This is a genomic window from Marinovum sp. PR37 (genome assembly GCF_028807375.1).
GTDB lineage: Bacteria > Pseudomonadota > Alphaproteobacteria > Rhodobacterales > Rhodobacteraceae > Marinovum > Marinovum algicola.
Genome location: NZ_JARAML010000004.1, coordinates 55703 through 110468, shown reverse-complemented (window position 1 = coordinate 110468; position 54766 = coordinate 55703). Strand labels below are relative to the sequence as shown.

The 54766-nt window shown below is 67.5% G+C and carries 54 protein-coding genes and 2 riboswitches (2 of these 56 cut by a window edge); of the genes, 29 read left to right on the top strand and 25 right to left on the bottom strand.

Annotated features, from left to right (window positions below; all coding sequences use genetic code 11):
• The 5 genes from PVW49_RS05085 to PVW49_RS05065 form a co-directional block, all read left to right on the top strand.
• On the top strand, window positions 1–472 hold the 3' portion of the coding sequence (locus PVW49_RS05085; RefSeq protein ID WP_274590048.1) for a biotin-dependent carboxyltransferase family protein. Its footprint begins 551 nt before the window's first position; only the last 472 of its 1023 coding nucleotides appear in the window; its start codon lies beyond the left edge, outside the window; its stop codon occupies window positions 470–472.
• 64 nt (window positions 473–536) lie between these two features.
• Window positions 537–1754 (top strand): NAD(P)/FAD-dependent oxidoreductase, encoded by a 1218-nt coding sequence (locus tag PVW49_RS05080; RefSeq protein ID WP_274590047.1) that lies wholly within the window; start codon window positions 537–539, stop codon window positions 1752–1754.
• 216 nt (window positions 1755–1970) lie between these two features.
• Window positions 1971–3002, top strand: coding sequence for an amino acid ABC transporter substrate-binding protein (locus tag PVW49_RS05075; RefSeq protein ID WP_048530769.1), 1032 nt, complete (start codon window positions 1971–1973; stop codon window positions 3000–3002).
• Between the two features lie 69 nt (window positions 3003–3071).
• Complete coding sequence (locus tag PVW49_RS05070; RefSeq protein ID WP_083415950.1) at window positions 3072–4208, top strand: ABC transporter permease subunit; 1137 nt, start codon at window positions 3072–3074, stop codon at window positions 4206–4208.
• A 1-nt stretch (window position 4209) separates the two neighbouring features.
• Window positions 4210–5289 carry an amino acid ABC transporter permease gene (locus PVW49_RS05065; RefSeq protein ID WP_274590046.1) on the top strand — a complete coding sequence of 360 codons (1080 nt, stop codon included), beginning with the start codon at window positions 4210–4212 and terminating at the stop codon, window positions 5287–5289.
• Between the two features lie 134 nt (window positions 5290–5423).
• On the opposite strand, the gene PVW49_RS05060 is transcribed toward PVW49_RS05065, so the two are convergent.
• Together PVW49_RS05060 and metC are read right to left on the bottom strand one after the other, a co-directional pair.
• Window positions 5424–6059, bottom strand: a complete 636-nt coding sequence (locus PVW49_RS05060) for a VOC family protein (RefSeq protein WP_274590045.1) — start codon at window positions 6057–6059, stop codon at window positions 5424–5426.
• A 2-nt stretch (window positions 6060–6061) separates the two neighbouring features.
• Entirely contained in the window at window positions 6062–7246 is a 1185-nt protein-coding gene (gene metC / locus PVW49_RS05055) for a cystathionine beta-lyase (RefSeq protein ID WP_074835224.1), read from the bottom strand.
• 102 nt (window positions 7247–7348) lie between these two features.
• On the opposite strand from metC, the gene PVW49_RS05050 reads away from it, so the two are divergent.
• Both PVW49_RS05050 and PVW49_RS05045 read left to right on the top strand, forming a co-directional pair.
• Window positions 7349–9655 carry a molybdopterin-dependent oxidoreductase gene (locus tag PVW49_RS05050; RefSeq protein WP_274590044.1) on the top strand — a complete coding sequence of 769 codons (2307 nt, stop codon included), beginning with the start codon at window positions 7349–7351 and terminating at the stop codon, window positions 9653–9655.
• 33 nt (window positions 9656–9688) lie between these two features.
• Window positions 9689–10459, top strand: coding sequence for an IclR family transcriptional regulator (locus tag PVW49_RS05045; RefSeq protein WP_048530781.1), 771 nt, complete (start codon window positions 9689–9691; stop codon window positions 10457–10459).
• A gap of 157 nt (window positions 10460–10616) precedes the next feature.
• On the opposite strand, the gene PVW49_RS05040 is transcribed toward PVW49_RS05045, so the two are convergent.
• On the bottom strand, window positions 10617–11021 hold the full coding sequence (locus tag PVW49_RS05040; protein WP_048530783.1) for a rhodanese-like domain-containing protein: 405 nt from the start codon (window positions 11019–11021) through the stop codon (window positions 10617–10619).
• Between the two features lie 125 nt (window positions 11022–11146).
• Between PVW49_RS05040 and PVW49_RS05035 the strand changes: the two genes are divergently transcribed.
• From PVW49_RS05035 to PVW49_RS05005, 7 genes are read left to right on the top strand one after another with little or no spacing between them, the layout of a single operon-like run.
• Complete coding sequence (locus PVW49_RS05035; protein WP_048530785.1) at window positions 11147–12421, top strand: NAD(P)/FAD-dependent oxidoreductase; 1275 nt, start codon at window positions 11147–11149, stop codon at window positions 12419–12421.
• 3 nt (window positions 12422–12424) lie between these two features.
• Window positions 12425–14512 (top strand): hydantoinase/oxoprolinase family protein, encoded by a 2088-nt coding sequence (locus PVW49_RS05030; protein WP_274590043.1) that lies wholly within the window; start codon window positions 12425–12427, stop codon window positions 14510–14512.
• Window positions 14509–16155 (top strand): hydantoinase B/oxoprolinase family protein, encoded by a 1647-nt coding sequence (locus PVW49_RS05025; protein ID WP_074835221.1) that lies wholly within the window; start codon window positions 14509–14511, stop codon window positions 16153–16155. Before PVW49_RS05030 ends, PVW49_RS05025 begins: the two co-directional genes overlap by 4 nt.
• Before the next feature lie 4 nt (window positions 16156–16159).
• The gene (locus PVW49_RS05020) at window positions 16160–16909 is read left to right on the top strand and encodes an SDR family NAD(P)-dependent oxidoreductase (RefSeq protein WP_048533716.1); all 750 of its coding nucleotides are present in this window, start codon (window positions 16160–16162) and stop codon (window positions 16907–16909) included.
• A gap of 12 nt (window positions 16910–16921) precedes the next feature.
• Window positions 16922–18835: a propionyl-CoA synthetase gene (locus PVW49_RS05015; RefSeq protein ID WP_074835218.1), complete on the top strand. Its 1914-nt coding sequence runs from the start codon at window positions 16922–16924 to the stop codon at window positions 18833–18835.
• Window positions 18832–19182, top strand: a complete 351-nt coding sequence (locus PVW49_RS05010) for a RidA family protein (protein ID WP_074835216.1) — start codon at window positions 18832–18834, stop codon at window positions 19180–19182. Before PVW49_RS05015 ends, PVW49_RS05010 begins: the two co-directional genes overlap by 4 nt.
• An 11-nt stretch (window positions 19183–19193) precedes the next feature.
• Window positions 19194–19931 (top strand): amino acid ABC transporter ATP-binding protein, encoded by a 738-nt coding sequence (locus tag PVW49_RS05005; RefSeq protein ID WP_083415949.1) that lies wholly within the window; start codon window positions 19194–19196, stop codon window positions 19929–19931.
• Window positions 19932–20029: 98 nt separating this feature from the next.
• Here PVW49_RS05005 and PVW49_RS05000 read toward each other — a convergent pair whose 3' ends face one another.
• The 4 genes from PVW49_RS05000 to PVW49_RS04985 all read right to left on the bottom strand — a co-directional run bounded on the left by PVW49_RS05000 (window position 20030) and on the right by PVW49_RS04985 (window position 24119).
• Window positions 20030–20710 carry a GntR family transcriptional regulator gene (locus tag PVW49_RS05000; protein WP_048530798.1) on the bottom strand — a complete coding sequence of 227 codons (681 nt, stop codon included), beginning with the start codon at window positions 20708–20710 and terminating at the stop codon, window positions 20030–20032.
• Between the two features lie 143 nt (window positions 20711–20853).
• Window positions 20854–21834, bottom strand: a complete 981-nt coding sequence (locus PVW49_RS04995) for a 2-dehydropantoate 2-reductase (RefSeq protein WP_274562848.1) — start codon at window positions 21832–21834, stop codon at window positions 20854–20856.
• On the bottom strand, window positions 21831–23372 hold the full coding sequence (locus tag PVW49_RS04990; protein ID WP_274590042.1) for an acyl--CoA ligase: 1542 nt from the start codon (window positions 23370–23372) through the stop codon (window positions 21831–21833). The genes PVW49_RS04995 and PVW49_RS04990 overlap by 4 nt, the downstream gene beginning before the upstream one ends.
• Before the next feature lie 60 nt (window positions 23373–23432).
• Complete coding sequence (locus PVW49_RS04985) at window positions 23433–24119, bottom strand: fumarylacetoacetate hydrolase family protein (protein WP_274562851.1); 687 nt, start codon at window positions 24117–24119, stop codon at window positions 23433–23435.
• A 184-nt stretch (window positions 24120–24303) separates the two neighbouring features.
• Here PVW49_RS04985 and PVW49_RS04980 point away from each other — a divergent pair, with 184 nt between their 5' ends.
• The 5 genes from PVW49_RS04980 (at window position 24304) to PVW49_RS04960 (ending at window position 28419) form a co-directional block, all read left to right on the top strand.
• Entirely contained in the window at window positions 24304–24978 is a 675-nt protein-coding gene (locus tag PVW49_RS04980) for a FadR/GntR family transcriptional regulator (protein ID WP_274590041.1), read from the top strand.
• Between the two features lie 81 nt (window positions 24979–25059).
• The gene (locus tag PVW49_RS04975) at window positions 25060–26040 is read left to right on the top strand and encodes an ABC transporter substrate-binding protein (RefSeq protein ID WP_211568852.1); all 981 of its coding nucleotides are present in this window, start codon (window positions 25060–25062) and stop codon (window positions 26038–26040) included.
• A 73-nt stretch (window positions 26041–26113) separates the two neighbouring features.
• On the top strand, window positions 26114–26875 hold the full coding sequence (locus tag PVW49_RS04970; protein ID WP_048530806.1) for an ABC transporter permease: 762 nt from the start codon (window positions 26114–26116) through the stop codon (window positions 26873–26875).
• Entirely contained in the window at window positions 26862–27662 is an 801-nt protein-coding gene (locus PVW49_RS04965) for an ABC transporter ATP-binding protein (RefSeq protein WP_048533719.1), read from the top strand. The genes PVW49_RS04970 and PVW49_RS04965 overlap by 14 nt, the downstream gene beginning before the upstream one ends.
• A gap of 4 nt (window positions 27663–27666) precedes the next feature.
• Complete coding sequence (locus PVW49_RS04960) at window positions 27667–28419, top strand: ABC transporter permease (protein WP_048530808.1); 753 nt, start codon at window positions 27667–27669, stop codon at window positions 28417–28419.
• A gap of 101 nt (window positions 28420–28520) precedes the next feature.
• Here the strand turns inward: PVW49_RS04960 and PVW49_RS04955 are convergent, their stop codons facing one another.
• Window positions 28521–28907, bottom strand: a complete 387-nt coding sequence (locus PVW49_RS04955) for a YciI family protein (protein ID WP_074835441.1) — start codon at window positions 28905–28907, stop codon at window positions 28521–28523.
• 163 nt (window positions 28908–29070) lie between these two features.
• Here PVW49_RS04955 and PVW49_RS04950 point away from each other — a divergent pair, with 163 nt between their 5' ends.
• The 7 genes from PVW49_RS04950 to PVW49_RS04920 are packed head-to-tail and all read left to right on the top strand — an operon-like array spanning window position 29071 to window position 34854.
• Window positions 29071–29892 (top strand): fumarylacetoacetate hydrolase family protein, encoded by an 822-nt coding sequence (locus PVW49_RS04950; protein ID WP_274590040.1) that lies wholly within the window; start codon window positions 29071–29073, stop codon window positions 29890–29892.
• Window positions 29889–30545: a malonic semialdehyde reductase gene (locus PVW49_RS04945; RefSeq protein WP_274590039.1), complete on the top strand. Its 657-nt coding sequence runs from the start codon at window positions 29889–29891 to the stop codon at window positions 30543–30545. The genes PVW49_RS04950 and PVW49_RS04945 overlap by 4 nt, the downstream gene beginning before the upstream one ends.
• 30 nt (window positions 30546–30575) lie before the next feature.
• A complete protein-coding gene (locus tag PVW49_RS04940) occupies window positions 30576–31007 on the top strand; it encodes an OsmC family protein (RefSeq protein ID WP_274590038.1) in 432 nt (143 codons plus the stop codon).
• A gap of 32 nt (window positions 31008–31039) precedes the next feature.
• Window positions 31040–32125 carry a C4-dicarboxylate TRAP transporter substrate-binding protein gene (locus PVW49_RS04935; protein WP_274590037.1) on the top strand — a complete coding sequence of 362 codons (1086 nt, stop codon included), beginning with the start codon at window positions 31040–31042 and terminating at the stop codon, window positions 32123–32125.
• 31 nt (window positions 32126–32156) lie between these two features.
• Entirely contained in the window at window positions 32157–32669 is a 513-nt protein-coding gene (locus PVW49_RS04930; RefSeq protein WP_244526424.1) for a TRAP transporter small permease subunit, read from the top strand.
• Entirely contained in the window at window positions 32666–33973 is a 1308-nt protein-coding gene (locus PVW49_RS04925; protein ID WP_048530817.1) for a TRAP transporter large permease, read from the top strand. Before PVW49_RS04930 ends, PVW49_RS04925 begins: the two co-directional genes overlap by 4 nt.
• Before the next feature lie 11 nt (window positions 33974–33984).
• The gene (locus PVW49_RS04920; RefSeq protein WP_274590036.1) at window positions 33985–34854 is read left to right on the top strand and encodes a dioxygenase family protein; all 870 of its coding nucleotides are present in this window, start codon (window positions 33985–33987) and stop codon (window positions 34852–34854) included.
• Between the two features lie 33 nt (window positions 34855–34887).
• Here the strand turns inward: PVW49_RS04920 and cobF are convergent, their stop codons facing one another.
• The 7 genes from cobF to cbiE all read right to left on the bottom strand — a co-directional run bounded on the left by cobF (window position 34888) and on the right by cbiE (window position 41085).
• Window positions 34888–35631, bottom strand: a complete 744-nt coding sequence (cobF, locus tag PVW49_RS04915) for a precorrin-6A synthase (deacetylating) (RefSeq protein WP_274590035.1) — start codon at window positions 35629–35631, stop codon at window positions 34888–34890.
• Between the two features lie 69 nt (window positions 35632–35700).
• Window positions 35701–36378, bottom strand: coding sequence for an energy-coupling factor ABC transporter permease (locus PVW49_RS04910; protein ID WP_274590034.1), 678 nt, complete (start codon window positions 36376–36378; stop codon window positions 35701–35703).
• A 57-nt stretch (window positions 36379–36435) separates the two neighbouring features.
• Window positions 36436–36617, bottom strand: a riboswitch (cobalamin riboswitch).
• Window positions 36618–36650: 33 nt separating this feature from the next.
• Window positions 36651–37385, bottom strand: a complete 735-nt coding sequence (gene cobA, locus PVW49_RS04905; RefSeq protein WP_274590033.1) for a uroporphyrinogen-III C-methyltransferase — start codon at window positions 37383–37385, stop codon at window positions 36651–36653.
• On the bottom strand, window positions 37382–38698 hold the full coding sequence (locus tag PVW49_RS04900; protein WP_274590032.1) for a cobyrinate a,c-diamide synthase: 1317 nt from the start codon (window positions 38696–38698) through the stop codon (window positions 37382–37384). The genes cobA and PVW49_RS04900 overlap by 4 nt, the downstream gene beginning before the upstream one ends.
• Complete coding sequence (gene cobM / locus PVW49_RS04895) at window positions 38691–39503, bottom strand: precorrin-4 C(11)-methyltransferase (RefSeq protein WP_074835195.1); 813 nt, start codon at window positions 39501–39503, stop codon at window positions 38691–38693. The genes PVW49_RS04900 and cobM overlap by 8 nt, the downstream gene beginning before the upstream one ends.
• Window positions 39500–39880, bottom strand: a complete 381-nt coding sequence (locus PVW49_RS04890; protein ID WP_274590096.1) for a cobalamin biosynthesis protein — start codon at window positions 39878–39880, stop codon at window positions 39500–39502. Before PVW49_RS04890 ends, cobM begins: the two co-directional genes overlap by 4 nt.
• Window positions 39877–41085: a precorrin-6y C5,15-methyltransferase (decarboxylating) subunit CbiE gene (cbiE, locus tag PVW49_RS04885; protein WP_274590031.1), complete on the bottom strand. Its 1209-nt coding sequence runs from the start codon at window positions 41083–41085 to the stop codon at window positions 39877–39879. The genes PVW49_RS04890 and cbiE overlap by 4 nt, the downstream gene beginning before the upstream one ends.
• On the opposite strand from cbiE, the gene PVW49_RS04880 reads away from it, so the two are divergent.
• Window positions 41084–41839: a cobalt-precorrin-6A reductase gene (locus PVW49_RS04880; RefSeq protein ID WP_274590030.1), complete on the top strand. Its 756-nt coding sequence runs from the start codon at window positions 41084–41086 to the stop codon at window positions 41837–41839. The two genes, cbiE and PVW49_RS04880, sit on opposite strands and share 2 nt — an antisense overlap.
• Here the strand turns inward: PVW49_RS04880 and cobJ are convergent.
• The 7 genes from cobJ to PVW49_RS04845 are packed head-to-tail and all read right to left on the bottom strand — an operon-like array spanning window position 41812 to window position 49876.
• A complete protein-coding gene (gene cobJ, locus PVW49_RS04875) occupies window positions 41812–42564 on the bottom strand; it encodes a precorrin-3B C(17)-methyltransferase (RefSeq protein WP_274590029.1) in 753 nt (250 codons plus the stop codon). The genes PVW49_RS04880 and cobJ overlap by 28 nt on opposite strands.
• Window positions 42561–43328 (bottom strand): precorrin-2 C(20)-methyltransferase, encoded by a 768-nt coding sequence (gene cobI / locus PVW49_RS04870; protein WP_074835188.1) that lies wholly within the window; start codon window positions 43326–43328, stop codon window positions 42561–42563. The genes cobJ and cobI overlap by 4 nt, the downstream gene beginning before the upstream one ends.
• The gene (locus PVW49_RS04865; protein WP_274590028.1) at window positions 43325–43954 is read right to left on the bottom strand and encodes a precorrin-8X methylmutase; all 630 of its coding nucleotides are present in this window, start codon (window positions 43952–43954) and stop codon (window positions 43325–43327) included. The genes cobI and PVW49_RS04865 overlap by 4 nt, the downstream gene beginning before the upstream one ends.
• Window positions 43955–45088, bottom strand: coding sequence for a cobalamin biosynthesis protein CobG (locus PVW49_RS04860; RefSeq protein WP_274590027.1), 1134 nt, complete (start codon window positions 45086–45088; stop codon window positions 43955–43957).
• Window positions 45085–48393, bottom strand: a complete 3309-nt coding sequence (gene cobN / locus PVW49_RS04855; RefSeq protein WP_274590026.1) for a cobaltochelatase subunit CobN — start codon at window positions 48391–48393, stop codon at window positions 45085–45087. Before cobN ends, PVW49_RS04860 begins: the two co-directional genes overlap by 4 nt.
• A gap of 7 nt (window positions 48394–48400) precedes the next feature.
• Window positions 48401–49459, bottom strand: a complete 1059-nt coding sequence (cobW, locus tag PVW49_RS04850; protein WP_274590025.1) for a cobalamin biosynthesis protein CobW — start codon at window positions 49457–49459, stop codon at window positions 48401–48403.
• A gap of 3 nt (window positions 49460–49462) precedes the next feature.
• Window positions 49463–49876, bottom strand: coding sequence for a DUF1636 family protein (locus PVW49_RS04845; protein WP_048530846.1), 414 nt, complete (start codon window positions 49874–49876; stop codon window positions 49463–49465).
• A 90-nt stretch (window positions 49877–49966) separates the two neighbouring features.
• A riboswitch (cobalamin riboswitch) is annotated at window positions 49967–50192 on the bottom strand.
• Between the two features lie 36 nt (window positions 50193–50228).
• Between PVW49_RS04845 and cobO the strand changes: the two genes are divergently transcribed.
• Together cobO and PVW49_RS04835 are read left to right on the top strand one after the other, a co-directional pair.
• Window positions 50229–50840 (top strand): cob(I)yrinic acid a,c-diamide adenosyltransferase, encoded by a 612-nt coding sequence (gene cobO, locus PVW49_RS04840; RefSeq protein WP_274590024.1) that lies wholly within the window; start codon window positions 50229–50231, stop codon window positions 50838–50840.
• Window positions 50841–50856: 16 nt separating this feature from the next.
• Window positions 50857–52302: a cobyric acid synthase gene (locus PVW49_RS04835; RefSeq protein WP_274590023.1), complete on the top strand. Its 1446-nt coding sequence runs from the start codon at window positions 50857–50859 to the stop codon at window positions 52300–52302.
• Here PVW49_RS04835 and cobD read toward each other — a convergent pair.
• The 3 genes in view from cobD to PVW49_RS04820 are tightly spaced (each overlapping or abutting the next) and all read right to left on the bottom strand, a layout consistent with a single transcriptional unit that may run on beyond the window.
• Window positions 52299–53294 carry a threonine-phosphate decarboxylase CobD gene (cobD, locus tag PVW49_RS04830; RefSeq protein ID WP_274562898.1) on the bottom strand — a complete coding sequence of 332 codons (996 nt, stop codon included), beginning with the start codon at window positions 53292–53294 and terminating at the stop codon, window positions 52299–52301. The two genes, PVW49_RS04835 and cobD, sit on opposite strands and share 4 nt — an antisense overlap.
• Window positions 53294–54241, bottom strand: coding sequence for an adenosylcobinamide-phosphate synthase CbiB (cbiB, locus tag PVW49_RS04825; RefSeq protein ID WP_274590022.1), 948 nt, complete (start codon window positions 54239–54241; stop codon window positions 53294–53296). The genes cobD and cbiB overlap by 1 nt, the downstream gene beginning before the upstream one ends.
• Window positions 54238–54766: the 3' portion of a propanediol utilization protein gene (locus tag PVW49_RS04820; protein WP_274590021.1), read on the bottom strand. Its footprint extends 257 nt past the window's final position; only the last 529 of its 786 coding nucleotides appear in the window; the start codon falls outside the window, past its right edge; its stop codon occupies window positions 54238–54240. The genes cbiB and PVW49_RS04820 overlap by 4 nt, the downstream gene beginning before the upstream one ends.

Sequence of the window (54766 nt, the reverse complement as noted above, 5' to 3'; positions counted from 1 at the left end):
GCCGCAGGACCGACATTTCACCGCCGCGGCGCTGGCGGCCTTCCGGTCCGAACCCTTCGCGCTGACCAACGCCTTCGACCGCATGGGCGTGCGGCTTTCGGGGCCGGAGCTGCCCAGTGCCGGCGCGCTCTCGATCCCGTCCGAGCCGATCACCCGCGGCGCGGTCCAGGTGGCCGGGGATGGGGTGCCGACGGTGCTTCTGGCGGATCACCAGACCACCGGCGGCTATCCCAAGATCGCCACGGTGATCGGCGATGACATCGGCCGGCTGAGCCAGCTGCGCGCCGGCGACAAGCTGCGCTTTGCCCCGGTCGAGGCCGCGCAGGCGGTGCGGATCGCCCGCGAGACGGCCGAGGCGCGCGCGGCCTATCTGGCGGCGATCGCCGTGCCCAAGGGCACCCTGGCGCAGCGGCTGATGCGGGCCAACCTGATCAGCGGCGCGATCTCTGGCGAAGAGGCGGTGCCGGACTGATTGCAAGGCGCGTCTTTTACAGCGAAGCTGGCCCCGTCGAGAGCGGCAGTCAGGGAGAGCTGTGATGGCGGGCAGGACGGAGGCCCCGAACCGGGCGAGCTATGACGTGGTCATCGTTGGCGGCGCGATCATGGGCGCCTCGACCGCCTGGTTTCTGAGCGATGACAAGGACTTCGACGGCCGCGTTTTGATAGTTGAACGCGACACCAGCTATCAGTTCTGCTCCACCGCCCATACCAACAGCTGCATGCGGCAGCAGTTCTCGACCGAGCTCAACGTGCGGATCAGCCAGTTTGCCGCCGGTTTCGTCAAGAACCTGCGCAGCTACATGGGCGGCGATGCCCGTGTCCCGGCGTTGTCGATCCGCGCCTTCGGCTACATGTATCTTGCCGACAACGAAGATTTCGCTGAGGTGCTGCGCCGCAATCAGAAGGTGCAGCTTGCGGCCGGGGCGGCGACCGAGCTGCTGACCCCCGAGGAGATCGCGGCGGCCTATCCGTTCTACCGGGTCGATGATCTTGTCCTCGGCTCGATCAACCGCGTCGACGAGGGCTATTGGGAGGGCGCGGCGGTGTTCGACTGGTTTCGCCGGCAATCCCGCGAACGCGGCGTCGAATACATCGAGAACGAGGTGGTGGCGATCACCCGCAATGCCGCCGGCACCCGGGTCGAAAGCGTGACGCTGAAATCGGGCGAGGTGATCGCCTGCGGCCAGCTGGTCAATGCCACCGGTCCGCGCGCGGCGCTGACGGCGCGGATGGCGGGGCTCGACCTGCCGGTGGAGCCGCGCAAACGCTATACTTGGGTGTTCAAGGCGGCGCAGCCGCTGGACCGCGACCTGCCGCTGACGATCGACCCCTCGGGCGTGCATGTGCGCGAGAACGGCGGCGGTTCCTATCAATGCGGGGCGCATGAGGTCGCCGACCCGGCGGTGGCACCGGACGATTTCGACATGGACTTCGCGCTCTGGGAAGATCGCGTCTGGCCGATCCTCGCCGCCCGCATCCCGCAGTTCGAGGCGATCAAGGTGACGGCGCAATGGGCCGGGCATTACGCGATGAACACCTTCGACCACAACGCGATTACCGGCCCGCATCCGGAGCTGGCGAATTTCATCTTCCTCAACGGCTTTTCCGGCCACGGGCTTCAACAATCTCCGGCGATGGGGCGCGGGACGGCGGAATGGCTGACCCACGGCACTTATCGCACGCTGGACCTGTCGCCCTTTCACTACGATCGCATCCTTGCCCGGCGTCCGATCACCGAAGACGCGGTGATCTGAGGCCCGGCCGATCCGGCTCTGCCCCTGCGTTGCGCAACCGCTTCACCACACGCCCAAATTTTGCCCGCCCCCCGGCGCGGCAGGGCGCCGCGGCCGGGCCGTGGCCCGCCGGTGGCGCCCGGCCGGAAAGGAAAACTGTTGACTCAAGGGAAATTCGGTAACATTCTGTATGACAGCACATGCGTGCCGAAATATGGAACAATGGGGAAGTCAATCATGAGCAAGTTTCTGGCGGCTGGGGCCATCGTGGCGGCAAGTCTCGCGGCACCGCAGATGGCGGCCGCGCAAAGCGAGACGGTGAAACAGATCGAAGAGCGCGGCACCTTGCTGTGCTCGGGTCACAACGGCAGCTATTTCGGCTTTGTCGAGGTCAACGACAACAACGAATGGAAGGGGCTCGACATCGACCTCTGCCGCGCGCTGACCACCGCCATCCTTGGCGATCCGACCAAGAACCAGATCGTGCCTCTGAGCTGGGCGCAGCGCTTTCCGGCGCTGCAATCCGGCGATGTCGACGTCATCATCAAGGCCACCGGCTGGACCATGGGCCGCGACACCGAGCAGGGGCTGCAATTCAGCCTGCCGTATTTCTTTGGCGGTGCCCAGCTCATGGCGCATGGCGACCTGGGGGTGACCGAGGCCTCTGGTCTGGCCGGCGGCACGATCTGCGTCGAGGCCGGCACCACCATCGAACGGCTGGTGGCCAACTATCTAAACACCGAGAACATCGAACACAACATGGTCAGCTATGAAAGCGCCGCAGAGCTGCGCTCGGCCTACCTGGCCAATCGTTGCGATGCCTTCGCCGCCTGGGGGCCGTTCCTCGCCGTGCTGCGCGCCACCGAGATCGACAACCCGGATGCGCATGTGATCCTCGACGATCAGCTCTCGGCCGAACCGATCGCGGCGGCGATGCGACAGGGCGACGAGAACTTCGTCGATGTGGTCAACTGGATGCTGGCCGCGCTGCTGATCGCCGAGGAAGAGGGCGTCACCTCCGAAAACGTCGAAGAGATGGCCGCAACCCCGCCCAACCCGCGGGTCGCCCGCCTTCTGGGCGCCGAACCGGGCATTGGCGAACGTCTGGGCATGCGAGACAGCTGGGCGCGGGAAATGATCGCCGCGGTCGGCAATTTCGGCGAGATCTACGACCGCAATCTCGGCAAGGACAGCCCCTACAAGCTGGAGCGGGGGCTGAACAACCTGTGGAGCCATGGCGGTGTTCTCTACGCCCCGATCCTCGACTAGACATCACGACACACCCAGGCGCCGCCCCGGTCGGGGCGGCGCCGCAGAGCGCATTTTCCGGGGGACGACATGACAGCGGCAGAGCAACTTCGGGCAAGGGCCAGATACCGCAGGCTGGGGATGCAGGCGGCGCTGGTCGTCGTCACGCTTCTGGCGGTCTGGGGCGCGGTTTCGAACGCGCAATACAACCTGACCCGGTTGAACATGACCAGCGGCTTCGGCTTTCTCGAGCGGGGCACCGGCTGGAACTATTCTTTTTCGCTGGTCGAACGCTCGATCAACGACAGCTATGCCTACACCCTGTTCATCGGCTTGCTGAACACGCTTTTCGTGGGGTTCATCTGCATCGTCACCACCACGATCTTCGGCTTTCTGATCGGCACGATGCGCGATGTCCGCCACCCGGCGCTGCGCTTTGCCGCCAGCGTCTATGTGCAGATCTTCCGCAATATACCGCTGATCCTGCAAGCGATCTTCCTGTACGCCATCCTGATCCACATGGGCGGTCCGCGACAGGCGGTGAGCCTGGGGGATGTGGCCTTTCTGTCGGGGCGCGGCGCGATGCTGCCCGGGCTCAACGTCAGTCCGACGGTGGCGGTGGCGCTGCTCCTGGCCTCGCTGGCCCTTGGCGTGGCGCTGATCCTGGCGCGGCCGGTTTTCTGGCGCGGGCTGGCGCTCTGGGCCGGCGGCAGCCTGGGGCTGGCACTGGCGGTGGCGTTGGTGCTGCGACCCGAGGGCGAAAGCCTCTTGTCGTTGCCGGAGCTTCAGGGGCTGCGGTTCACCGGCGGCATCTCGGTGCCGATCGAGCTCTTTGCGCTGATCGCCGCGATCACGCTCTATGGCAGCGCCTATGTGGCCGAGATCGTACGCGGCGGTCTGGCGCAGGTGCCGCGCGGGCTGGTCGAGGCGGGGCAGGCGCTGGGGCTGAGCCGGGCGGCGATCTGGTCGCGGATCAAGGTGCCGATGGCGCTGCGCAGCATCATCCCGCCGCTGGGCAATCAGTGGATCTTCATGATGAAGGCCACCACCATCGGCATCGCCATCGGCTTTTCCGACCTGTTCTACATCACCGTCAATGCGATCAGCCAGTCGGGCCAGACGCTCGAGCTGATCGCGATGCTGATGCTCACCTTCCTCGCTATCAACTATTCCATCGCGCTGTTCACCAACTGGCTGAACGCCCGCCTGCAATTGAAGGAGCACTGAGATGGCCGTTGCCGAAATCATCCCGCCCAGCCGTTTCGAGACCTCGCGCCGGCTGTTTCTCAAGCGCGGTTTCGGCTCGCCCGGCTCGCTGGCGATCTCGGTGGTCGTCTTTGTCGTGCTGGGCTGGATTGCCTGGAGCTTTCTCGACTGGGCGGTGCTGCGCGCGGTCTGGCGCCAGGAGAACGTCGAAGCCTGCGGCCAGGGCGGCGCCTGCTGGGCGGTGATCGACGCGCGCCACCGGCTGATCCTGTTCGGCACCTATCCCTTCGGGGAACATTGGCGCTCGGCGCTGGCGGCGCTGGCGATCATCGCCACGGTGGTGCTGTCCTGCCTGCCGGCGATGTGGCAGGCGCGGCGGCTGGCGGCGCTCTGGGTGCTGGGGTTCGCAAGCTACTACCTGTTGATGGAGGGCAGCCTGCTGGGCTTGCCGCAGGTGACCACCGATGGCTGGGGCGGGCTGTCGCTGACGCTCTTTCTGTTTGCCGCGGTGGTGCTGCTCGGCATGCCGATGGGGCTCGGGCTGGCGCTGATGCGCCGGTCGGAGATGCCGGTGGTGCGTTGGTTCGCCATGGGGCTGATCGACACCATCCGGTCGCTGCCGCTGGTGACCACGCTGTTCACCGCCGCCGTGGTGGTGCCGCTGTTCCTGCCGTCCTGGCTCGAGGGCGACAAGATCTGGCGGGTGATCATCGCTTTCGCGCTGTTCTTTGCCTGCTATCAGGCCGAGGTGTTTCGCGGCGGGTTCCAGGCGATCCCCAAAGGCCAGGTCGAGGCCGGCAAGGCGCTGGGTCTGGGCTATTGGAGCATCCTCGGGCGGATCGTGTTGCCGCAGGTCTTTCGCCATGCCTTGCCCTCGACGATCAACATGGTGGTCGTGACCTTCAAGGAAACCGCGATCGTGACGATCATCGGCTTCTTCGACATCCTGGCCTCGGGCAAGACGGCCTTTGGCACCGCGGAGTGGGCGCCCTATTACATCGAGGTCTATTTCTTCGTGGCGGCGATCTATTGGGTGTTCATCTTTTCGCTCGGTCAATATGGCGAGTATCTGAAGCGGCGGATGACCTTGTCCGAGCGGTGATGCGGGGAGGGGCGCGACGTCTGCGCCCCGCCCGGGCACCTGGTTTCCGAATTGAGCCGGCGCGGCATGCGCAAAGAGAAAGCCCGAAACCGTCCTGCGACGGCTTCGGGCTCTTCTCAGCGCGGCACCTGTCGTCAGTCGAGCACCACGGTCCCCTGTGGCGTTTCGAGCGCAAAGGACAGCGCCGCCTCGCCCTGGCGCACCTCGGCCAGATGATCCACCCGCAAGGCCTTCAGCATATCCGTCAGAGCCTCGGGATCGGGATGCGTCAGCTGCACCGTTTCCAGCCGAACGCCAAGGTCCTGCTGGCCGGTGCTGGGATGCGGACCGGGCGACCATTCGATGAAGGCCGGCAGCAGCCCGCCCATCGGCAGGCTGCCATCCGCCGGCACCGTCAGCCGCCAGGACCGCTCGCCGCGAACAAAGGGCACCACTTCGCCCAGATCGACCGGGCTGGCGGCGATCACCGCGTCGAGATCGTCGGTCCCCACCACCCAGCAAAGCGCGCGGGGCCGCGCGGCGAGCCGCGCCCGGGTGGCGGGATCGTCGAGGGTGAACCAGCGGGTGCGGCCGGGTTCGGGCGCCTCGGGGTCAATGGCGATCAGTTCGAGAAAGCTCTCGTTGCCGGATTGCATGACGCAGTTGTGGGTGCTCATCGCGTCGTGTTTGCCGCCGCGCGGCACGGTGACGCCCAGCGTCTCTTGCAGCACCGCGACGCCCTCGTCGAGGCTCTGTGTGCCGATGGCGAAATGGTCGATCTTGTTGTGCATGTTCACTCCGATGCGGGGTTCAGAAGCGGGAGGGCGGCGGCGAGATCGGCCTTCAGGCTCGCGGTCTCTTCCAGCCCGATGTTGAAACGGACAAGCTGGCCATCCTCGGCCCATGTCCCGGCGCTGCGTTGCGGGGTGACCGGCAGCACGAGGCTCTCGTAACCGCCCCAGCTGACGCCGATGCCGAAGTGATGCAGCGCATCGACGAAGGCGGCGATCTGCGCATCGGAGCAGGGGTGGAAGACCACCGCAAAAAGCCCCGCAGCGCCGGTGAAATCGCGTTTCCAGTGCTCGTGTCCGGGGCAGTCGGGAAAGGCCGGATGCAGCACCCGTTTTACCTGTGGCTGCGCGGCCAGCCAGGCCGCCATCTCGCGCCCGGCGGCGTCGAAATGCGCCATCCGCAGTTTCAGCGTGCGCAGGCCGCGCAGCGCCAGGAACACCTCCTGACCGCCGGTCTTGTCGCCCACCTCCATCACCGTCTTGCGGATGTCCCGTGCATGGGCGGTGGTGCTGGCGATCATGCCCATCATGCAATCGGAATGGCCGCTGAGGTATTTCGACAGCGAGGCCACCACCACATCGACGCCGAGGCGCAGCGCCCGGCAATTGACCGGCGTGGCCCAGGTGCCGTCCAGCACCGAGGGCACGCCAGCCGCCCGCGCGGCGCCGGCGATGGCGGGGATGTCGGGCACCTCGAAGGTGCCCGAGCCCGGCGCCTCGAACATCACCGCGCAGGTGGTGTCGCGGATCAGCCCGGCAATGCTGGCGCCGATCATCGGATCGAAATACTCGGTTTCGACCCCCATGCGCGCCAGCACCCCGTCACAGAAGGCACGGGTGTTGCCATAGACATGGTCGGCCACCAGCAGATGCGCGCCGGGGCGGACAAAGGTCATCAAGGTCAGGCTGATCGCGGCGACCCCGGAGGAGGTGAGCGTCACGCCCGCCGCCTGTTCGAGCTCTGCCAGCGCCTGTTCCAGCTCGAAGACCGCAGTATTGCCATAACGTCCGTAATACAGCGTGCCACTGTCATAGCGGGCGTCCCGGGCGGCCTCGAAAGCGGCCAGACTGTCGAATACCATTGTGGATCCGAGCTCGATCGGCAAATTGACGTGGCGGCCCTCGACGCGCGCGGGGCGGCCGGTCTGAACCAGGGCATCGGCAAGGGGGGCAGGGGGATGCGGCATGTTGGTCTCGCGCTGATGTGTCGAATTAGAAGATGACAGTCCGCGCTGGGTGTGTCAATATATGGCATAATCGTTTTGTATATCGGCACACAGGTGAAGGTCATGAGCGAACGACAGACAAAGCTGACGGCAAGCCATTGGGGTGTCGGGCTGGCGACGATCGAGGGCGGACGCGTTGTATCGGTGGCGGGCCACCCGGCGGATCCCGCAGCCTCGGAGATCAACGCCAATATCCCCGGCAGCCTGCATGGCAGGGCGCGGGTGCGCCGCCCGGCGGTGCGCAAGAGCTGGCTGGCGGGCAGGTCTGGCGCGGTGCCGCGCGGCCAGGACAGCTTTGTCGAGGTCAGCTGGGAACGGGCGCTCGACCTGATCGCCGCCGAGCTCACCCGCGTGCGCGCGGCCCATGGCAACCGCGGTATCTTTGCCGGCTCTTACGGCTGGTCGAGCGCCGGGCGGTTCCATCACGCGCAGAGCCAGCTCAAGCGGTTCCTCAACACCATCGGCGGCTTTGTCCGCTCCGAGGGCAATTACAGCTACAATGCCGCGCTTGGTCTGATGCCGCATATCGTCGGCCCCTATCGCAGCCATGTGGCCCAGGCGACGCGCTGGCCGGTGATCGCGAAACACGCCGATCTGGTGGTGATGTTCGGCGGCATGGCGCTGCGCAACACCCAGGTCAGCGATGGCGGGGTCTCGCGTCACCGAATGGCGGGCAACCTCGCTGCCTGCGTCGAAAACGGCGTCTCCTTCGTCAACATCAGCCCGCTGCGAAGCGATGCCGCCGAAGTGCTGCGGGCCGAATGGATGCCGGCGCGGCCCGGCTCCGACACCGCTCTGATGCTGGGGCTGGCGCATACCTTGCTGCGCGAGGGGCTGCATGACCCGGCCTTTCTGGCGCGTTACACCGTCGGCTTCGACCGGATCGAGGCCTATCTGACCGGCGCCGCGGATGGCGTCGCCAAGGATGCGGACTGGGCCGAGGCGCGGACCGGCGTCGCGGCCGAGCGCATCCGCGCGCTGGCGCGGCGGATGGCGGCGGGACGCACCATGATCTCGGTCGCGGCCGGGGTGCAGCGCACGGATTACGGCGAACAGCCGATGTGGATGGCGGTGACGCTGGCGGCGATGCTGGGGCAGATCGGTCTGCCCGGCGGAGGCTATACCGTGGGATACGGGGTCAACGCCAATATCGGCAATATCGAGCGCCCGTTCCGCTGGGGCACGATCTCTCAGGGGGTGAACCCGGTCACCGATTTCATTCCGGTCGCAATGATCAGCGAGATGCTGCTCAACCCCGGCGGCAGCTATCGTTATCAGGGCGAAACGCGCACCTTTCCCGAGGCGCGGCTGGTCTGGTGGGCCGGGGGAAATCCGTTCCACCACCATCAGGATCTGAACCGGCTGCATCGCGCCTTCCAGACGCCCGATACGGTGATCGTCAACGAGGTCAACTGGACCGCCACGGCGCGCCATGCCGATATCGTGCTGCCGGTGGCCGCCGCGCAGGAGCGGACCGATTTCGGCGCCGGCAAATCCGACAATGCGCTGGTGCCGATGCCGCGGCTGGTGGCGCCCGTGGGCGAGGCGCGGGTGGAATATGACATCTACGCCGATCTCGCCGCGCGGCTGGGCGTGGCCGAGGATTTCACCGAAGGCAAGACCGCCGACGGCTGGCTGCACGAGATCTGGGAACTGACCCGCAGCCGGGGGCGGGAGAAGGGCTTTGACCTGCCGGACTGGGAGAGCTTTCTCGCCGGTGACGTGATCGCGCTGGACGACCCGAGCCCCGATCAGGTCTTTCTCGCCGGGTATCGCGCCGACCTCGAGGCGCATCCGTTGCCGACGCCCAGCGGCCGCATCGAGATATTTTCCGAGACCATCGCCGGCTTTGACCTGCCCGACTGCAAGGGCCATCCCGCGTGGTTCCCGCCGCGCGATCTGGCCGCGGGGCAGGGCGCGGCGTACCCGCTGGCGTTGCTCTCGGGCCAGCCCAAGACCCGGCTGCACAGCCAGCTCGACAATGGCGCCTACAGCCTCAGCCACAAGGTGGCGGGGCGCGAGCCGGTGCTGATCCATCCCGAGGATGCGCAGGCGCGCGGCATCGCCGAGGGGGCGGTGGTCGAACTCTACAATGCGCGCGGGCGCTGTCTGGCGGGGGCACGGGTCACCGACGAGGTGCACCCCGGCTGCGTCTTTCTCTGGACCGGTGCCTGGTGGGATCCGGATTTTGCCGCCCCCCAGGCCCGCGACCGCCACGGCAACCCCAACGTGCTGACCCATGACCTGCGCACCTCGTCGCTGACCCAGAGCCCGGCGGCGCATTCCGCGCGGGTCGAGGTCCGCCGGTTCGAGGGCACGCCGCCGCCGGTCGAGGCGCATGATCCGCCGGCTTTCGACGCGGCACCATAACTGATAACAAGACAAAAACAGGATCCGACAGACATGAACATGGACGCCCCGAAAGAGCCCAAGGTGGATTCGACGCTGTCAAAGGGCCTGTCGATCCTCGAAAACCTCGTCGCCTCGCAAGAGGGCAAGGGTGTCACCGATCTGTCCAAGGAGCTGGGGCTGACCAAGTCCAACACCTTTCGCCTGCTGCAAACGCTGGTGACGCTGGGCTATGTGCAGCACCTGCCCGACAAGACCTATTCCGCCACGCTCAAGACCTGGCGGGTCGGGCGGGCCTCGGTCGAGAATCTGAACCTGCGGGAACTGGCGGCGCCCGAGCTGTCCTTCCTGTCGCAGGAAACCGGCGAGACGGTCTATCTGGCGGTGCGCGAGGGGCTCTCGGTGGTCTATATCGACAAGGTCGACAGTCAGAAGCCGATCCGCTCGTGGAACGCCATCGGCGGCACCGCGCCGCTGCATTGCGTCGGCACCGGCAAGGCCATTCTGGCGGCCGATTACGACAAGCTGCGCGATCAGATCGGCCCCGCGCTGACGCGGCACACCGACCGGACGCTGACCGATCCGGGCGCGCTCGAGGCCGATCTCGGGCGCACGCTCAAGCGCGGCTTTGCCTATGACACCGGCGAGTTTCGCGACCGCATCCTGAGCTTTGGCGCCGCCATCACCCTGCCGGGCGGCGAGCCGGTCGGCGCGCTGGGCATCTCGCTGCCCGACATCAACATGCCGGAGGGCGGCGAGGAACGTTTCGGCGCGCTGGTGGCGCATGCGGCCCGCTCGGTCTCGGCCAAGCTGGGCAGCCGTTAGCGGCGGGCGGCGCCCGGGCGTCACGACGCGGGCTTGCGCCCGGAGGAGACCCGCCCCGGACGGGATCCGGGGCCTCTGGCCGGGCAAGGGCGAGGTCCCGGAGCAGGTCCGGGACGGGTGTTGAGATGCGCGTGCGTCCGGGCTGTGCGCGTCCGTCTCAGGATTTCGGTTCGGGGAATTCCACCGGGCCGCCCTGTTTCTCCCATGTCGAGAAGCCGTCTTTCAGGTGCGCGGCCTCGAATCCCATGTCCTGAAGCGTGGCCGTGGTCAGCGCCGAACGCCAGCCCGAGGCGCAGTGGAAGACGAATTTCTTGTCCTCCTGCGCAAAGATGTCCTTGAAATAGGGGCTGTCCGGGTCGACCCAGAATTCGATCATCCCGCGCGGCGCGTGAAAGCTGCCCGGGATATAGCCGCTGCGCTGGCGCTCGCGCACGTCGCGGATATCAACCACCACGACATTCGGATCGTCCAGCATGGCGATCAGGTCGCCGGTTTCAATCTCTTCGATACGGGCTCGGGCATCGGCCACCATCTGGGCCGAAGAGGTCTTGAGCTGTGCCATGGTCTTTCCTTCGTTCTGAATTGTGCTGATATATGGAACTGATATTTCGTATATTGACACACTGGCGGCACCCATGCAAGCCTTTGCGCAGAGAGGACAGCCCCTCGCAGAAGGAGATTCGATACATGACCGCACAGGACGCAATATCGCTCTGGGACGCCTCTGCGCAGGAGCCCGACTATCGCGCGCCGCTGGATGGTGACGTCTCGGTGGATGTGGCCATCGTCGGCGGCGGCTTTACCGGTCTGTCGACCGCGCTGCACTGCGCCGAAAAGGGACTTTCGGCGCATGTGATCGAGGCCGAGCAGATCGGCTATGGCGGCTCGGGCCGCAATGTCGGGCTGGTCAATGCCGCGCTCTGGCTGCCGCCCCGCAAGGTGCGTGAGCAGCTGGGCGACACCTATGGCCCGCGCTTCATCAAGCGCTTCGGCAAGGGGCCGGAATATGTCTTTTCGCTGATCGAGAAACACCAGATTCGCTGCGAGGTGACCCGCACCGGCACCATTCACGCCGCCCATGGCCCCAGCGGTTTTGCCGATCTTCAGGACCGGCACAAGGAATGGCAGCGGCTGGGCGAACCGGTCGATCTTCTGGGCCGTGACGAGGTATCCCGGTTGATCGGCACCGATCATTTCCACGGCGGTCTGGTCGATCACCGCTGCGGCACCATCAACCCGATGGGTTATTGCCGGGGGCTGGCGCGCGCCGCGCTGGGCGCCGGGGCCAAGATCAGCACCGGCCTGCGCGCCACCCGGCTGCACCGCGACGGCGACCTGTGGAAGGTCGAGACCACGAAGGGCGTGATCACCGCCAAGGCGGTGGTGCTGGGCACCAATGCCTATTCCGACGATCTCTGGCCCGGGCTCAAACGCATCTACACGATCATCAACTATTTCCAGCTGGCGACCCGGCCGCTGGGGCCGGAGGCCAGCTACATCCTGCCCGGCCGGCAGGGCGTCTGGGACACCGGGCAGATCATGTTCAACGTGCGCCGCGACGCCTATGACCGGCTGTTGATCGGCTCCATGGGCAAGGTCATGGGGCACAAGGATCGTGGGCTGTCGCATCGCTGGGCCAGAAAGCAGATTGCCCGGCTCTTCCCCAAGCTCGGCCCGGTCGAATTCGAGGAGGCCTGGCACGGCCAGATCGCCATGACCCCCGACCATTTGCCACGGATTCACGAGCTTGCACCCAACCTCTTTACCCCGATAGGCTACAACGGGCGCGGCATCACCACCGGCACCATGTTCGGCGAAACCATGGCCGGGCTGCTGACCGGCATGGACCGTGCCGATCTGCCGCTGCCGATGACCGAGATGTCCACGGTGCCGGCGGCGCCCCTGATGTCGCGGCTCTATCAATCCGCCTTTACCGCCAACCAGCTACTCAAGGCCATCTGACCCATGACCAATCCCATGATCCGCGTCGGCGTCGACATCGGCGGCACCTTCACCGACGTCGCGCTCGCCCATCCCGAAGGTCTGTCGACCTGCAAGGTGCTGACCAATTACTCCCAGCCGGAACAGGCCATCCTCGACGGCATCTCGATTGCCGCCGACAAGGCCGGCATCGACCTCGGCCAGATCGGCCAGGTGATTCACGGCACCACGCTGGTCACCAATGCGCTGATCGAACGGCGCGGTGCGCGGCTGGCCTTCATCACCACCGAGGGCTTTCGCGACGTCATCGAGATGCGCTCGGAAAACCGCTTCGAGCAATACGACCTGAACCTCTCGCTGCCCAAGCCGCTGGTGCCGCGCGAGGATCGCTTTACCCTGAGCGAACGCATGGGCCCCGAAGGCGAGGTGCTGCTGCCGCTGGCCGCCGCCGAGGTCGAGGCGATGGTGCAGCGGGTGCTGGAGGGCGGTTACGAGGCGGTGGCCATCGGGCTGATGCACGCCTATACCAATGACGCCCATGAACGCCAGATCGCCGAGGCGCTGCGCGCCGCCGCGCCGGAGCTGTCGATCTCGCTGTCCTCGGTGATCTCGCCTCAGATGCGCGAGCTGCCACGGTTCAACACGGTGATCGCCAATGCCTATGTGCAGCCGCAGGTCGCCGATTACCTCGGCCGGCTGGTGCACCGGCTGGGCGAGGCCGGGGTCACGGCGCCGGTCTTCATGCTGCATTCCGGCGGCGGGCTGATCTCGGTCGAGGTGGCGGCGGAACAGCCGGTCCGGCTGCTCGAATCCGGCCCGGCGGGCGGCGCGATCTTTGCCGCCGATTTCGCCCGCGGCCATAAGCTCGACTCGGTGCTCTCCTTCGACATGGGCGGCACCACCGCCAAGATCTGCCTGATCGAGGACGGCGCGCCGAAGACCGCAAATACTTTCGAGGTGGCGCGCACCTATCGGTTCAAGAAGGGCTCGGGCATGACGGTTTCGACCCCGGTGGTCGAGATGGTCGAGATCGGGGCGGGGGGCGGCTCGATCGCCTCGATCGACGCGCTTGGCCGCATCCAGGTGGGGCCGCGCTCGGCCGGCTCCGAGCCGGGACCGGCCTGCTACGGCAAAGGTGGTCAGGAGCCGACAGTGACCGATGCCAATCTGCTGCTCGGCCGGCTCGACCCCAATAATTTCGCCGGCGGCGCGATCCCGCTGTCGGTAGCGGCCTCGGAAACCGCCGTGGCCACGCGACTGGCCGAAAACCTCGGGATGAGCGCCTCTGACGCGGCCTTCGGCGTGACCGAGATGGTCGACGAGAACATGGCCAATGCCGCCCGCGTGCATACCGTGGAAAACGGCCGCGACATCGAGCATTTCACCATGATCGGCTTTGGCGGCGGCGCGCCGCTGCATGCCTGCCGGCTGGCCGAGAAGCTGGGCATTGCCGAGGTGATCATTCCGCCCGGCGCCGGTGTCGGCTCGGCCATCGGTTTCCTCAAGGCGCCGTTCAGCTACGAGGCGACGCGCGGCCTGTTCCAGAGGCTCGATGACTTCGACGCCGCCAGCGTCAACACCGCCCTGGCCGAGCTGGAGGAAGAGGCCACCGCCTTTGTCGAAGCCGGCGCCAAGGGGGCCGAGACCACGACCCGGCTCACCGCCTTCATGCGCTACGCCGGTCAGGGTTGGGAGATCCCCGTGGCGCTGCCCTACAAGACTTTCGCCGATGCCGACAAGACCGAGATCCTGACCGCCTTCGAGGCTGCCTATCGCACGCTCTTCGGCCGGGTGATCGAGGGTCTGGGCATCGAGATCACCAATTGGTCGCTGGTGGTGGCCTCGGTGTTGCCGGAAACCCCGCCGGTGGCGCGCCATGGGTGCGGCGCCGGGGTCACCGCCCGGCGCAAGCGCCAGTTCTACGATGCCGCCCTGCGCCAGACTGTCGAGGCACGCGAGGTCGACCGCGCCGAGATGGCAGCCGGCTGCGCCGTCGACGGCCCGGCGATCATCGTCGAGAACGAAACCACAACCATCGTCACCTCGGGCTATCGCTGCGTCGGCCAGGGCGACGGCAGCCTGCGCCTGATCCGCAAGGGAGATATCGCATGACCCCGACAGCCATTGACTATCAGATCATGTGGAACCGCCTGATCGCGGTGGTGGAGGAACAGGCGACAACGCTGATCCGCACCGCGTTCTCGACCTCGGTGCGAGAGGCCGGCGATCTTTCGGCCGGGCTGTTCGACCGGCAGGGCCGGATGATGGCGCAGGCGGTGACCGGCACGCCGGGGCATGTGAATGCCATGGCCGAAAGCGTCACCCATTTCGTGCGCGAGATCGGGCCGCAGAACATCTTCGAAGGCGATGTCTTCATCACCAATGATCCCTGGATGGGCACCGGCCACCTGCATGATATCACCGTCGTCTCGCCCTCGTTCCGCGACGGCCGACACATCGGCTTTTTCGCCTGCACCGCGCATGTGGTCGACATCGGCGGGCGCGGCTTTGGCCCGGACGGCAACGAGGTCTATGAAGAGGGCCTGCTGATCCCGATCATGAAATTCGCCGAACGCGGCACAGTGGCGCGCGAGCTGATCCGCCTGGTGCGCGCCAATGTGCGCGAGCCCGATCAGGTGGTGGGCGACATGTATTCGCTGGCGGCCTGCAACGAGGCCGGCGATCGGCGGTTGCAGGCGATGATGGGCGAGTTCGGCATTGCCGATCTCGACGGCCTGTCCGACTTCATCATCGACGCCAGCCGCAAGGCCACCCGCGAGGCCATCGCCCAGGTGCCTGACGGGCAATTCAGCCACCAGATGCAGGTTGACGGCTATGACGCGCCGGTGCGGATGCAGGTGCAGCTCGACATCGACGGCGACAGCCTGAAGGCCGATTTCGCCGGCACTTCGGGAATGAGCCGCTTCGGGGTGAACTGTCCCGAGGTCTATACCCGCGCCTATGCCTGTTATGGTCTGAAATGCGCCATCGCTCCGCAGGTGCCCAACAACACCGGTTCGCTGGAGCCCTTCGAGATCACCGCGCCGGAAGGTTGCATCCTCGCCGCCAAACGGCCGGCGCCGGTCTCGGTGCGCCACGTTCTGGGCCATCTGGTGCCCGATGTGGTGCTGGGCGCGTTGCATCAGGCGCTGCCGAACACCGTGCCGGCCGAGGGGGCCAGCGCGCTCTGGAACATCCAGATTTCCGCCCGGCCCAGCGATCCCGACAGCGGGCTGCCGGGGCGCGAGGTGCTGATGTTCAACTCGGGCGGCACCGGCGCGCGCCCCGCGCTCGACGGGCTGTCGGCCACGGCCTTCCCGTCCGGCGTCTCGACGATGAGCGTCGAGGCGACGGAACATGTCGGCCCGATCACCGTCTGGCGCAAGGATCTGCGCGAAGGCTCCGGCGGCGCCGGGGCGCAGCGCGGCGGGCTGGGCCAGATCATCGAGATCGAGGCGCGCGCGGGCTATGATTTCTATTTCAACGCCATGTTCGACCGGGTCGACAATCCGGCGCAGGGGCGCGACGGTGGCGGCGCGGGTGCGCCGGGCCGGGTGGAACTGGCCGATGGCACGCAGCTGCGCAGCAAGGGCCGGCAGCTGGTCAGGAACGGCCAGCGCCTGCGGCTCAGCCTGCCGGGCGGCGGCGGCTATGGCGCGCCCGAGGATCGCGACCCGAGCCGGGTGGCAGACGACCTGCGCGCCGGGCTGATCGCGCCGGAGCAGGCCGAACAGGACTATGGATACAAAGGATAAGATGATGACGCAGACACCTCTCGCACTGATCACCGGCGGCGCCCAGGGCATCGGCTATGCCTGCGCCGAGGCCCTCAAGGAAGACGGCTTTGACGTGATCCTCGCTGATATCAACGCCGAAGGCGTGGCCGAGGCCGGCGACAAGCTGGGCGCCGTGGCCGCCATCACCTGCGACATGGGCGATGTCAGCCAGATCGAGGCAATGTTCGCCCGCATCGCCGAGGACCACGGGCCGCTCTCGGCGCTGGTCAACAACGCCGGTGTCGCCATGCCGGGCGATTTCCTGAGCTACGATCTGGAAAGCTGGGAGCGGGTGATCGACATCAACCTGCGCGGCGTTTTTCTGGCGACCCAGACGGCGGCGCGGAGCATGGTGGAAAACGGCATCGAAGGCGCCATCGTCAACATGTCGTCGATCAATGCCCAGGTGGCGATCCCGGCGATCCCGGCCTATTGCGCCTCCAAGGGCGGCGTCATGCAGCTGACCAAGGCGGCCTCGCTGGCGCTGGCCAAGCACAACATCCGCGTCAACGCCGTGGGCCCCGGTTCGATCGACACCGAGATGATGGCCGGGGTCAACGCCAACCCCGAGGCCTTCAAGGTGGCCATGTCGCGTACCCCGCTGGGCCGCGCCGGCTCGGCCCGCGAGATCGGCGACGTGGTGGCCTTCCTCTGCTCGAAAAAGGCCAGCTACATCACCGGCGAGACGATCTACGTCGATGGCGGTCGCCTCGGCCTGAACTACACCTGCTAGAGGCGTCATTCCATGTCCCGATACGCTGAAACCTATGCCGCGTGGCAGGCCGATCCCCAGGGCTTCTGGCAGGAGGCGGCAAAGGAGATCGACTGGTTCACTCCGGCGACATCCGTCTTCAATCCCGACAGCGGGGTTTACGGCCGCTGGTTCGACGGCGCAACCTGCAACACCTGCTACAATTGCGTCGACCGCCATGTCGCGGACGGCCACGGCGACCGGCTGGCGGTGATCCACGACAGCCCGGTGACCGGGCAGGTGACGCGGCATACCTACGCCGAGGTGCAGGCGCAGGTCAGCGCGCTGGCCTCGGTGTTGCGGGGCATGGGCGTGGCCAAGGGTGACCGCGTGGTGATCTACATGCCGATGGTGGCCGAGGCGGTCTTTGCCATGCTGGCCTGCGCCCGTCTGGGCGCGGTGCATTCGGTGGTTTTCGGCGGCTTCGCGGCGGCCGAGCTGGCCACGCGGATCGAGGATGCGACGCCCCGCGCGGTGATCTCGGCCTCCTGCGGGATCGAGCCGGGGCGGGTGATCGCCTACAAGCCCTTGCTCGACGAGGCGATCTCGCTCTCGGAGCACAAGCCCGCGCATTGCGTGATCCTGCAAAGGGAGACCCTGCGCTGCGATCTGACCCCGGGCCGCGACGTCGATTATGCCGCGGCGGTGAGGGCCGCCGTCGCCGCCGGCGAAGGCACGGAATGCGTCGAGGTCGCGGCGACCGATCCGCTTTATATCCTCTACACTTCGGGCACCACCGGCCAGCCCAAGGGCGTGGTACGCGATAATGGCGGCCATATGGTGGCGCTGAAATGGACGATGCAGCACCACTACGGCGTGCAGCCGGGCGAGGTGTTCTGGGCGGCCTCCGACGTCGGCTGGGTCGTCGGCCATTCCTACATCTGCTACGGGCCCCTGCTGCATGGTGCGACGACCGTGGTCTATGAGGGCAAACCGGTCGGCACACCCGATGCCGGCGCCTTCTGGCGGGTGATCCGCGATCACGGGGTTGTCGCGCTCTTTACCGCGCCGACGGCGCTGCGCGCGGTCCGCAAGGAAGACCCGGCAGGCGCGCGGATCGGCGATTATGACCTGAGCCGGTTCCGCACCCTCTTTCTGGCCGGGGAACGCTCGGATCCGGCGACGATCGAATGGGCGCAGGAGAAACTCGATCGCCCGGTGATCGATCACTGGTGGCAAACCGAGACCGGCTGGCCGATGTCGGGCAATCCGGTCGGGCTGGGGGCCTTTCCGGTCAAGCTCGGCTCTCCGGGCAAACCGATGCCGGGCTATGACATCCGGGTGCTCGACGACGACGGCCAGGAGGTGGCGCCCGGCACGCTGGGAAATATCGCCTGCAAGCTGCCGCTGCCGCCTTCGGGCTTTCCGACGCTGTGGAACGCGCCGGAGCGCTTCCTCAGTTCCTACATGCAGGAGTTTCCCGGCTATTACGCCACCTCGGATGCCGGCGTGATCGACGAGGATGGCTATGTCTTCATCATGGCGCGCACCGATGACATCATCAATGTCGCCGGCCACCGGCTGTCGACCGGGGCGATGGAGGAGGTGATTGCCAGCCATGCCGACATTGCCGAATGCGCGGTGGTCGGCAAGGCGGATGCGCTCAAGGGGCAGATGCCGCTGGGCTTTTTCGTCACCAACGACGGCGCCGACCGCGATCCGGCAGAGTTGGAACGCGAGCTGGTGCAGCTGGTGCGCGCAAAAATCGGCGCGGTGGCGGCCTTCAAATGCGCGCTCGAGGTCAAGCGCCTGCCCAAGACCCGCTCGGGCAAGGTGCTGCGCGGCACGGTACAGAAGATCGCCGACGGCGCCAGCTTCAAGATGCCGGCGGCAATCGACGACCCGGCCATTCTCGATGAAATCACCGCGGCGCTGAAAGCCCGCAACCTGATAGGACATTCCGCATGATAGAGCGTCTTCACACCGGTCCCCGGATGAGCAAGATCGTCAAGCACAACGGCACCATCTACCTCTGCGGTCAGGTCGGCGCCGGCGACGGCGTGAGCGCGCAGACCCGCGACTGCCTGGCGCGCATCGATGCTCTTCTGGCCGAGGCCGGATCGGACCGCGGCCACATCCTGCAAGCCATCGTCTGGCTCGCCGACATGGCGGATTTCGCCGAGATGAACGCGGTCTGGGATGCCTGGGTGCCCGAGGGCCGGGCCCCGGCGCGGGCCTGTGGCGAGGCGCGTCTGGCCCGCGATGCGCTGAAGGTCGAGATCATCATCACCGCGGCCGAAGCGCCCGCAGCCTGAGGAGAATGCCGATGACCCCCGCCGTCGAAATGCGAAATGTCAACAAGTGGTACGGCTCCTATCACGCGCTGCGCGATGTCACCCTCTCGGTGGCCAAGGGCGAGAAGATCGTTGTCTGCGGGCCGTCGGGCTCGGGCAAGTCGACCATGATCCGCACCATCAACCAGCTCGAGGAGCACCAGTCCGGCGAGATCCTGGTGAACGGCGAGCCGATCCTCGCCGACGCACCCAATATCGAGGAAATGCGCCGCGAGGTGGGGATGTGCTTTCAGCATTTCAACCTGTTCCCGCATCTCAGCATCCTCGAGAACTGCACCCTGGCACCGATGCTGGCGCGCAAGCTGCCGCAGGCCGAGGCGGAAGAGACCGCCATGCGCTTTCTCGACAAGGTCCAGATCGGCAATCAGGCGCGCAAATACCCCGGCCAGCTTTCGGGCGGGCAGCAGCAGCGGGTGGCCATCGCCCGGGCGCTCTGCATGAAACCCGAGATTCTGCTCTTCGACGAGCCGACCTCGGCGCTCGATCCCGAGATGATCGGCGAGGTACTCGACGTCATGGTGACCCTGGCGCAAGAGGGCATGACGATGATCTGCGTCACCCACGAGATGGGCTTTGCCCGCAAGGTGGCCGATCGGGTGCTGTTCATGGATGCCGGCGAGATCATCGAGGAAAACGATCCCGAGAGCTTCTTTACCGCGCCGAAAAACCCGCGCACGCGAAGCTTTCTCGATCAGGTGCTGACCCACTGACCCCGGCCGCCGGTCCGGAAAGGCGCAGGCGTTCGCCTTGGGGTGCCATGCGCCGGCGGTGACCGGTCAGCCGTGCCGCCGGCGGGATGCGACGACCGTCAGCCGAAGGTCCCGTCGCCCAGCAACCCGGCCAGGAATTCGCCGGTCAGCTTGTAGTGATCGAGCAGCCGCGTGCTTGCGGTATCGGCGTCGCGGGCGATGGCGGCGGCCAGGATGCCGGCGTGTTCCTCGGCCACGTCCCGCTGCTGATATTCCAGCGCCTTTCCGGCAAGGAAACGGTAACGGATGTTCAGATCGTACAATTGCGAGCAGAACTTGAGCAGGATGGGCGAGGGGGCATTGGCCAGCAGCGTCATGTGAAAGGCCTTGTGCAGATCCTCGAAATCGGCGCTGCCGGCTGCCTGGGATCGTTGCATCCGATGATGCGCGAGCACGACCGTCTCTTCCCAGTCCTGGGTGAAATGCGCGATGCTTTCGCGCAGTGCCATGTCTTCCAGAACGCAGCGGAGGCGCAGAATTTCGCGGAAATTCTCGGCGCTGATCTCTGCCGTGCGAAAGCCTCGCTGGTCGATGCGTTCAACCAGGTTGTCGGACGTCAGAAGGCTGAGCGCCTCGCGGATGGGCGAGGCACCGGTGTCGAGCCGCTTGCGCAGCCCGTCGATCTTGAGCTTTTCGCCGGGCTTCAGCTCGCCGATGACGATCATGCTTCGCAATCTCTCGTAGGCCCGGTTCGTCGCCGAGCCCGAAGGAGCGCCGATATCTGGTTCATGTGTGTTCATTTCCGCCTCCTTGAGCAATATTATCGATATTTCGGAGGCATTCAATATCCCAGAGTGCGCTGCGACCGCCTTGGCCCGGGGCGCGGTCGGGGATTTGCCGGCGCTCTTCACGCGCCGCTTCAGCAGAGTGAATGTGACTGGGGCTAGTGATACAGGCCGGCCACGCGGCCGCGCAGGGCGACCAGCGCGAGCACGGTGTCGAGCGTCGGCGTGGGAGTGTCCGTCAGCCGCCCGAGTTCCTGGACCGCCCCAACCAAGGCATCGATTTCCATCGGTCGGCCGGCGTCGAGATCCTGCCACATCGAGGTGCGATGCGCCCCCACTGCCGCGCCGCCATCGATCCGGCGTTCGACATCGATGGGGAATTTCACCCCCAGCTTCTCGGCGATCTCCTGCGCTTCGCGCATCATGCCGCGTGCGACCGCCCGCGTACCGGGATCGGTGCAGAGCACCTCAAGCGTGGCATGGGTCAGCGCCGAGATCGGATTGAAAGACAGGTTGCCCCAAAGCTTGACCCAGATTTCATCGCGGATGCGGGGGCGCACCGGCGCTTTCAGACCGGCCGCCGCAAGGGCCCTGGACAGCGCCAGCGCGCGGTCGGATTTCGTGCCGTCCGGCTCGCCCAGCGAAAAGCGATTGCCTTCGATATGCGTGATGACGCCGGGCCGGGTGACCTCGGCCGCCGGATAGACGACGCAGCCCAGTACCCGGTCGGGGCCAAAGCCGTTCCATTGCGCGTCGCCGGGGTCGACCGAGGCAAGCCTCGTGCCTTCGAATGCGCCGCCATGTTTGTGAAAATACCACCACGGCACACCGTTCACGCCGCTGACGATGGTGGTGTCGGGGCCGATCAGGGGGGTCATCCGGGTCACCACCGGCGGCACGGAATGCGCCTTAAGGGTGACGATCACGTAATCCTGCACCCCCAGCGCCGCCGGGTCGTCGGACGCGGTGACCGGCACGGTGACAGGGGCTTTGTCGGTTTCGTGCAGGGTCAGCCCGTTTGCCTGCATCGCGGCCAAATGCGGCCCGCGCGCGACCAGGCTGACATCGGCCCCGGCCTGCGCGAGCTTGACGCCCATGTAGCCGCCGATGGCCCCGGCGCCAAAAATGCAGATCTTCATTCGCCGGCCTCCATCAGGCCCAGCGTTTCGGCCATGCCGATGCGCTGGATCTTTCCGGTCGCGCCCTTGGGGATCTCGTCGAGCAGGAGGACGCGGCGGGGCACCTTGAAATCGGCCAAGCGTTCGGCGGCGAAGGCGCGGATGCCCTGTTCGTCGAGCGACGACCCTTCCGCGAGAACCGCCGCCGCGGCGATCTCTTCGCCGAGTTTCGGATGCGGCACGGCAAAACAGACGACCTGGGCAATCTCGGGGTGGCTCAACAGCGCGGCGTCGACCTCGAGCGGGCTTATCTTTTCGCCGCCGCGATTGATGATCTCCTTCAGCCGGCCGGTCAGCCGGAGATAGCCTTCGGCGTCGAAGGCCCCCTGATCGCCGGTGCGGAACCAGCGCATGCCCCCGGCCTCGAAAAAATTCTCGGCATTGGCCTTGGGGTTGCCCTCATAGCCCAGGGTGACATTCGGGCCGCTGATGACGATCTCGCCGGTGGCGGCGCGGTCGAGCAGGCGGTTTTCCGACTCGTCGGCAATCGCCACTTCCGGCCCGGCGGCAATGCCGACCGATCCGGGCTTCTGGGCGCGGGGCGGCAGCGGGTTGCAGCACATCTGATGCGCGGCTTCGGTCATGCCATAGGCCTCGATCACCGGCGCGCCGAAAGTGGCCGTCAGCTCTTGCATCACCGGCGCCGGCAGCGAGGCGGAGGACGACCGCAGGAACCGCACCGGCGCCCGCGCGATGATCTCGCTGTTGCGGGCGGCGCGGGACAGGATCGCTTGGTGCATGGTCGGCACCGCTGTGAACCAGCTGGGCCGAACCTCGTCGAGCTGGGCAAAGAACTTCAGCGCATTGAAGCCCGGAGCGCAGCTGATCCGCGCGCCGGCGGCAAGCGAGGCCGAGACCGCGGCAATCAGCCCGTGAATGTGAAACAGCGGCATGACGTTCAGGCAGCAATCCTCCGGCGTCAGGTCCAGCGAGGCGCTGACGTTTCGCGCCGAGGCGGCGACGTTGGCGTGCAGCAGGGGCACGATCTTGGGCCGCGAGGTCGTGCCGGAGGTGTGCAGGATCAGGGCGGTGTCGTCGGCCTCGGGCGCGGTGGTGTCGCACCTGTCGCCGGCGGCCTCGGTCGACAGCGTGAAGGTGCCGGCGGGATCGCGCACCGAGGCGGTCAGCCGCAGCACCCGAATGCCGAACCGGGCGGCGGCGGGCAGGGCCGGGCCGTCGTATTCCGCGGCCACCACCAGCGCCTTGGCCTTGAGGTCTTCGAGGTAGAACTCGTATTCCTCCTGCCGGTAGGCCGGGTTCAGCGGCGCCGCGGTGGCGGTCTGGGCGATGGTGACAAAGGCGGTGGCCATCTCGGGCCCGTTGGGCAGCACGATGGCGACCCGGTCGCCCCGGCCGATGCCCTGGCCGTGCAGGGCCGCGCCGACCGCGCCGCTCAGGTCGCGCAGGGCGCCGTAGGTCAGCCAGTCGCGCCCGGGTGCGCCGATGGCCGGGGCGGTGGCGGCATGCGCCGCGATCAGGGTGGCGAGGGTCTGGCTCATGGCGGGCTCCGCTTGGTTGCGGGCCGCCCGGCGGGGGCGGCCCCTGTCAGGTGGCTAGGATCAGACGACCGGGATTTTCAGGCTGCCGAGGCCCTCGATGCTCAACTCCATGACATCACCTCTGGTGATCGGGCCGACGCCGGCGGGCGTGCCCGAGAGAATCACGTCGCCCGGCGCCAGTTCGAAATGGTCTGACAGATAGGAAATCATCTCCGGCACCTTCCAGATCATCTGGTTCAGGTCGCCTTCCTGCTTGGTCTCGCCATTCACCGTGAGTTCGAGCCGCCCCTCGGAAGGGTGGCCGATGTCCGAGGCCGGCAGGATCGGCCCGATCGGGGCCGATCGCTCGAAGGCCTTGCCCACTTCCCAGGGGCGGCCCTTCTTCTTGGCCGCGCCTTGAAGGTCGCGCCGCGTCATGTCGAGCGACAGGGCGTAGCCGAAGACATGGTCGAGCGCCGAATCGACCGGAATGTTGACGCCGCCGGTCTTGAGCGCAACGGCCATCTCGGCCTCGTAATGCACGTCGTCTGACTTTGTGGGGTAGGGGAATTCTCCCGAAGGATCGAGATTGTCGGGATTCTTCTGGAAGAAGAACGGCGGGTCGCGGTCGGGGTCGTCGCCCATCTCGATGGCGTGCGCGGCGTAATTGCGCCCGATGCAATAGACCCTTCGCACCGGGAACAGGGCATCGTTGCCGGCAATCGGCAGCCCCACGGGCTGCGGCGGTTCGATGATGTAATCGGGCATGGTTCCTCCAGGTTTTTTGATTCGTTGCTAAAGTCATAAGCTCAGATCAATTTTGGATCAATCCGAAGAGACTGCGATAATATCGATTTTATTTCTTGCAATATAGGATTGATCGGCCATAATCGATCCAATATCTCAGAATTGGTGGATCAATCTGAGGTTAGACAGCGAAATGGACAAACCAATGCACATTAGCCGCGAGGCCAGCGTGGACAGTCTGAAAGCCTTTATCGACGCGGGCGGTTATGCGCCCGGTGACCGGCTTCCGGCAGAGCGGGATCTGATCGGCGCATTGGGAATGACGCGCACCACGCTGCGCCGGGCGCTGGAAGCGCTTGAGCATGAGGGGCTGATCTGGCGGCACGTGGGCAAGGGCACCTTTCTGGCCGAGCCCAAATCTGCCAGGGACGTGCTGGAACTGCCCGACATCGGCCACCATCTGACCCCGGTCAAGGTGATGCGCGCCCGGTTGAGCATCGAGCCGGCCATCGCCCGCGAGGCGGCGGTCAATGCCTCGGGCCGCGCGGTGGCAAAGATCATGCAGGCGGTCGAAAGCTGCGAACAGGCAGAGACCTGGGCCGAGTACGAGGCGCATGACGACGCCTTTCACCATGCGGTGGCGGTGGCCTCGGACAATCTTTTGCTGGTCACGCTCTATGACCAGATGAACAAGGTTCAGCGCAACGTGGCCTGGCGCAGGGTGGTGCGCGAAAGCATCCGCCCGCCGCGCAGCCACACCAGTTTCGAGGAGCACAGGAAAATCGCCGCCGCCGTAGAGGCGCGCGATCCGATGGGGGCGCATGATGCCATGCGCCGGCATATCGGATCGGTGTCGGCGCGCCTGTTCGGGGAGATCTGAGAGCAGGCCGACAGGGGGGAAGACGGAAAATCCGCACCCGCCCTCGGTAGGGACCAAAGCAAAATCCAAGGGAGGAACACGATGAAACATCTACTGCGCAAGACCACGGCGTGGATCGCCGGGGCGGTGATGGCCGGCGGCCTGATGCTGCCGGCACTCGCCGAGGCGGACACGATCAAGATTGCCCTGGCCGAGACGCCATCCGATGAGCTGGCAGCCTTCTTCGTCGCGCTGGAACGTGCCAAGGCCAACGGGCTGGACTATGAATGGACCGCTTTCTCGGATGAAGAGCTTGCCATCCAGGCGGTGCTGAGTGGCCAGATGGATATCGGCTTCGGCACGCCCTATGCGGCGATGCAACGGTCCCGGGCGCCGATCCGGATTATCTTCCAGCTGTCCAAGCTGAAGTTCTTCCCGGTCACGACCACCAAATACGAAGAGCTCGAGGATCTCGATGGAGAGCCGATCCTGCTGCATTCGCGGGGCGGCGGCACCGATTCCATCGCCAATGTGATCGAGGAGCGGCTGGGCATCGAATTCGGCGAACGGTCCTACGTGCCGGGATCGTCGAACCGGGTGGCGGCGCTGCTTGGCGGCCAGGCGGACGCCACGATCATCGACCTGTCGAACACCAACAAGCTGATGCGCAGCCCCGAGGCCGACCGGTTCAACGTGCTCGAGATGTTCGAGGTTGAGGCGTCGGATGAGGCGCTGTTCGCCAATCTCGACTGGATCCAGAACAACGAGGAAGACGTGCAGATCTTTGTCGATGCCCTGCTCAGCACCTATCGCGACATGCACGAGGATCCGACGATCATCCGCCGCGAGACCAATCCCGACGGTCCGATCGGCCAGTTGCCCGAACAGATCCTGGGCGAGCTTGACGGCTTTTACGGCGATGCGGTCGACGCCGGGCTGTATTCCAAGGATGGCGGCGGCAGGGTCGCGGCCAATGCCGATCTCGAATGGTACTCGGCGGCGGGTCAGCTCGAAGGCGATCCGTCGGACCTGAATATCGAGGACTTCTGGTATCTCGCGCCGCTCGACAATGCGATGAACTGATCTCCGACGCGCAATCCGAGCCGCCTGCGGCCCGGATTGCACCCTTTCATCCCACAATAGGGGACATCACCCCATGGCGAACCGTTCGCTCTATCTGAAAATCCTGTCTGCCGTCATCATCTTCGGCGCGTGGGAGATCGCCGGCAGAATACCTGTCAGCTACGCCTTTCCCACCTTCCTCGAATCCATGGCCGCGCTGGGCAATATGGCCTTGGACGGGCGGCTGTGGGAGGCCTATGCCGAAACCCTGCGGCCGCTTGTCGTCGGCGTTGCGATCTCCACCGTCCTGGGCATCGGGCTCGGGCTCTGGATCGGGCTCAGCAAGTTCTTCGACTGGCTGGTCTCGCCGATCTTCATCGTGATGCAATCGGCGCCACTGGCCGCGCTGATCCCGCTTCTGGTGATGGCCTATGGCATCGGGCTGACGTCCAAGGTCTTCGTGGTCTGCATCATGGCCATGCCGGTGATCGTTCTGAACACTGCCAGCGCGGTGCGTCACACGCCGGAATCGATGAAGGAGATGTGCAAATCCTTTCTCGGCACGCGCACCGACATGTTGATCAAGATCATCATTCCCGCCGCCTCGCCGCTGATCTTCTCGGGGCTGCGCCTTGGCGTGTCCGCCGGTTTCATCGGCGCCATTCTGGCCGAACTCAAGATCACGCCAACCGGTGTCGGCGACATCATCACCTTCAGCCGCTCGATTGCCGATTACCCCAGCATGTATGCGGCGATCTTTTCCATCATCGTGCTTGCGGTTCTGTTTCTGAACCTGCTGGAGCGCACCGAAAAAACCCTCTTCAAAGGACACGACCGTGGATATGTCTCTGATTAAGGAAGCCCCTGCGACGGCAGAACCCGCTCTGAGCGAAATCGCTGTCTCCGTCCGAAACATCTCGAAGAACTATGGCGCGGTCGAGGCGCTGAAGGATCTGACGCTGGAGTTTCCGCGCGGCCAGCTGACCTCGCTGCTCGGGCCTTCGGGCTGCGGCAAGACCACATTGCTGAAGATCATCGCCGGCCTTCTGGAGCCGACCTCGGGCGAGGTCGAGGTCAATGGCAAGCCGGTGACCGGCCCGGGTCCGAACCGCGCCTTTGTCTTTCAGGATTTCGCGCTGCTGCCCTGGGCCACGGTGATGCGCAACGTCGCCTTCGGGCTGGAACTGCGCAGCATCAACAAGTCCAAGCGCGAGGACATCGCCGCGAAATACATCAAGGAAGTCGGGCTTGGTGGGTTCGAAAACAGCTACCCGCACGAGCTGTCCGGCGGCATGCGCCAGCGGGTCGGTCTGGCCCGCGCTCTGTCGGTCGATGCCAAGGTGTTGCTGATGGATGAACCCTTCTCGGCGGTCGACGAGCAGACCCGGCGCAAGTTCCAGGAGGACCTTCTGGGCCTGGTGCAAAACGAGAACAAAACCTTCATCTTCGTTACCCATTCGATCGAAGAGGCGGTCTATGTCTCGGACCAGATCGCCATCCTTCTGCCGCGCCCAAGCCGGGTGTCCGAGATCATCCGCCCCTCGGGCTTTCGCCACAAGGATCACGACCAGATCCGCCGTGACCCGGAATATCTCGATATCGTCGACGATATCTGGGCCTCGCTGCGCAGCTACGTGGAGTGATGACATGAAGCTCTTCGGCTACAACCTGCCCGGCATGTCCTCGCTGATCATCTGGGGGCTGCTCTGGGAGCTGATCGGGCAGCTGGACGTGACCTTCTTTGTTCCGCCGCTGTCGGAAGTTCTGGCCACGCTGTTCGAGATCATCGGCACGCCCGCCTTTCTCAAGGCGCTTGGCGAAACCGGCTATGCCTTTGTGGTGGGGGTGTTCTTTGCCGTCTTCATCGGCATTCCGGTCGGCATCCTGATGGGGCGCTCGCGGCTGCTGGACGAATTGCTGCTGCCTTGGGTCAATGTGTTTCTCAGCGCTCCGCTGACGGCATTGGTCCCGGTGCTGATGGTGCTGTTCGGCTTCGGCATGAAGTCGATCATCATCACCACGACCTTGTTCGCGATCTGGATCATCATCCTGAACTCGCGGGCGGGGGTGAAACAGATCAACCGATCACTGGTCGAAATGGCGAAATCCTTCGGCGCCTCGCCGGCTGACGCCTTCTTCAAGATCTACTTCTGGGCCGCACTGCCCGAGATCCTCGGCGGGGTCCGCATCGGCGTCATTCGGGCGGTCAAGGGGGTGATCATCGGTCAGCTTCTGATCTCGATCGTCGGCTTCGGCGCGCTGTTCGAGCTCTATTCGTCGAACTTCCTGATGGCGCATTTCTGGGCCGTTCTGATCGTGCTCTTCGCGCTGGCGTTCACCATCGCCGAGTTTCTGGCCTACCTCGAACGGCGCGTCGCCTATTACGCGGCGAAACGCTGATCCGACGGGCCGCCACGCGGTGGCCCGTCACGGCAAACTATGCGAGCAGTAAGGGAAGGGGGGGCGGTTTGGCCCCCCCTTTGGCTGCCTGGGGGCCGGTCTCAGGTCAGGCTGACGTTTTGGCCCGACAGCTCGACGGAGAGGGTGATCGATCCCTCGTTGATCAACCAGCGGCGCAGGGTGAAGCTGCGCGCGCCGGCGCGGTGCATCGGGTCGTTCTCGGCCAGACTGCGCGCCGCCTCGAACGAGGCCGCGCGATAGATGATCAGCCCCATGCCCTCCATCATCTCGCCGCTCTCGTCCGACATCGGCCCGGCAAAGACCAGCACGCCCTCAGCCTCGAGCCGGGCCTGATAGGCCAGATGATCGGGCAGCGCGGCTTTGACGTCGGCACCATCGCCGGCCGGCACCGATTGAACCACAAAAAGCTCCAGCGCCAGCGCGCCGCGCGACCGGGCTTCGGACATGTAATCATTCCATTTTGGCATGTTTTCGACCTCCATACTCAAAAACATCGATTTTGTTTGACCTGAGTATTTTTTATCGGCAAAAATATCTGCAATCAAGCTGGAGGAATCGATGCGTCTGCTGGTGGGAAGTGTATCCGGGAAACGGGCCGTCTTTGCGGTCGACGGGGACAAGGCGGTCAATTTGACCGAGGCTGTAACCGGGATCGGGGACGACCTGGCGGCGCTGATCGCCGATCCGTCGTTGCTGGAACAGGCCCAGGAAAAGGCCCGGGAGCTGGCGCGGGGCGCCAAGGGCGTCGCGGTGTCCGACATTACGCCGGCGCTGCCGGTCTCTGCACCGCCGACGATCATCTGTCTCGGTCTCAACTACACCGATCACATCAAGGAAGGCGGTTACGAGATTCCCGACTACCCGGCGCTTTTCATGCGCGGGCAACAGTCGATCATGGCGGCGGGCCAGCCGATGGTGCGGCCGGGGTGTTCCGATCATCTGGATTACGAGGCCGAGCTGATGGTGATCATCGGCAAGGGCGGGCGGCATATTTCCGAAGCCCAGGCGCTGGAGCATGTGTTCGGCTATACGGTGTTCAATGACGGCTCGGTGCGCGATTACCAGCGCAAGACGCACCAATGGACACCGGGCAAGAATTTCGACGCCACCGGCGCCATCGGGCCGTTCGTGGTGACGCCGGAGGATCTGCCCGAAGGCGCCTCGGGGCTGAAGATCGAGAGCCGGGTGGGCGCCGAGATCCTGCAAAGCTCGAACACCGGCAATATGATCTGGTCGGTGGCCCAGACGATTGCCACGATCTCGGAATATACCACGCTTCAGCCCGGCGACCACATCGCCATGGGAACGCCGCCGGGTGTCGGCCACGCCAAGAAACCCGCGCCGCGCTGGCTCAAGCCCGGCGAAACCGTCGAGATCGAGATCGAGGGCATCGGCATCTGTGCCAGCCCGGTGGTGGACGAAGCCGAAATCGGACGGGAAGCCGCGGAATGATGCGTGAACCCACGGATATCCGCCGCCAGCAGGCGCAACGGGCGGTGCAGGCACTGCGGGCGCGGGTCGACCGGCTGGACGATGATGCCATCGATCTGATCCTGCGCGATGCGCGGTCACATTACGCCTGGACCGACCGGCCGGTTGGCGAGGATCTGCTGCGTACCCTGTTCGAGATCACCATCGCCGGGCCGACCAGCATGAACACCTGCCCGGCACGCTTTGTCTTTGTGACCTCGGAGGCGGGCAAGGACCGGCTGGCGAAATCGCTCAAGGCCAAGAACATCGACAAGATGCGCGCCGCGCCTGTGACCGCGATCGTCGCCTGGGATCCGCTCTACTGGCAACGGCTGGATTTCCTGTTCCCGCACGAGGATCGCAAGCATCTTTTCGACGGCAAGGAGGATTACGCCGAAATCACCGCCTTCCGCAACGCGACGCTGCAAGGCGCCTATCTGATGATCGCGGCCCGGGCGCTCGGGCTCGACGTGGGGGCGATGTCGGGCTTTTCCAACGAGATCGTGGACCAGGAGTTCTTTGCCGAAAATGGCTGGAAATCCAATTTCCTGGTCAATCTCGGTTATGCCGACGAAAGCGCGCTGTTCCAGAAACTGCCGCGGTTTGCGTTCGACGATATCTGCGAAATTCTGTGAGGCGCCATGGCGATCAGACCAAAGACTAAAATGACGATCAAGCTGGCGGGCCGGGGTACCAGCCACTCGCGCAGTGAGGCCGAAATTGACGGCAACACCGTGGTGATCGACGAGCCGGTGGCCCGCGGCGGCACCAATGAGGGGCCGTCACCCACTGCCACCGCCTATGCGGCGCTGATCGGTTGCACCAATGTGATCGGCCACAAATGCGCCCACAGCCTGGGCATCGACATCGGCAATCTTGCCTTTGACATGGAAGTCGATTTCGATCGGCGCGGGGTGCTTCTGATGGAGGAGGTGGATGTGCCCTTTACCGCCATCCGGCTGGCCGTGGCCGCCGATGGGCCATGCACCGAAGAAGAGCTGCAAAACGTGGCCGCGGAGACCGCCAAATTCTGCGCGATCTCGAAACTGTTCGAAAGATCCGGAACGGACCTGAACATCACCTGGCGCAAGGGCTGAACGCCCGCGTCACACTTTGGGAGGAGACTGACATGTTCAATTCATTCGCTAAACGCGCGGTGCTCGGGCTTGCGCTGAGCACCGCGGCCTTGCCCGCATACGCGACCGAGACGATCAAGGCGGTGGTGATCGACGGCTATCCGGCCCGGGCGCTCTGGGTGCAGGAGTTCACCAATTTCTTCATTCCCGAGGTCGACAAGCGGCTCGCCGAGACCGGCAATTACCAGATGGACTGGCAGGAAAGCTATGGCGGCACCATCGTCAAGCCCAAGGGCGTGCTCGAGGGCATCAAGCTCGGGCTGGGCGACATCGGCATCGTGACGACGATCTTTCACAATTCGAAACTGCCGAGCCAGGCGATTGCGGCGGCCACGCCGTTTGTCGCCGCCGATGCCCGCGCCGTGGCCAGGGCGGTGGACGAGATCGCCAAGGAATTTCCGGCGATGCAAGCCGAGTTCGACGCGCAGAACCAGGTCTATCTGGCGACCGGCGTGGTGCTTGACACCTACCAGATCTTCTCGCGCGAGCCGGTCGAGAGCCTGGCCGATATCGAGGGTGACAAGGTTGCCGGCGCCGGCATGAACCTGCGCTATCTCGAAGGCATCCAGGGCGCGGCCGGGGTGCGCGGCGGGTTGACCGATTTCTACAACATGGTGCAGACCGGCCTTGTCGATCACGCCATGCTCTGGCCGGAAGCCGCGGCGACCTTCAAGATCTCCGAGGTCGCGCCCTATATGCTGCGCGCCGATCTTGGCGCGGTGAATTCCAAGACGATCACCGTGAACAAGGACTATTGGGAGGGGCTGCCGGCCGAGGTGCAAGAGGCGCTGCAAGAGGTCGCCGTGCTCTACCGCGATTACGTCGCGGGCATCGCCATGGACCGCGCCGAGGAAAGCCGCAACGCCTATGTCGCCGCCGGCGGCACGATCACGGAACTGGGGGAGGACCAGCGCGCGGCCTGGGCCGACGCGATGCCGAATATCGCGGCGGAATGGGCCAAGGGGCTGGACGATGCCGGCCAGCCCGGCACCGAGATGCTTCAGGCCTACATGGCCAAGCTGAAAGACGCGGGCTTTACCCCGGTGCGCGATTGGGCCGCCGACGCGGCCACCAACTGAGCCCGGTCAGGCAAAGCTGGTGCGCAGCGCTGTGAAACGACTTGCCGACGGCATTGCGATGGCCGCCAATGCCGCCGGCACCCTCGTCGTCGTCCTGCTTGTCGCGGTGGTGAATTATGACATCATCGCCCGCGGATTGTTCAATCGCCCCTTTCTCGGAGCGGTGGAAGTGGTGCAATTCTCCATGGTCCTCATCGTCTTTCTGCAACTGCCCGACGTCATCCGCGTCGGCCGGCTGACCCGATCCGACGGCTTTCTGGGGCTGCTCGCAGTGCGCGCGCCGCGCAAGGGCCGGCTGCTCAGCCGTGCCATCGACCTGATCAGCGCCATCTTCATGGCGCTGGTGGTCTATGCCATGTGGCCCGAGTTCCTGGAAATGTGGGCCTCGCAGGATTATTTCGGCGTGCCCGGGGTGTTCACCGCGCCCTGGTGGCCGGTCAAGCTTGTCATCCTGCTCAGCGCGGGGCTCTGTGTCGTGCATTTCCTGCTGCATGTCGCCCGCCCGCTGATCGATGACCAACCGGAACTGGAAAGCGGATCATGACGCCGGTCGAAATTGGCCTTTTCTCGATCGTCGCGATCATCGTGCTGATCTATCTCGGGGTCTATATCCCGATTGCGCTGGGAATGGTGAGCTTTCTCGCCATCTGGATCATGCGCGACAACATCGACCTGTCCTTTGCGCTGCTCAAGATCGCCATCGGCGACAGTGCGATGGAATACACCTTTGCCACGATTCCGCTCTTTACCTTCATGGGGCTGATTGTCTCCAAGGCGGGGCTGGGGGCCGATATCTATGCGGTGATGAACCAGGGCTTTCGCCGCATCACCGGCGGCATCGGCATGGCGACCGTGGGGGCCAATGCGGTGTTTGCCGCGGTCACCGGCTCGTCGATCGCCAGCGCCTCGGTGTTTTCCAAGATGTCGGTGCCCGAGATGCTGAACTTCGACTACAACCCGCGGTTCGCCGTGGGGGTTGTTGCGGGCTCTTCGGTGCTGGGCATGATCATTCCGCCCTCGGCCATGCTGATCATCTATTCCTTCGTGGCCGAGCAATCGGTGGGCGAGATGTTCCTGGCCGGCGTGGTGCCCGGTCTGATGCTGGCAGCGGCATATGTCGCGGCGATCTGGCTGATGGCGCGGCTGACGCCGGGCTTTGTCGGTGGCCGCGAGGTCGAAGCCGCGACCCTGATGCCCTGGTCCGAGATCGCGGTGAAATTGGGGCCGATCGCCGGTCTGATCCTCGTCGTGCTGGGCGGCATCTACACCGGCTGGACCACCCCGGTCGAAGCCGGCGCGGCGGGCTCTGCTCTCGGTATCGTCATCGCGGCGCTGCGCCGCCGGATCACCTGGCGCAGCTTCTGGGAAACCGTGATCGAGACCGGCCATATCACCGCCGCGATCCTGTTTCTGATCACCGCCGCCTCGATGTATGCCCGGATGCTCGGGCTGGCCGGGCTGCCCAACGAATTGCAGACCATCCTGGCCGCCAACGAGTTCTCGTTCTTCTGGATCATGGTGCTGCTGGTGGTGCTGATGCTGTTTCTCGGCACCATCCTCGACACCGCCTCGATCATCCTGATCGTGGTGCCGCTGTTCCTGCCGCTGATCGAGGCGCTGGGGCTCAGCCTGGTCTGGTTCGGCATTGTCGCGGTGGTGGCGGCCGAGATCGGGCTGCTGACGCCGCCGCTGGGGCTGAGCTGCTTTGTCATCAAGGCCACGCTCGACGATGCGCGGATCTCGCTCAAGGACGTGTTTCTCGGGGCGCTGCCCTTTGCCTTTGTCATGCTGGTGGTGCTGGTGCTGCTGATCCGCTTTCCCGCCCTCAGCCTTGCCATTCTGAATTAGAGGTTTGCCCTATGCGCAATGTCACCCAGGAAAACATCACCGAGGCCTTCATCAGCTACATGGGCGAAGAGACCGACCCCCGGCTGCGCGAAGTGATGACCAGCCTTGTCCGCCACCTGCATGCCTTTGCCAAGGAGGTGAACCTGACCCATGCGGAATGGCAGACCGGGATCGCCTTTCTCGAACGCGCCGGCGAGATTTCGGATGCCGAGCGGCATGAATTCGTGCTGCTTTCGGATGTGCTGGGCCTGTCGTCGCTGGTCGACATGCTGCATTCGACGGCCGAGGGCACCTCGTCCTCGGTGCTGGGGCCGTTCCATATCTCCGGCTCGCCGCCGCTGCCGGTGGGCGGAGATCTGCGGGGCGAGACCGAGGCGCCGGTGCTGCTGGTCGAAGGCGTGGTGAAAGACCCCGAGGGCAATCCGATCCCCGGCGCCCGGCTCGACATCTGGCAGACCGCGCCGAACGGGCTTTATTCCAGCCAGGACCCGGAACAGGATACCTATGATTTCCATGGGCTTCAGACGGTGGGCGCCGACGGACGGTACGCCTTCACCACGGTCAAGCCGGTGGAATATACCGTGCCTTCGGATGGGCCGGTGGGCGACATCCTGCGCGCCTGCGGCCGCCATCCCTGGCGGCCCTCGCACCTGCATTTCATTGCCGAGGCCGAGGGCTTCCGCCCGCTGGTGACCGAGGTCTTTCCCGAGGACGACCCCTATCTCGATCAGGATACAGTGTTCGGCGTGCGCGCGGATCTGGTGATGCGCTATCAGCCTATGCCGGCGGGCAGTTTCCCGGCGACGGGCTTCGACCTGTCCGGCAGGGTGCCCGGCGATTACCAGAAGGTGACCTTCGATCTCACATTGGTCGCGGCCTGAGGCCGGGCCGGCGCCGGCCGCGACGGGACGGTCTCAGGCAGGGGACCGACGCAGCAGATAGGTGTCCATGATCCAGCCATGGCGGGCGCGGGCCTCGGCCCGGGTGGTGGCGATATCGGCGGCGGTCTCGGCCAGCGGCCCGGCGCGCAACAGCTGCGCCTCGCTGCCGAGGTAGGCGCCCCACCAGATATGCAGCCCGGTCGGATCGAGGTCGCGGAAGCTGCAAGCGCCGTCGAGCATTACCACCAGGGTTTCTTCGCCCTCCGGGAAGCCATGGCTGCGGAGCTGCCGCCCGGTGGTAACCCGGATCGGGCCATCGACGGTGTTGAGCGGGATCGCATGCGCGGCGGTGAGCGCCTGCACGGCGGTGATGCCCGGCACAACGCGCAGGCGCGGGCAGGGCGTCAGCCGCCGCGCGATCCTGAGCGTGCTGTCATAAAGCGCCGGATCGCCCCAGACCATCAGGGCCACCGGGCCCGGCGGCGTCTCGGGGCCGAGCGCCGCGATCCAGCGGCGGGCAATCTCGTCATGCCAGGCGCTGACGCGCGCGCCATAGGGCAGCGCCGGGTCGCGCTCGGGATAGATGAAGGTGCGAATCTCGGCGTCGCTGCCCGCTGCCTCGAGGATGGCGTAGCGCAGCGCCGCCAGATCCTGTTTGTCGTCGCCCTTGAGCGGCAGCAGGATGATCGCGGCCTCGCGCAGCGCCTGCATGCCTTCCAGCGTCACATGGGCGGGGCTGCCGGTGCCGATGCCAATCAGCCAGAGGTCCTTGATCATCGGAATGTCCTTTCACGCAGAAGTCCGGGGCGCGTGCGCGCCCCGGACCGGTTCAGCGGCCGTGCGGCGTTACGCCGAGCGGTAGAGCCGCGGTGCAAGCAGGCGCGCGACGCCGGTGTCGCGCAGCGCCTTGGCCCCGGCCAGCGCGGCCAGGTCGGCCAGCGGCTCGATCAGCAGCACCAGCATGTAGGCGGCGCCGAAGGTCCAGACCGACTGGAAGGTCGCGGCGGTGACGCCCTGGCCATAGAACGCCCAGAAGGCGACCCAGGTCACCACACCGCCCTGGTAGACGGCCGAGAGCTTGAGCATGTCCTTGTAGGCCAGATCGACATAGGCGGTGTCACGCGGGATGATCCGGCGCGCCAGCGCCGAGGCGGCAAAGAGCGGCACCAGCAGCGTGGTGACATTGACGAAATACATCGGCATGTCGGTGGGGGCAAAGAACAGCCCCTGGATCAGCAGCCCGATCGCCAGGCCCAGCGCCGCCGGCGCCGTGCCGAGCAACAGGAAGAGAGTCGAGCCGAGGATGAAATGCACTTCCGAGATGCCGACCGGGAAATTCGGAAGCACTTCGAAAAACAGCAGAGCGCCGATGGTGGCAAGCAGAGTCCGCAAGGCAAAGGCGCCGGAGTTGCTGCGCGACAGATCGTCCACGGTCTGCTTGGCGGTATAGGTCGCCGCCCCTGCGGCGGTGGTGTAGGCAAAGGTCATCTTGGCGCCGTCAACGACGCCGGGTTCGATATGCATGTCAGTTCCTTTCTCGTGATGCTGCCCCTCCGGCAGCGGAAATTGCCCGTGCGGGCGTGGAAAAGGGGGCACATGGCAGGTCTCCTGACTTGCGGGTCATCGCGCCTCGGCCCTTCCCGGCCTCGCGGCCAGTGGGACGTTCCTCGGCACTCTCCGCTTACAGTTGCGGGGGCAGTCCGGGAGTTGCACCCGGTTCCCTGTGGCCACTCGCGCGGCGCACCATGCTTTCCTTGTGGTCCGGGGCTGTCCCCGGCGTCTGTGATCTGTCTGCCTTACTCCTCTGCCAGTGGACCGAAAAAGATGAGCCCGGCCTTGTCGCCGGTTTCGCGGGCCAGCGCCTCGGCGAGGCTGGCGACGCTGTGCCGGGTCAATTGCTGGTCGGGGCGGCTGACCGATTCCGCGAGCAGCGCCGGGGTGTCGGGCGGCAGGCCCTGGGCGATGAGCTTGGCGGCGAGGCCGGGAAAGGTGCGTTTGCCCATGAAGATCGCGGTCACCGCCGTGGGATCGGCCAGGGCGGCAAGGTTGGCGTCTTCCGGCAGGGTCCCGCTGATGTCATGGCCGGTGGCGAATTGCACTCGCCGCGCGGTGAGCCGGCGGGTCAGCGGTATGCCGGCGGCGGCGGCGGCGGCACAGGCCGAAGGCACGCCGGGGATGATCTCATAGCCGAGCCCGGCTGCCTTGAGCGCCGTGATCTCCTCTTCGAGCCGGCCGAAGATACCGCTGTCGCCGGATTTCAGCCGCACCACGCGTTGGCCGGTGCGGGCGTAATCCACCAGCAGCCGGCTGACGTGATCCTGTCGCGGCGAGGGCCGCCCGGCGCGTTTGCCGACGCCGACAAGATCGGCGCCGTTGCGGGCCAGCTCGAGGATCGGGCCGGAGGACAGATCGTCATACAGCACCGCATCGGCACGGCCCAGCCGATCCACCGCCTTGACGGTCAGCAGCTCGGGATCGCCGGGGCCGGAGCTGACGAAGCTGACGATGCCCTGGGGGGTGTCCTGCGTCATGCCGTCTCCTCGGCCGAGATGAGGTGAAAGAAGCTGCCCGAGACCCGGCCGCGCAGGGATCCGGTTTCCGGCACCGGCGTGCCGTCGGCATCAGTGACCGCCGCCAGCGGCGCGTCGGGCTGCTCGAGGATGGTGGAATAGTGGAATTCGTGGCCGCGCAGCGCGGTGCCCACCGCATGGCCTGGCATCGGCGCCTTCAGCGTCGCGCGGCGATAACCCAGGTGGAACTTGCGCGTCTCGTAGCTGGTGACCAGCCCCAGCAGCCCGGCCATCCGGTGGGCTGTGCCCTGTTTGTCGATCAGCGCCGCGCCCAATGCCATGTATCCGCCGCATTCGCCATGCACCGGCCGGCGCTCGGCGTGGCGGCGCAGCCCGGCGCGGAAGTTTTCGGCGGCGGCGAGCCGGCCGGCGTGCAGCTCGGGATAGCCGCCGGGCAGCCAGACCACATCGGCCTGCGGATCGGGCGGTTCGTCGGCCAAAGGCGAGAACGGCAGGATCTCGGCCCCGGCGTCGTGCCAGCCCTGAAGCAGATGCGGATAAGTGAAGGAAAACGCCGCATCCCGGGCAATGGCGATGCGCTGGGCCGGCGGTGGCGGCAGGGCGGCGGCGCCCGGCACCGGCAGGCCGCGCGCGGCGGCGCGCAGCGCGGCCAGGTCGACATGGTCGCGCAGGAAGGCGGCATAGGTGGCGATGGCGGCCTCGAGGTCGGGATGTTCGACCGCCTGGATCAGTCCCAGGTGCCTCTCCGGCAAGGCAAGGTCGCCGCGCCGGGGCAGCACGCCCAGCACCGGCAGACCGGCCTGCTCCATCCCCAGCCGTGCCAGCCGTTCGTGCCGGGGCGAGGCGACCCGGTTGAGGATCACCCCGGCAAAGGGCAGCTCGGGCCTGTAGGTCCGAAAGCCCAGCGCCGTGGCGGCGGCGCTCTGCGCCTGACCGCTGACGTCGAGCACCAGCACCACCGGCCAGCCCATCGCCAGCGCCGTCTCGGCGCTGGAGCCGAAGCCTTGCTGGCCGCGGGTGGCGACGCCGTCGTAGAGCCCCATCGAGCCCTCGGCGACGCAGATATCGGCGCCTGCGGCCTGCGAAGCAATCGCCTGCCACAGACCGGCGCCCATCGCCCAGCCGTCCAGGTTGAAGCTGTGGCGGCCGCTGGCGGGGCGGTGAAAGGCCGGATCGATGTAGTCGGGGCCGGATTTGAACGGCTGCACCTGCAAGCCGTCCTCGGCCAGCGCCCGCAACAGCCCCAGCATGACGGTAGTCTTGCCGGTGCCCGAGGAGGGCGCCGAGATCAGCAGGCCGGGAACATCAGCCATGTGTCGCGGCTCCCTCGGCGTCGGGGGTCCAGTCGGTCCAGGGGCTGTCGGCGCTCTGCGGCCGGTAGCGCCGGTCGTAGTCGACGGCATAGAGGCAGCTTTCGTCAAAGCCTTCGCCGGCCAGCGCCGGGCCGACGAGGATCAGCGCGGTGCGGGTGATGCCGCCGTCAAGTTGCGCCTCGATGTCGGCCAGGGTGCCGCGCAGGATCTTCTGGTCCGGCCAGCTCGCGCGGTAGACCACCGCCACCGGGCAATCCGCGCCATAGGCGGGGGTGAGATCGGCGACGACCCGGGCGATTTTCTGGATCGAGAGGTGAAGGGCCAGCGTCGCGCCTGTGGCAGCGAAATTGGTCAGGCTCTCGCCTTGGGGCATCGAGGAGGCACGGCCGGGGGTGCGGGTCAATACCACCGATTGCGCCAGCCCGGGCAACGTCAGCTCGGCGCCAAGCGCGGCGGCGGCGGCGGCAAAAGCTGGCACTCCGGGGGTGACCGAGACCGGGATGTCCAGCGCCTTGAGCCGGCGCATCTGTTCGCCCATCGCCGACCAGACCGAGAGGTCGCCGGAATGCAGCCGCGCCACATCCTGACCGGCGGCATGGGCATCGCGGATCTCGTCGATGATCCGGTCGAGGTCGAGCGGCGCGGTGTTCACGATGCGCGCGCCCGGCGGGCAATGTTGCAGGATCGCCTCGGGCACCAGCGAGCCGGCATAGAGGCAGACCGGGCAGGCGGCGATGATGTCGCGGCCGCGCAGGGTCAGAAGATCGGGGGCGCCGGGGCCGGCGCCGATGAAGTGAACGGTCATTGGGTCTGTCCTTCGGGGAGAGACATGGCCAGCGCGCAGCTGGCCATGCGGTCTGCGGAGATAATCCGGGGCGCGAGCAGCCGCGCGCCGGGGCCGGCGGCGGCCAGCGCGGCGGCTTCGGCCACCGAGCCGGTGCCGCGCGCGGCCGCGACGCGGGGCGAATGGGTGTGGGTGGCCTGCGGCGTCAGGGCCTCGGGCGCGACGGGGCAGGCGGGCAGGCCGAGCGCCGCCGACAAGGCGCGGAACTGCGCCGTGCCGGCCTTGTCGGCGGCGGTGGCGAGGCCGGATACGGGATGATCCCCGCGCGCCCGGTCAAAGGCATCGCGCAGGCTCGCCGCACTGGCATCGCGGCGAAATCCGAAGCCCGCGACGATCATCTCGCCCACCGCCATTGCACCACCGGATAGGCCGATTTCCAGCCGCGTTTCGGCCCGATCGGCGCCACCGAAGACAGCGCGACGCGCAGCAGGTCGCCGCCGTGTTCCGCCTGTGCCGCGACGAGCAGCGCCTCGGTCTCCAGCGTCACCGCATTGGCGACAAGGCGCGGACCTCCGGGAAGTCGTACCAGATGCGCCAGCAGCTCGGGCCCCAGCCCGCCGCCGACAAAGACCGCGTCGGGCGGCGGCAACCGGTCCAGCGCCGCCGGCGCCGCGCCGGTGACGACCTGCAACCGCTCGACACCCAGACGCGCGGCATTGCCGGCGATGCGGGCGGCCCGGTCGGCGCGGGGCTCGATCGTGGTGGCGCTCAGGCTCGGATCGGCAAGCAGCCATTCGATGCCGATCGAGCCCGAGCCGCCGCCGATGTCCCAGAGATGCTCACCCGGCCGGGGCGCCAGCGCCGAGAGGGTCAGCGCGCGGATCGGCCGCTTGGTGATCTGGCCGTCATTGTCGAACCAGCTGTCCGGCCGCCCCGAGGCCAGGGGTAGTACCGCGCCTTGCCCCGCCACCTCCAGCGCGACACAGACCGGCGCGGCAAAGCTCTGATCGGCCAGCGCCTCGGCGCAGCTCTCGGTGAGGCGCTCGCGCGGGCCGCCGAGACATTCCATCACCGTCAGCCCGGTGGCGCCAAAGCCCTGCGCGACGAGATAGTCGCAGAGTTCGGCCACCGCCGTGCCATCGCGCAGAAGGACGATCAGCCGCCGCCCCGGTGCCAGTTGCGGCCGCAGCCGGGCCAGCGGCGCGGCGTGCAGGCCGAGGCAGGCGGTGCGTTCCAGCGGCCAGCCCAGGCGTGCCGCCGCCAGCGAAAAGGTCGCGCGGCCAGGAAAGGCCCGCCATTCGCCGCGCGACAGCCGCCGCGCCAGCACCGCGCCGGCGCCGAACCAGAAAGGATCGCCGGAGGCCAGCACCACCACCTGCCGTCCGCGCAGGCCCATCAGCCGGGTCACGCCGTCGGCGAAGGGCACCGGCCAGTCCAAGCGCTCGGCCCCGGGTGCGGTTTCGCGCGCCGGCAGAAGCGACAGGTGACGCGGCGGGCCGAAGACGATTTCCGCCCGCGCCAGCGCGCTTCGGCTTGCAGCGCAGAGCCCGTCCGGGCCATCTTCGCCGAGACCGACGATGGTGAGCCAGGGAGCCTCAGACATGCAACCGAACCTTCTGGTGCTGGGCGGCACGCTCGAAGCCACGCGGCTGTGCCAAAGGCTGGCCGAGGCCGGGCTGCGCGGCACCGTGTCGATGGCCGGCCGTGTTGCCAATCCGGCGGCGCAGGCGCTGCCGCTGCGGATCGGCGGCTTTGGCGGCGCCGAGGGGCTGGCGCGCTATCTTGCCGAGGCGCGGATCAGCCATGTGATCGATGCCACCCATCCTTTTGCCGCACAGATGAGCGCACATGCCGTCGCCGCCTGTGACGCGCGCGCGGTGCCGCTGATCGCGCTGACCCGCGCGCCCTGGCAGCAGACCGCCGCCGACCGCTGGACGCGGGTGAGTGATATCGCCGGCGCGGTGGCGGCGCTGGACACCCCGGCGACGCGGGTGATGCTGGCGGTGGGGCGCATGCATCTGCCGGCCTTCACCGTCAATCCGCAGCATTTCTACCTGCTGCGGCTGGTCGATCCGCCGGTCACGCCGCCCGCCTTCCCCGACCATGCGGTGATCGTCGACCGGGGCCCGTTCCGGCAGGAGGCCGATGCCGCGCTGCTTGACCGGCACGGGATCGAGGTGGTGGTGTCCAAGAATTCCGGCGGCAGCGGCGCCTTTGCCAAGATCGCCGCCGCGCGGGCGCTGGGCCTGCCGGTGATCATGATCGACCGGCCCGCGATCCCGCCGCGCCCGGAAACCCACGACCCGGAGGAGGTGCTGCGCTGGCTGGCTCATGCCCGCACCGAACGCGGGGTATAGACGATCGGCGCACCCTGCCGCGCGATCAGCCGGGTTGTCGAGGCGCCGACGATCACCAGGGTGCGCATATCGGCCATCTCGGGCGTGGTTTCCGGCAGCGGCACCACCCGGATCTCTTCCTCGGGGGTTGAAACGGCGCGGGCAAAGATCACCGGTCGGGCATCGCCGCAGGCGGTCTTGAGCAGGTCGAGCGCGCGGCGGAACCCGTCGGGCCGCGACTTCGAGCGCGGGTTGTAGAAGGCCATGGCGAAATCGGCCTCGACGGCAAGGCGCAGGCGCTTTTCGATCAGCGCCCAGGGCTTGAGATTGTCGCTGAGGTTGAGGGTGCAGAAATCATGCCCCAGCGGCGCCCCGGCGCGGGCGGCGGCGGCCAGCATCGCGGTGATCCCCGGCAGCACGCGGATCTCGAGGTCGCGCCAGGCGGGCGGCCCGGCTTCGAGCGCCTCGAAAACCGCCGAGGCCATGGCAAAGACGCCGGGATCGCCGGATGAAACGACGACCACGCGCCGGCCAGCGGCGGCCATTTCCAGCGCATGGCGCGACCGGTCGATCTCGACGCGATTGTCCGAGGGATGCAGCGTCAGCCCGGGCCGTGGCGCCACGCGGGCGACATAGGGGATATAGCCCACCACGTCGGTCGCCTCGGCCAGCGCGGCACGGACCTCGGGGGTGACGAGGCCATCGGCCCCGGGGCCGAGACCGGCGATGACAAGCCAGCCGCTCATGGCCGGCGCCCCTGTCCGTGCACGATGATGATCGAGAAATAGGGGGTGATCCTTTCCTCGGCCTCGGACAGACGCTGCACGGTCTGATCGGGCATGGCGGCATATTCCACCAGCCAGGCGGCCTCGAAACGGCCGGCGCGGCGCAGGGCGCGGCGGATCTTGTCGATATTGCGGCCGATCTTCATGACGACCAGCGCATCGGCCTGCTGCATCTGGGTCACCAGCACCTCTTCCGGCAAGGTGCCCATCAGCGTGGCAAGCACGTCGTCGCCCCAGGTGATCGGCGCATCGGTCGCGGCCCAGGCCGCGCCCATGCCGGTGATCGCCGGCACCACTTGGACCGGCACCAGATCGCGCAGCCGGGCATGCAAGTGCATGAAGGAGCCATAGAAGAACGGATCGCCCTCGGCCAGAACCAGCACATCGTGCCCGGCCTCGGCCAGCGCCTGCAATCGCGTGGTGCAGTCGCTGTAGAAGGCCGAGAGCAGCGCGTTGTAACGCGGATCGGTCAGCGGAATTTCCGTGGTCACCGGATATTCCATGGCGATCTCGACCACGCCGTCGGGCAGCATCCCCTCGACGATGCGCCGCGCCTGGCCGCTGCGCCCGGCCTTGCGGAAATAGGCCACGTGGCTGGCGCCACGCAACAGCCGGTCGGCGCGCACCGACATCAGCTCGGGATCGCCCGGCCCGAGGCCGACCCCCCAGATCGTGCCTTTCACCGCCTGCGCCGCCGCCGCCCGGACCTCCTGCTGCACGGTCATTCCGCGCGGCTCGCGATGGCGTTGATCGCTGCGACGGTGATCGCGCTGCCGCCGAGCCGGCCTTCGACGATGCAGCAGGGCACCGGCTGCGCCTGCCAGAGCGCCGCCTTGCTTTCCATCGCGCCGACAAAGCCCACCGGGCAGCCGATGATCGCCGCCGGGCGCGGGCAGTTGGGGTCTTCGAGCATGTTGAGCAGGTGAAACAGCGCCGTCGGCGCATTGCCGATCGCCACCAGCGCGCCGGCGAGCCGGGGCCGCCAGAGTTCGAGCGCCGCCGCCGAACGGGTGTTGTTCATGTCGCGCGCGAGTTCCGGCACCGCCGGGTCTTGTAGGGTGCAGATCACCGCGTTGTCGGCCGGCAGGCGCGGCCGTGTGACCCCCTCCGAGACCATGCGCGCATCGCAGAACACCGGCGCACCGGCGGCCAGCGCGGCCCGCGCGGCACGGGCAAAGCCCGGCGAGAAGCGGATGTCACGCTCCAGGCCGACCAGCCCGGCGGCATGGATCATCCGCACCGCGATCGGCTCTTCCTCGGGGTCGAAGCGGGCGAGATCGGCCTCGGCCCGGATCGTCGCGAAACTCTGCTTGTAGATGGCGGCGCCATCCTTTTCGTAATCGTAGGGCATTCAGGTCATCCCGATCAGGTCAATGAGGTGCGAAGGGGCAAGGCCGCGCCGCGCAGGCGGGTCGGCCGCCGTGCCGTTGCGGACAAGGTCGAAGCCGCCATCGCGCCCCACGAGGGTGATATCGGCGGCGCGCGGATTGGCGCAGCCCTTGGCGCAGCCCGAGACATGCAGGCGGCCACGGGTGCGCGGCGCGAGCTGTCGCGCCAGAGCGCGGGTGTCGACAGTGGCGCGCGGGCAGAGCGGCGCACCGGGGCAGGCGTCCACCTCGAGCAGCCGCGCGCCCGGCGTGGTGACAAAGCCCGGCGCGGCGATGGCGCGGGCGTGGCGCAGGCGGATCAGCCGGCCCAGCATCGGCCGCAGCGCCACTGCGCCGCTCCTCCGCATCACCGCCTCCAACGCCGCGGCCTCCAGGCTGCCGAAAGGCGCGCCGAGGATCATATCCGCGGCCTCGGGGCCGGGCACCGGCGGCGCGGATTGCGCCCGTGGCGCGGCTTCCTGCCAGCACTGCGGCAGGGGCTGGCGGCGCAGATGCCGTGCCATCCGGCCGGCCGCGTGGCCGCCGGTCTCGACGAACCATTGCGCCAGCGCGGTCATCGCGGCCATGGCGCCATCTTCGGCAATCCTCCGGCCCCGCGCCGCGCCATCGGCACGCAGGATCAGCCCGCCGTCGGTGGCCAGCTCGAACCGGAAATCGCCGGAGCCGGCGCCCAGCACCGCCCGGGCCCCGGTGTCGAGCACGACGCCCATCTTCTCGGGCAGGGGGGGCAGGCCGGGCAGGGTGGCCAGCAGCGCGTCATAAAGCCTGTCGGTCAGGTCGCCTGCCGCGCGGTCGGGGGCGACGAGGATGTTGCGGCGGCTTTCCTGCGCCGGGTCGCTGTCGATCAGGCCGTGGCCGTCAAGCGCCTGCAAGAGCGCCGGGTGATCCTCGGATGAGACGCCGCGGATTTGCAGGTTGCCGCGCGAGGTCAGCTCGATCAGCCCCGAGCCGTAGCGCCGCGACAGATCGCAGAGCGCCAGCACCTGCGCCGCCGAGACCTCGCCGCGAAACGGCCGCAGCCGCACCACCAAGCCGTCGCCCGAGCGCATCGGACGATGGGCGCCGGGGCACCAGCCCTTGACCAGCGGCGCGCTCATGTCGCGGCCGCCATTTCGGCCAGTACGGAATTGCGCTGCGACCGCCAGAGTCCGGCCTGCCAGAGCGCGCGGAACCGATCCTGCATCGCGGCATGGGCGCCGGGGTTGGCGGCGCGCAGAAAGGCCTCGGTCTCGGGGTCGCCCAGCGTCGCGGCATGGTAGAGATCAAAGAGATGCGGCGCCACCGCCCCGGCGAGATGGGCAAAGGCGGCCATATGTTCGAGCGTCGCGGCAATCTCGGCGGCGCCGCGAAAGCCGTGCCGTCGCATCCCGGCGATCCAGCGCGGATTGGCGGCGCGGGCCTGCACCACGCGGGCGATTTCCTCGGGCAGGGCGCGGGCACGGGGCCGGTCGGGGCGGGTGCTGTCAAGGTGATAGAGCCGGGCGTTGCCGCCGGTCACCCCCTGCGCGGCGGCAAAGCCGGCCTCATGCGCGGCGTAATCGGCCGCCAGCAGAAGATCGGTCTCGGGCAGGTCCTGAAGGTGCACGAAGCTGTCGGCCCCGGCCACCCGGTCGCGGAGGCCGCTGCTGTCGTGCCGTGCGCTGTCGCCGTCCAGCGCCCAGCTTGAAGCCCGGAGCCAGGCCTCGCCGGCGGCGGCGCGGGCGGGCGCGCCGGAGCTGTCGGGCAGATCGCCCAGCCCCAGCCCGAAGCTGCCCGGCGCCGGGCCGTAGACCCGCGCGCCGACCTCGCGGCCGGCATAGGGGTTCCAGTCGGGCGCCTCGTCGCGCGCCGCCAAGGCCCGCACGGCGCGGGAAAACAGCGCCGACAGCGCCGGAAAGACATCGCGGAACAGGCCCGAGACCCGCAGAGTGACGTCAATGCGCGGCCGGTCGAGCTCGGCGATCGGCAGCACCTCGATGCCGGAGACCCGTTCCGACCCGGCGTCCCAGACCGGCCGCACACCCAGCAGGTGCAGTGCCATGGCAAATTCCTCCCCCGCCGTGCGCATGGTGGCCGAGCCCCAGAGATCGACGATCAGCCCGCGTGGCCAGTCGCCCTCGTCCTGAAGATGCCGGCGCACCAGTTCTTCGGCCAGTGTCACGCCCTGGGCAAAGGCCGATCGGGTCGGCACGGCACGCGGATCGGTGGTAAAGAGGTTGCGGCCGGTGGGCAGCACGTCGGCGCGGCCGCGATAGGGCGAACCCGAGGGCCCGCCCGCGATCCGCTGGCCGGCAAGCGCGGCCGGCAGCGCCGCCCGTTCCTGCGCCACGGCATCGGCGATGGAGGGATCGGTGCTGTCGGCGCGGCCCCAGACATGCAGCCCCTCGCCGAACTGGCTTTCCTTGATGTCACAGACAAAGCGGTCGATGCGGGTGATCGCCTCGGCGGTGGAGCTGGCGCGATCGAGGCCCAGGTCGTCCTCGACGCCGCGCGCCTGCGCCTCGGCGCGGATATCGGCCTGAAGCCGGTCGCGGCGGCGTGGATCGAGCCCGTCGGCATTGGAGAACTCGTCCAGCAGCGCCTCGAGATGGGCCAGCCGGTCGGGCGTGTCGCTGTCGGCCAGAGGCGGTGGCAGATGGCCTAGCGTCACCGCGCCGATCCGCCGCTTGGCCTGCGCCGCCTCGCCGGGATCGTTGACGATGAAGGGATAGATCACCGGCAAGGCGCCGGTCAGCGCCTCGGGCCAGCAGGTCTCGGACAAGGCAACGGATTTCCCGGGCAGCCATTCCAGCGTGCCATGGGCGCCAATGTGGATCAGCGCATCGGCACGGTTCTGAAGCATCAGGTAAAAGGCGACATAGCCGTGGCGGGGCACCCGCGAGAGATCGTGGTAGTCGTCGTCGCGCGCCCGCGTCTCGCCGCGCTCGGGCTGCAAGGCGACCAGCGCGCCGCCGAGGTCGACGGCGGCAAAGTGAAAGGCGCCGTCACGGCAGAGCGCATCCGTCTCCGGCGGCCCCCAGCTCTCGGCAAGCTGGTCGCGCAACGGCTCGGGCAGGCGGGCGAGGGCATCGTGATAGGCCGCAAGCGGCAGTTTGATCGCGTCGCTCTGCAACCGCGAGGTGAGATCGCCGGCCTCGGCGATATCGTGGCCCGCCGCGCGCAGATCGGACAGGATCGCCTTGGCCGAGGCGGGCGCGTCGAGCCCCACCGCATGGCCGAGGTTCCAGTGCTTGCCGGGATAGGTCGAGAGCACCAGCGCCAGCCGCCGTTCCGCCGGGGCGCGCCCGGCGAGACGCAGCCAGCCGCCGACCCGCGCGACCAGCGCGCCGATGCGCTCCGGCACCGGCCTGTGTTGCCGGCGGGCGAATTGCAGGTCGGGGTCGCGCTCGGCCTCTGCCTTGAACGACACCACGCCACCCATCAGCCGGCCGTCGACTTCCGGCAGCACCACATGCATCGCCAGATCGGCTGGCGACAGCCCGCGTTCGGCGGCTTGCCAGGCGGCGTGCGTCGAGGTGGCGAGGGCCGCCTGAAACACCGGCACGCCGGCGGCGTCGAGCACCGAGGCCCCGGCCGCGCCACGGCCGGAAAAGGCGGTGAGATTGACAATGGCGTCGGGCGATTGCGCGCTGACCGTGGCGCGCAGGTCTTCGGTCAGTTCCGGCAGCTTGAGCGAGGGTGCGTAGAGCCCGATGACTTCGGCGCCCGCGGCCCGGAAGGCGGCAAACAGCGCCTCGACCGGCGCCATGTCGGCCGCCACCAGATAGGAGCGGTAGAACACCAAGAGAAGCTTGCGGCCCGCCAGCGGCCCGTCCTGGACCGGTGCCGGGCGCGGCGGATCGGCATCGGGGGCCATCGCGCCGGTCTCGGGCGTCCAGAGCCCGATCGGCGGCAGCGCCTTGGAGCCGGGGACTGGAGCGGCATAGAGCCCCGAGGCCAGCGCCAGCTGCGCCAGCGCCGCCTGTGCGGCCACCGCGCCGCCGGTGTCGCAGAGATGCGCCAGCCGCCGGAGCGTCGAGACCGGCAGGGTCGAGACCGCGTCGAGCCGGGCATCCTCGCGGCCGTCCGCCGGCAGCACGGCCAGCGCGATGCCGCGCGACTGCGCCAGCGCGGAAAGCTGGCGCAGACCGTAATCCCAATAGGGCACGCCGCCGATCAGTCGGACCAGGATGCCCTTGGCCCCGGCCAGCGTCTGTTCGACGTAGGTGTCGACCGACAGCGGATGCTGCAAGGCCGCGAGGCTGGCCAGCCGCAGCGTCGGCAGCGCCCCGGCCGGCCCGCCGCCGCGATGCCAGGCGGCGGCGAAAGCCCCGAGGTCGCTGTCGGAGAACGACAGCACGACGAGATCGGCCGGGTCCTGCCCCAGGTCGACCGGCGTGCCGGTATCCTCCAGCCCGTGGCTCTCGCGAAAGACGACGTGCACCGGCGGGTTACTCCGCGGGCTGCGGCGCGAGGTCGGTCAGCGCGGCGCGGATTTCCTCCGGGCGCAGGTCGTCATGTTCGGCGATCACCACCAGCCGGCCCCGGCGGGCCTCGTCGGGGGCCCAGAGCCGGTCGAACTGGTGGCGCACCCGCGCGCCCACCGCCTGCACCAGTAGGCGCATCGGCTTGCCGGCAACCGAGGCATGGCCCTTGACCCGCAGGATGTTGTGGCTCTTGGCCAGGCGCTCGATCGCGGCAACCAGATCGGCGGCATCGGCCAGCTCGGGGAGGTCGACGACGATGCTTTCGAAATCCTCGTGATCGTGGTCATGCGGGGTGTCGTGGTGGCTGGGCCGTGCGTCGAGATCGCTCTCGGCGGCGGCGCCGAGGCCGAGGATGATGCGGGGATCGACCGCGCCTTCGGCGACCTCGACCACCGGCAGCACCCGCGGCGCCTCGGCGGCGATCAGATCCCTGGCCCGGGCGACGCCCTCCGGCCCGGCAAGGTCGGGCTTGGTCAGCAGCACGATGTCGGCGCAGGCGATCTGGTCTTCGAAGACCTCCGACAGCGGCGTTTCGTGGTCGAGGCTGTCGTCGGCCAGCCGCTGCGCATCCACCGCCGCGACGTCGGGGGCAAAGCGGCCCGCCGCCACCGCCTCGGCATCGGCCAGGGCGATCACCCCGTCGACCGTGACGCGGGCGCGGATCGCCGGCCATTCGAAGGCCTTGAGCAGCGGCTTGGGCAGGGCGAGCCCCGAGGTCTCGATCAGGATGTGATCGGGGCGCGGGTCGAGCGCCATCAGCGCCTCGATGGTGGGGATGAAATCATCCGCCACGGTGCAGCAGATGCAGCCATTGGCCAGTTCGACGATGTTCTCGGCCGGGCAGTCGGGAATGGCGCAGTCCCGCAGGATCTCGCCATCGACGCCGACATCGCCGAATTCGTTGACCACCACCGCCAGCCGACGGCCGCCGGGGTTCTTCATCAGATGGGTGATCAGCGTCGTCTTGCCGGCGCCGAGAAAGCCGGTGACGATGGTGACGGGGAGTTTGGCGAGATCGCTCATGGGTCAGGCGTCCTTGGGTGTGGCAATGATCGGGGGAATGCGGGTCAGGCAGTTGCGCTTGAAATGCTCGGGCCGTTCGCGCCAGGGGATCACCCCGTCGGCGGCCGCGTGATACTGTGCCGCCCCGGCCAGCAGCATTTCGGCGCCGTCAGTCTCGTCGACGTTGGAAAAGACATAGGTCCATTTCCCGGCGCCGCCGCGCAGGGCGACGGTGCAGGCGTTGGAACAGTTTTGCAGGCATTCCACCGGTGTCACCCGCAGCCCTTCGGGCGCACCGGTGGCGGTGATCCGGTCAAAGAGCACCTGGCCGGGGCGGCGGTCATCCTCGGGCGCGGCGCCCTTGCGGCGGCAGGTCACGCAGACCAGCAGCTCGGTTGTGGTGGCGGTGGTGTCCTGCTCGTGCGCAGAGTCTTTCATTCTCGCGTGCCCCATCGGCTTGGCAGACAGGGGTATCGGCGGAATGGTGGCCGGCAACGGACACACTCCGACACCGGCACACCCCGTCCGGTCTCATCAGTCGGGCTGGCAGGTCTCCCGGCTCACGGAATTCTGGGCCCGGGGCCCGGCGGTCGCTCTGCCTTCCCGGCCTGTCAGGCCAGTGGCTTCGAGCGCCCTTTTCCGTTCACGGTCGCGGGGGCGGCTGCGTTTGGCCCGGGCGTCCCGTCACGGGGCACCAGGGTTACACATTCCCTTTTCACCTGTTTACACAGGCACCAGCGTCAGGGCACATGGGACGAATTCCGTATACGAGTCAAGTCCGGAGATGGGGATGATCGAAGAGAAAAACGCGCGCCACGCCGAGAAGATGAAGAAGATCAAGGCCGCGCGCGATCGCATGATGGCGACCAAGACCGACGAGAAGGGCCTGATCCTCGTGCATACCGGCACCGGCAAGGGCAAGTCGTCCTCGGGGTTCGGGATGATCCTGCGCTGTATCGCCCATGGCATGCCCTGCGCGGTGGTGCAGTTCATCAAGGGCAATTGGATCACCGGCGAGGCCGAAATGATCCGCAACCGCTTTGCCGAGGAATGCCGGTTCTTCGTTTCCGGAGAAGGCTTTACCTGGGAAACCCAGGACCGCGCCCGCGACATCGCCGCGGCGCAGGCCGGCTGGGAGATCGCCAAGAGCCAGATCCTCGACCCCGAGATCCGGTTCGTGCTGCTCGACGAGATCAACATCGCGCTGCGCAACGATTATCTCGACATCGACGACGTGGTCGCGTTCCTGCAAACCCGCAAGCCGGAGATGACCCATGTCTGCCTGACCGGGCGCAATGCCAAGCCCGAGCTGATCGTGGCGGCGGATCTGGTGACCGAGATGACGCTTGTCAAACATCCGTTCCGCGATGGCATCAAGGCCCAGAAGGGCGTGGAATTCTGAGCCGGGGAGCCGTCGCATGCCGGCGCTGATGATCCAGGGCACCGGCTCCAATGTCGGCAAGTCGATGCTGGTGGCCGGGCTCTGCCGCGCCGCCCGTCGGCGCGGGCTGAGCGTGGCGCCGTTCAAGTCGCAGAACATGTCGAACAATGCCGCCGTGACCCCCGAGGGCGGCGAGATCGGCCGGGCGCAGGCGCTTCAGGCGCTGGCCTGCGGCCTGGCGCCACATGTCGACATGAACCCGGTGCTGCTCAAGCCCGAGACCGATATCGGCGCCCAGGTAGTGGTGCAGGGCAAGCGTCTGACCACCGCGCGGGCGCGCGACTACGGCCAGATGAAACCACGGCTGATGGCGGCGGTGCTCGAGAGTTTCGAACGCCTGAAGGCGGCGCATGATCTGGTGATCGTCGAGGGCGCGGGCAGCCCGGCCGAGGTCAACCTGCGGCGCGGCGACATCGCCAACATGGGCTTTGCCGAGGCGGCGGAGGTGCCGGTGGTGCTCTGTGGCGACATCGACCGGGGCGGGGTGATCGCGCAGATCGTCGGCACCCAAGCGGTGCTGCCCGAGGGTGACCGCGCCCGCATCGCCGGGTTTCTGATCAACAAGTTCCGCGGCGATCCGACACTGTTCGATGACGGGTACCGGATGATCGAGGCGCAGACCGGCTGGCGCGGCTTTGGCGTCGCGCCCTGGTTTCCCGAGGCCTGGCGGCTGCCGGCCGAGGATGCGCTCGACATTGCGCCGCCGCGCGGCCGCGACGGGCTGCATGTGGTCTGTCTCCAGTTCTCGCGGATCGCCAATTTCGACGATCTCGATCCGCTGGTGCAGGAACCGGGGGCGCGGGTCACCATGCTGCCGCCGGGCCGGGCCATTCCGGGCGATGCGGACCTGGTCATCCTGCCGGGGTCGAAATCGACCCGTGCCGATCTCGATTTCCTGCGCCGGCAGGGCTGGGATATCGACTTAGCGGCGCATCGCCGGCGCGGTGGCCGCATCCTCGGCATCTGCGGCGGCTATCAGATGCTGGGCCAGGTTGTGGCCGATCCAGAGGGCATCGAAGGGCCGCCGGGCGAGACCCCGGGGCTGGGGCTTCTGGACATCACCACGGTGATGGGCGGCGACAAGAGCCTGCGGCTGGTGCAGGCGTGCCATGCCACGTTGAAACAGGCGTTTCGCGGCTACGAGATCCACATCGGCCGTTCCGACGGCCCGGACCGACGGCGCCCATTTGCCGAGATCGCGGGCCAGCCCGAAGGCGCCTGTTCGGCCGATGGTCTGGTCAGCGGCAGCTATCTGCACGGCATGTTCGCCGATGATGGATTCCGCCGGGCCTGGCTGACGCAGCTTGGCGCGCGGGCCTCGGATCTCGGCTATGATGACGGTGTCGAGGCGACGCTGGATGCGCTGGCGGACCATCTCGAGACGCATCTCGACGTGGCGGGCCTGTTGGGGCTGGCGCGTTAGGCGGTGACGGTGGCGAAGGCCCGTTCGAGCTGCGGCCAGCGGTCGGCCGGTGGCAGCCCGAGGCGGATCCACTGCTGTGAATAGGGAAACACCCGCGACCAGACGTGATGCGCCGCCAGCCGGTCCTGCGCCGCCTGCGCATCCGGCGCGGCATAGGTGCGAAACAGCGGCGTGCCACCGACCAGCGGCCAGCCCGCGGCGGCGGCCAGCCGGTCGAGCCGCGCCGCGTCCTGCGCCAGCCGGTGACAGGTCGCCTGCTGCCAGCCGGTGTCGGTCAGGGCGGCGCTGGCGATCTCGATCGCGGGTCCCGAGACCGGCCAGGGCCCGGCCAGCTCGGCCAGCCGGGTGGCCAGAGGCCCCTGCGCCAGGGCAAAGCCCAGCCGCAGGCCGGCCAGCCCGTAGAACTTGCCGAATGACCGCAGCACCACGACATTGGCCAGCGCCGCGCCAAGTCGCGGCGCGACCGAGAACGCCGGCTCGGGATCGGCAAAGCTTTCGTCGACGATCAGCAGCCCGACGGTATCCGCCAGCTGTTCCAGCCGCTCCGGCGACAGGCGGCCGCCGTCGGGGTTGTTGGGGTTGACCACCACCGCCAGATCGGCGCCCTCGGCCGCCTGGGCCGTGGCCACTGGCGTTACCTGCCAGCCGGCGCTGCGCAGCGCGGCGGCATGTTCGTTGTAGGTCGGCGACAGCACGGCGGCGCGGCCCGGCGGCCGCAGCCAGGGCACAAGCTGAATGGCGCCCTGGGCGCCATGGGTGGGCAGGATCCGGGCCGGCGTGGCATAGGCCTGGCGGGCGGCGGCGATCAGCCCGTCCATCGCGCGCTTGCGCGGCAGGGCGGCCCAGGCCTCGGGCGAGATCGCCGGCACCGGAAAGGGCGCCGGGTTGATGCCGGTCGACAGGTCGAGCCAAGCCGGGGCGGCGCCGCCAAAGCGGGCCAGCGCGGCCTCGAGATTGCCGCCGTGATCTCTGGGTGGGGGTGCATCGGTCATCACAGCCACCCCAACAATATCGCCGCGCAGAGCGCAAGGGCCAGCAGCGCCATGCTGCGCCGGTAGAGCGCCAGCGCCCGCCAGAGATCCTCCGGCCCCGGGTCGGGTGCGCCGGCGTTGAGCCAGGGTTCCTCGGCGATCCGGTCGCCGTAGATCCGCGGCCCCGACAGCCGGACCCCGAGCGCCGCCGCCATCGCGCCTTCGGGCCAGCCGGCATTGGGCGACCGGTGGCGCGGCGCGTCGCGGCGCATCACCCGCAGGCAGTGCCGCAGGTGGCGCCCCGAGGCCAGCGCGAACACCCCCCCGGTCAGCCGCGCCGGGATCAAGTTGGCGAGATCGTCGATCCGGGCGGCGACCTTGCCGAAGGCCTCGTAGCGCGGGTTGCGATGGCCGATCATCGAATCCAGCGTGTTGATCGCCTTGTAGGCGGCAATTCCGGGCAGCCCGGCGACCGCGCCCCAGAACAGCGGCGCGACAATCCCGTCAGAGCTGTTCTCGGCCAGGCTTTCGGTGGCGGCGCGGGCCACCCCGGCGGGGTCGAGGTGGCGCGGATCGCGGCCGACGATCATCGCCACCGCCTGGCGCGCCGCCGCAAGATTGCCGCGCGCCAGCGGCCGGGCCACGGCGGCGACATGATCGTGCATCGCGCGCAGGGCGATCAGCGGCCAGGCCAGAATGGCGCCCAGCAGGCTGCCTGCAAGAGTATCGGGCAACAGCGACTGGACGGCCCAGGCCGGCGCGGCGGCCAGCGTCAGGATCACCGCGACCGTGAGCGCCCCGGCGATCAGCCTCCGGCGGCGGGGCCCGCTGTTCAGCCGCCGCTCCAATGCGGAGATCGCCCGGCCCAGCCAGGTGACCGGATGGCCGATCGCCGCGAACAGCCGATCGGGCCAGCCAAAGGCCAGATCGAGCGCCATGCCGGCCAGCATCATCAGGGCAAAACTCATGCGCCCCCCGCCGGAAAGGTGATCCTCTGCCGAAACCCGGCCTCGGCCAGCGCCTGCACCGCGCCGGCGGGCACCGTGCCGGGGGCAAAGATCAGCCCGCGGGCCGCGCCGGTATGCGCCCGCAGCCAGCCCAGTGCGCCCTGCGCGCGCGCCAGGTCTGCCGTCGGATCCGCCGCCGGGCCGCGCCGGGCGGTGCATCGCGCCGCCGAAGTTGTGGCCAGCGCGGCGATGCGGCGCAGATCCCCGGCCTCGGTCGCTGCCGCCCAGTCGGCCACCAGGTCGGTGATATCGTCGAAGTCGCTGTCGTCCGGGTCGGTACGCTCGGCGGCGCCAAAGAAGCCGCCGACGATGGTGCAGGGCGGTGGCGGCGCCAGCGGGCGCAGCACGCGGCCCGCACGCGAGGCCCAGAGCAGCCGGTCGGGCCGGGGGAACATCAGCGGATCGCTGGCGCCTTCGACCGCGATGCAGGCCGCGGCCAGCGCTTCCGGCGGGCCTCGGAAACCCCAGACCTGCGCCAGCGCCACC

What these genes read in the sequence shown, in the direction of transcription:
- PVW49_RS04985 (WP_274562851.1), bottom strand. Translation starts at nt 24,119, where the DNA reads ATGCCCGATTACATCATCGAACCGCCGCAGCCCGTGGGGCTGCCGATT.
- cobF (WP_274590035.1), bottom strand. Translation starts at nt 35,631, where the DNA reads ATGATCAAGGACCTCTGGCTGATTGGCATCGGCACCGGCAGCCCCGCC.
- PVW49_RS04945 (WP_274590039.1), top strand. Translation starts at nt 29,889, where the DNA reads ATGATGCGTGAACCCACGGATATCCGCCGCCAGCAGGCGCAACGGGCG.
- PVW49_RS04865 (WP_274590028.1), bottom strand. Translation starts at nt 43,954, where the DNA reads ATGCCCTACGATTACGAAAAGGATGGCGCCGCCATCTACAAGCAGAGT.
- PVW49_RS05025 (WP_074835221.1), top strand. Translation starts at nt 14,509, where the DNA reads ATGACCCCGACAGCCATTGACTATCAGATCATGTGGAACCGCCTGATC.
- PVW49_RS04910 (WP_274590034.1), bottom strand. Translation starts at nt 36,378, where the DNA reads ATGCATATCGAACCCGGCGTCGTTGACGGCGCCAAGATGACCTTTGCC.
- PVW49_RS04980 (WP_274590041.1), top strand. Translation starts at nt 24,304, where the DNA reads ATGCACATTAGCCGCGAGGCCAGCGTGGACAGTCTGAAAGCCTTTATC.
- PVW49_RS05065 (WP_274590046.1), top strand. Translation starts at nt 4,210, where the DNA reads ATGGCCGTTGCCGAAATCATCCCGCCCAGCCGTTTCGAGACCTCGCGC.
- PVW49_RS04995 (WP_274562848.1), bottom strand. Translation starts at nt 21,834, where the DNA reads ATGAAGATCTGCATTTTTGGCGCCGGGGCCATCGGCGGCTACATGGGC.
- cbiE (WP_274590031.1), bottom strand. Translation starts at nt 41,085, where the DNA reads ATGTCTGAGGCTCCCTGGCTCACCATCGTCGGTCTCGGCGAAGATGGC.
- cobM (WP_074835195.1), bottom strand. Translation starts at nt 39,503, where the DNA reads ATGACCGTTCACTTCATCGGCGCCGGCCCCGGCGCCCCCGATCTTCTG.
- PVW49_RS05060 (WP_274590045.1), bottom strand. Translation starts at nt 6,059, where the DNA reads ATGCACAACAAGATCGACCATTTCGCCATCGGCACACAGAGCCTCGAC.
- PVW49_RS05020 (WP_048533716.1), top strand. Translation starts at nt 16,160, where the DNA reads ATGACGCAGACACCTCTCGCACTGATCACCGGCGGCGCCCAGGGCATC.
- cobW (WP_274590025.1), bottom strand. Translation starts at nt 49,459, where the DNA reads ATGAGCGATCTCGCCAAACTCCCCGTCACCATCGTCACCGGCTTTCTC.
- PVW49_RS05005 (WP_083415949.1), top strand. Translation starts at nt 19,194, where the DNA reads ATGACCCCCGCCGTCGAAATGCGAAATGTCAACAAGTGGTACGGCTCC.
- PVW49_RS05010 (WP_074835216.1), top strand. Translation starts at nt 18,832, where the DNA reads ATGATAGAGCGTCTTCACACCGGTCCCCGGATGAGCAAGATCGTCAAG.
- PVW49_RS04970 (WP_048530806.1), top strand. Translation starts at nt 26,114, where the DNA reads ATGGCGAACCGTTCGCTCTATCTGAAAATCCTGTCTGCCGTCATCATC.
- PVW49_RS04925 (WP_048530817.1), top strand. Translation starts at nt 32,666, where the DNA reads ATGACGCCGGTCGAAATTGGCCTTTTCTCGATCGTCGCGATCATCGTG.
- PVW49_RS05030 (WP_274590043.1), top strand. Translation starts at nt 12,425, where the DNA reads ATGACCAATCCCATGATCCGCGTCGGCGTCGACATCGGCGGCACCTTC.
- PVW49_RS04935 (WP_274590037.1), top strand. Translation starts at nt 31,040, where the DNA reads ATGTTCAATTCATTCGCTAAACGCGCGGTGCTCGGGCTTGCGCTGAGC.
- PVW49_RS04900 (WP_274590032.1), bottom strand. Translation starts at nt 38,698, where the DNA reads ATGGCTGATGTTCCCGGCCTGCTGATCTCGGCGCCCTCCTCGGGCACC.
- PVW49_RS04890 (WP_274590096.1), bottom strand. Translation starts at nt 39,880, where the DNA reads ATGATCGTCGCGGGCTTCGGATTTCGCCGCGATGCCAGTGCGGCGAGC.
- PVW49_RS05075 (WP_048530769.1), top strand. Translation starts at nt 1,971, where the DNA reads ATGAGCAAGTTTCTGGCGGCTGGGGCCATCGTGGCGGCAAGTCTCGCG.
- cobA (WP_274590033.1), bottom strand. Translation starts at nt 37,385, where the DNA reads ATGACGCAGGACACCCCCCAGGGCATCGTCAGCTTCGTCAGCTCCGGC.
- PVW49_RS04845 (WP_048530846.1), bottom strand. Translation starts at nt 49,876, where the DNA reads ATGAAAGACTCTGCGCACGAGCAGGACACCACCGCCACCACAACCGAG.
- cobI (WP_074835188.1), bottom strand. Translation starts at nt 43,328, where the DNA reads ATGACCGTGCAGCAGGAGGTCCGGGCGGCGGCGGCGCAGGCGGTGAAA.
- cobD (WP_274562898.1), bottom strand. Translation starts at nt 53,294, where the DNA reads ATGACCGATGCACCCCCACCCAGAGATCACGGCGGCAATCTCGAGGCC.
- PVW49_RS05050 (WP_274590044.1), top strand. Translation starts at nt 7,349, where the DNA reads ATGAGCGAACGACAGACAAAGCTGACGGCAAGCCATTGGGGTGTCGGG.
- PVW49_RS05040 (WP_048530783.1), bottom strand. Translation starts at nt 11,021, where the DNA reads ATGGCACAGCTCAAGACCTCTTCGGCCCAGATGGTGGCCGATGCCCGA.
- metC (WP_074835224.1), bottom strand. Translation starts at nt 7,246, where the DNA reads ATGCCGCATCCCCCTGCCCCCCTTGCCGATGCCCTGGTTCAGACCGGC.
- PVW49_RS05080 (WP_274590047.1), top strand. Translation starts at nt 537, where the DNA reads ATGGCGGGCAGGACGGAGGCCCCGAACCGGGCGAGCTATGACGTGGTC.
- cobO (WP_274590024.1), top strand. Translation starts at nt 50,229, where the DNA reads ATGATCGAAGAGAAAAACGCGCGCCACGCCGAGAAGATGAAGAAGATC.
- PVW49_RS05035 (WP_048530785.1), top strand. Translation starts at nt 11,147, where the DNA reads ATGACCGCACAGGACGCAATATCGCTCTGGGACGCCTCTGCGCAGGAG.
- cobJ (WP_274590029.1), bottom strand. Translation starts at nt 42,564, where the DNA reads ATGAGCGGCTGGCTTGTCATCGCCGGTCTCGGCCCCGGGGCCGATGGC.
- PVW49_RS04880 (WP_274590030.1), top strand. Translation starts at nt 41,084, where the DNA reads ATGCAACCGAACCTTCTGGTGCTGGGCGGCACGCTCGAAGCCACGCGG.
- cbiB (WP_274590022.1), bottom strand. Translation starts at nt 54,241, where the DNA reads ATGAGTTTTGCCCTGATGATGCTGGCCGGCATGGCGCTCGATCTGGCC.
- PVW49_RS05015 (WP_074835218.1), top strand. Translation starts at nt 16,922, where the DNA reads ATGTCCCGATACGCTGAAACCTATGCCGCGTGGCAGGCCGATCCCCAG.
- PVW49_RS05070 (WP_083415950.1), top strand. Translation starts at nt 3,072, where the DNA reads ATGACAGCGGCAGAGCAACTTCGGGCAAGGGCCAGATACCGCAGGCTG.
- PVW49_RS04975 (WP_211568852.1), top strand. Translation starts at nt 25,060, where the DNA reads ATGAAACATCTACTGCGCAAGACCACGGCGTGGATCGCCGGGGCGGTG.
- PVW49_RS05045 (WP_048530781.1), top strand. Translation starts at nt 9,689, where the DNA reads ATGAACATGGACGCCCCGAAAGAGCCCAAGGTGGATTCGACGCTGTCA.
- PVW49_RS04835 (WP_274590023.1), top strand. Translation starts at nt 50,857, where the DNA reads ATGCCGGCGCTGATGATCCAGGGCACCGGCTCCAATGTCGGCAAGTCG.
- PVW49_RS04965 (WP_048533719.1), top strand. Translation starts at nt 26,862, where the DNA reads ATGTCTCTGATTAAGGAAGCCCCTGCGACGGCAGAACCCGCTCTGAGC.
- PVW49_RS04990 (WP_274590042.1), bottom strand. Translation starts at nt 23,372, where the DNA reads ATGAGCCAGACCCTCGCCACCCTGATCGCGGCGCATGCCGCCACCGCC.
- PVW49_RS04860 (WP_274590027.1), bottom strand. Translation starts at nt 45,088, where the DNA reads ATGAGCGCGCCGCTGGTCAAGGGCTGGTGCCCCGGCGCCCATCGTCCG.
- PVW49_RS04960 (WP_048530808.1), top strand. Translation starts at nt 27,667, where the DNA reads ATGAAGCTCTTCGGCTACAACCTGCCCGGCATGTCCTCGCTGATCATC.
- PVW49_RS05000 (WP_048530798.1), bottom strand. Translation starts at nt 20,710, where the DNA reads ATGAACACACATGAACCAGATATCGGCGCTCCTTCGGGCTCGGCGACG.
- PVW49_RS04920 (WP_274590036.1), top strand. Translation starts at nt 33,985, where the DNA reads ATGCGCAATGTCACCCAGGAAAACATCACCGAGGCCTTCATCAGCTAC.
- PVW49_RS04955 (WP_074835441.1), bottom strand. Translation starts at nt 28,907, where the DNA reads ATGCCAAAATGGAATGATTACATGTCCGAAGCCCGGTCGCGCGGCGCG.
- PVW49_RS04940 (WP_274590038.1), top strand. Translation starts at nt 30,576, where the DNA reads ATGACGATCAAGCTGGCGGGCCGGGGTACCAGCCACTCGCGCAGTGAG.